The organism is Thalassobaculum fulvum (genome assembly GCF_014652915.1).
In the GTDB taxonomy this organism is placed as follows: Bacteria; Pseudomonadota; Alphaproteobacteria; order Thalassobaculales; family Thalassobaculaceae; genus Thalassobaculum_A; species Thalassobaculum_A fulvum.
This window is the reverse complement of record NZ_BMZS01000010.1, coordinates 1-54,255: the sequence shown is the minus strand read 5'-3', so window position 1 is coordinate 54,255 and position 54,255 is coordinate 1. Positions and strand designations below refer to the sequence as shown.

Here is a 54,255-nt window from a genome sequence, read left to right as displayed (position 1 = left end):
CCACCCTGCCGACCATCGGCTCCCGATCGTCGCGCAGCGGCACCGGCGACAGGGCGACCGCCGAGACCGCCGGCCGCTCCCGCATGGCGGCCGCCAATGCCAGATCGTGGTCGGTGGTCGCGGCCGGTGGCGTCCTGCCGGAGCCGCCCTCCGGCACGCTGCGCCTCCCGGGCGAAAGCCGGTCCGGCTCCGCCAGCAGGATGTCCAGCACCACCGCCGCGACACCGTCATCGGCCAGCCGCTCGACCATGCGCGCGAGGATGTCGCGCGGCCACGGCCACTGCCCGACCTCGGTCAGGCTGGCGTCGTCGATGTCCACCACCAGCACCGTCGGCCGGTGCGTGATCGACGGCCGCAGCGCGGTCGCCGCGTCAAACCCCCACAGCCGCAGAGCCTGGAGCGGGGTCACGTCGCCGAACCACGCCAGCACGAGCGCACCGAGCAGCACTGCCGCGACCAACCGGTCCCGCAGCGGCCTCGCGACCGACTCCGTCTCGATGCTGAACGGTTGGGGACTGGCGCTGTCCATGCGGGATACTAGGCGCTCCGGGCCGCCGGAGACATCACCGGCACCATGGTCGACCCGGCCGGGTCAGCGAACCGTGATCTCGACGCGACGGTTGCGCGGCTCGTCGACACCGTCGGCGGTCGGCACAACCGGGTCGCGCTCGCCGAACGAATCCACCCTGATCAGTCGCGACGGAACTCCCAGCTCGAGCACCAGGTTCCGCACCAGCTGCGCACGCTGCAGGGCGAGCCGGTCGTTCACATTGGACGCGCCGACCCGGTCGGTGTGACCGGCGATCTCGACCCCGGGGACGACGCGCTGGCGGATCAGGTCCAGCAGCGCCGGCAGCTCGGCTCGGGATTCGGCCGTCAACCGGTCGGATCCGGTCTCGAAGTACAGCCGCACCACCACCGGAACCGGCGGCTCGGCCCCGAGCGCCCGGCCGAACAGATCCTTCACGTCCTGCTCGCCGAGCGTCCCGACGCGATCCGGCGCCGGCGCCCCGGCGCCGACCACGGCGCCGGCGCGCAGGGTGTCGAGGGTGACCGAACCGGCATCGGTGCGCAGGTCGACGGCTCCGACCTTGCCGTCGGCGTCGGCCAGCAGCACCACGATGGTCCCGCCCAGGCCCTTCTCGACCTCCTCGATCGCCGACTCGAAACGCGCCCGGCAGGCCGCGATGTCGTCGGGCTGATGCCCCTCTTCCTGTTCCTGCATCCAGCAGTCGAACCCGGCCTGGGCACGGGCCGCGGCGTCCGGCGTGAACGCCCTGGCGCCCTGCGCGAGCGCACCCGCCAGCCGGGCCCGGACGGCCGCCAGCGTCTCCCGGTCGTCCGGCGCCAGGTCGCGGGCGTCCAAGGCCTCCGGATCGACCCGTTCACCCTCGGCCGCCGCCGTGGCGCGACGGTAGAAGCGCGCGGTATCCGGCCAGTCGTACTCGGCCCGCTCCATGTCGCCGAGTCCCACGTACTCCCGGCTGAGCGCGGCCTGAAAGGCCGAATCCGGCGGCGCGACGCCGGCCAGATGATCGGTGTCGAACGGCCCGAACGCACAGCCCCCCAGCGCGACAAGGCCGGCCAGCACGGCCGTCGCCCGCAGCAATTTCAGCGCCGACATCGTCTAGTTCCCCGCGGCGGCCGGAAGGCCGACCGCGAACCGGGTCCCGCGCACCGCGATGACCGAGATCGGCGTCTTGATCCGGGTGCGGTCCGGCGCCAGCTTCCCGACCTTGCCGGAGGAATACAGCATGGTGCCGCCGTCGATGGTGCCGAGGAAGCCGAACGCCCCGCGCTGCGGCGCGTACTCGAATTCGCTGAACTCGAACAGCGAGTTCGGCCCGAGCGAGATCAGCGTGCCGTCGTTCAGGGTGACGCCGACCGAGCCGTCGGACCCGGTCCGCAACCGGTCGTGCAGCTGCACGTCGTCGCCGACAGCCGCCGCGAGCGTGGCATTTCCGCGCACCAGCGCGACTTCGCCCTCGGCCGTCTTCACGGTCCCGATGAGCCGATCATCGGCCTGCGCCGGCCCGACGGCCGCCGACCACGCCAGCGCGACCGCCAGCGCCGCCGCCTTGAGAACCTGCTGTACCCCGCCCATAGCGCCGGGGAGCCTGACGCACTTCTACGCGTGCGGTCAAGCCGACTTCTACCCGCTGGACCTGTACCGCGGGCATGGTAGCGTCCCGGCATGCTGATGCCCCGGATACTCCAGACCGTCGCTTCGCTCCTGATGGCCGCCGCCGTAGCCCTCGCCGCGGTCGGCGCCCACGCCCTTCCGGACATCGCCCATCCGGGCGGGGTCTGGTGGACGGCGGTGTTCTGGCATGCCGTCACCGGCGTCGCCCTGTTCGCCGTCGGGGCCGGCTGGGGTCGCTTCCACTGGGCCTGGGGAACGCTGGGCGCGGTCATGATGGCGGTCGGCGTGGTGCTGTTCTCGGGCACGCTCTACGTCCAGGGCGTGAACGGCTGGGGCCAGGGCACTTTCCTGGCACCGACCGGCGGTACGCTGCTGATCCTGGCCTGGCTCTCGCTCGCCGTCGCGGCCATGCGCGGTCCGCGTTGACGCGGCCGGGGCCGCCGGCCAGCATCGCCCGTCAACCCCACCAGCAGGAGAGGAAGCGGCGATGGCCGGACGGGTGCAGGACAAGGTGATCGTGGTGGCCGGCGCCGGCTCGGTCGGTCCCGGCTGGGGCAACGGCAAGGCCTGCGCTGCGCTGTATGCGCGCGAGGGCGCAATCGTCTACCTGATCGACCTGAACCCCGAGGCCGTCGAGGAGACCCGCAGGGTGATCGAGGCCGAGGGCGGGCGCTGCCACGCCGCATCCGGGGACCTGACCGACAATGCCACGGTGAAGGCGCTGCTCGACGACTGTGTCGACCGGTTCGGCCGGCTGGACGTGATGCACAACAACGTCGGCGGCTCGATGCCGGGCGGCGTGGCCGAGATGGACGAGGCCACCTGGGACCGCCAGATGGACCACAACCTGAAGACCGTCTATCTCGGCTGTCACCATGCGATCCCGCACATGCGCAAGACCGGCGGCGGCGCCATCGTCAACGTCTCCTCGGTCGCCGGATACCGGCACATCGGCTCGCCGATCCACGCCTATGCCGCCACCAAGGCCGGCGTCGTGCAGCTTTCCCGCGCGATCGGCGTCAGCTACGCCAAGGAGCGGATCCGCTGCAATACCGTGGTGCCGGGCCTCATGCACACGCCCCTGGTGGAAGTCCGGCTGGCCGGCCAGCGGGCCGGCGGCGACGCCGAGGCCCTGATCGCCAAGCGCAACGCCCAGGTGCCGATGGGCCACATGGGCGATGCCTGGGACGTGGCCTACGCTGCGCTGTATCTCGCATCCGACGAGGCCAAGTACGTCACCGCCACCGAGATCGTGGTCGACGGCGGACTGATCATGAGCGCGCCGGCATAGCCGGCCGCCGGACCCGGACGCTTCACCGTTCGTTAAGGAGTTCGGGGCTACCCGTCTCTACAGTTCATCGCCGTTCCACGGAGCCGGACGGGCGGCCGTCGGAGAGAACCGGGCAACGGCCGGACCGACCCGGAGTTTCGGATCCACCATGCCACAGGCTCCGGTCAGTCCGAACGAAGCCGAACGCCTCCGGGCGCTCCAGTCGCTGCACATCCTGGACTCGGCGCCGGAAGCCGTCTTCGACGACCTGGTGACGCTCGCCAGCGACATGTTCGACATGCCGATCGCCCTGGTCTCGCTGGTCGACGAGAACCGCCAGTGGTTCAAGGCCTGCGTCGGCCTGGACACCCGCGAGACGCCGCGCAGCCAGGCGTTCTGCGCCTATACGATCCTGCAGGACGACGTGCTGGTCATCGGGGACGCGCTGCTCGACCCGCGCGTGTCCGACAACCCGCTCGTCACCGGCTCTCCCCGCATCCGCTTCTATGCCGGCGCGCCGCTGGTCACCCGGGACGGGCACCGGATCGGCACGTTCTGCCTGATCGACCTGGCGCCTCGGGACTTCCCGCCCGCCGACCGCGATCGGCTGCGCCGGTTCGCCGCCATCGCGTCCCGCCAGATCGAACTCCGGTCGGCCGCGCACGAGGTCGACGATGCCCGGCTTCGCGAAGAGGAAAGCCGCCGCCTGCTGGTGGACGCGGTGGAAGCGTTGCCCGACGGGTTCGCCCTGTACGACCGTGACGACCGGCTCCGGTTGTTCAACTCGGCCTACCGCAACGACTACCGGGACTCCGCGGCGGCGATCCGCCTGGGGGCCACGTTCGAGGAGATCCTCCGCTACGGCCTTGCGGCGGGCCAGTACCCGGAGGCGACGCAGCATCCCGGCGGCCGCGAGGGATGGCTCGCCGAACGGCTGGCGCACCATCGCAGTCCCTCGGGCCCGATCGAGCAGCTGCTCCCCGACGGGCGCTGGCTGCGGATCTGGGAGTCGCGGCTGCCCGGGGGCGAAACGGTCGGGCTCCGCGTCGACGTCACCTGGCAGAACCGGCTGTCGCAGGCGCTCAAGGAACTGCAGCAACTGTCCCTGTCGGACCGGGCCACGGACAGCGAGCGCGACCAGGAGTTCCTGGCAATCGCGATGGCCGCGAGCGGGCTGACCACCGGACTTCTGCTCGGCCCGAGCGGTCCCGGGGGCGCCCCGGTGCTCGCCGCGACCGCCTCGCTCGGGCTGACGGTCGGCGACCTGGTTCCCCCGGAGCATCCGGCGACGTCGAACGCAGCGATCGTCCGCCCGGTCCGGGTGGACGGCCGGATCGCCGCGACCCTGGCCATGCTGGCGAACGAGGCCGGACGCCCGCCGCTGAGCGTGCAGCAGCAGATCGCCTCGGTCATGGCCGAATGGATCGGCGTCGAGTGGGGACGGCGGCGGGTCGTGGAGATGCTGCGCACCGCGAAAGACAGCGCCGAACTGGCGAGCGAAGCGAAGTCCAGGTTCCTGGCGACCATGAGCCACGAGATCCGCACCCCGATGAACGGCGTGCTGGGCATGCTCGGCCGGGTGCTCCGCTCCGAGCTGGGCGACGACCAGCGCGCGATGGTGGCGACCGCCCGCGATTCCGCCGAGAGCCTGCTGTCGATCCTGAACGACATCCTGGACTTCTCGAAGCTCGAGGCCGGGCAGCTCTCGCTGGACACGGCCGAGTTCAGCCCGTTCGACACCGCCGACGACGTGGTCCGGCTGTTCGCCACCCAGGCCGCCGCCAAGCGCATCGACCTGCTCACGCTGCTCGATCCGCGAATCCTCTCGCCGCGCCTCGGCGATCCCGGCCGCATCCGGCAGATCCTCGTCAACCTGGTCGGCAACGCCATCAAGTTCACGGAGCGCGGGGCCGTGACCGTCCGGGTCGGCCCGGTTCCGGATCCGGACCGAGCGGCCGGCTGGATCCGTCTGCGGGTCGACGACACCGGGGTCGGCATTCCCGCGCACAAGCTGGATCACCTGTTCGACGAGTTCTTCCAGGCCGACACCTCGATTTCCCGGCGGTACGGCGGGACCGGGCTCGGGCTGTCGATCTGCCGGCGCCTCACCGACCTGATGGGCGGTACGATCTCGGCCACCTCGGAACCGGGCCGCGGCAGCAGCTTCATCGTCGACCTGCCGCTGCCGGCCGCGACCACCGCCATCGCTCCTGCCGAACGCCCGTCCGACACCGCCTCCCCGCCGGGCGGCGGGCGGTGCCTGGTGGTCGATGCCGACCCGGCGCGCCGGGAACTGATCCGGCAGCAGCTGACGCTCTGGGGCATCGACTGCACGACGACGCCCGGTCCGGAACCGGCCCGGACCCTGCTGGCGTCGGCGGACGGCTCGCCGGCCGCCGTCGGCGCCGCGCTCGTGTTCGACGAGCTTCGGCCCGAGCAACCGCCGGCATCGCTCGCGCAGAGCCTCCGCCAGGCTGCCCCGCGATCCGGGCTACGGCTGGTCCTGTGCGCGCCCCTGGAAAAGCTGGGGGCCGAGACCGGCGTCGAACCGCTCGGATTCGACCGCGTGCTCGCGGTTCCGTTCGCCCCGAACGAGTTGCTGGCCGCCTTGCAGCCGGCCCCGGACCGGAACGGCGGCGCAGCGCCGGAACCGCCCCCCGACGACCGGCCGGGGGACGCGACCCGCCCGCTGTCGGTGCTGGTCGCCGAGGACAACGCGGTGAACCAGGACATCGTCCGCTGGCTCCTCGAGGAAGCCGGTCACGCCGTCACCCTGGCCGGCAACGGCGCCGAGGCCGTCGAGGCCGCCGGCGGACAACCCTTCGACCTGATCCTGATGGACATCGAGATGCCGGTGCTGGACGGCTTCGGGGCGGTCGAGCGCCTGCGCCGGTCCGGGTGCAGGATACCGATCTACGCGCTGACGGCCCACGTCGTCAGGGCGGTCCGGGACCGGATCGACCGGTCCGGATTCGACGGCGGTCTGTCGAAGCCGATCGACGCCCGCGAACTGCACCGGGTCCTGGAACGGGTCGCGGCGGACGCCGGCGGCACCGGCCCGGTTCGGGGCGGACCGCTCCCGGTCCAGGCGGCCGCCCCGGTACCGGTGGACATCCCGCTGTGGGACCGGTCGCGGCTCGACGAACTGGCGGCCATGCTGCCGGCCCGGGCGCTCGACGATCTGCTCGGCCGGTTTCTGGACGGCTTGCCCGAACAGGTCGAGGCGATCGGGACGGCCAGGTCCACGCCGGCGACCTGCAGCGAACTGGCGCACGCCCTCAAGGGAAGCAGCCGCAACCTGGGGGCCGCCCGCCTGGCCGAGCTGCTGGAGTCCGTGGAAGCCCTGTCCCGTCGCTCCGGCGCCGAGGTGCCGGAGACCGCCATCGACGACCTGCGGGGGGTCGTCCGGGAAACCCGGGAAGCCATGCGGAACCGGCCGGCCGGTTGACGTCCGGCCACCTCACCGTCGATCACGTTCCGTCGAGGTCCGGCCGCCGGCCGTTACCGTCGCTCTTCCCGGTCATTGGACGGTCGATCGCAACGCGACCGCGGAGGCCTGCCGTCATGGGTACCGTCATCCCCTTCCCGCGCCGCCGGACGGCGAGCGCGTTCGGGCCGGACGACCGCGCCGCCCTCGACCGTCTGGTCGCACGGCTGCGGCCGAGCGGCGCAGTCCGATGGGAGATCGAGGAGCGTGCCGGCCACGCCCGCGCCTACGTCCTGGGGGCCGAGGACGAGACGCTGCTGATCGTCGCCAAGAGCACCGTCGGCATCACGGTGAACAGCGGGTTCGCCCACGAGCTGCTGTGGCGGGGCGATCGTCTGGCGGGCTACGCCTGAACCGGTTTGCATCCGGGCGCGGCCGGGCTACCGTGCGGCGGTTGCCGCCGGAGCCGCCTATGACCGAAGAGCCCATGACGACCGAGCGCATCTCGCGCCTCGCCAAGCTGCAGATCCTCGTCGGCCTGCTGGATGCGACGATCGATCACGAGCGCTACCGGGACACCCCGTTCGAGGCGCCGGAGTGGCTGGTCAAGCACTACCCGCAGGTCGACCCCGACGATCTGGACGACGTCCTGGACGCCGGTCGCCGGGCGCTCGCCCGCATTACCGCCCGCTGACGGCACGACGACGCCTATCCGGCGTCGCCGAGCGCCGACTTGGGCAGCATGACGTGGATGCCTTTCTGCTCGTTGACGAGCTGCGTCACCCGCACGTCGGCGGCCAGGCTCATCAGCATGAACGCCTGATGGCGCGACAGGTTGGTGGTCGCGGTGACCCAGTCGATCATCTGCCGAAGGGCATGGCTGGCGGCGTCGTCCAGGTCGGCGTCCATCCCCATCGTCATGCGATGGGTCGGGGTCTCGGCGCGCGGATAGGTCCACTCGAGGTCCTTGCGGAGCACCACCTCGAAGGTCCCCTCGAGCGCGGTCTCGATGGCGGTGACGCAGACCTCACCGTCGCCCTGGACGCCGTGCCCGTCGCCGACCGACAGCTTGCCGCCCTCGGCGAACACCGGCAGGTACAGGGTGGTGCCCGGCACCAGCTCCTTGTTGTCGAGGTTGCCGCCATGGGCCCGCGGCTGGATCGTCGAGATCACGCCCCAGGCAGGCGGCGGGGCCACCCCCATCACCCCGAAGAACGGCCGCAGCGGCAGCTCGGTCCCCCAGGGCAGCCGCCCGACGTTCCGGTCGCGGTCGAGCGCGACGATCATCTGCTCGCCAGTGTCGAAGTCGTTCGGCAGGGCGCCGGCAAGCGGGCGGACGAAGGTGTAGCCCCAGTCCTGGCGCAGCCGGATGTCGAGGATCCGGATCTCGAGCACGTCGCCGGGCTGGGCGCCGCGGACCGCCACCGGGCCGGTCAGGATGTGCCCCGGCAGTTTGCGCGGAACGCTCTCGTGCACCCGATAGAGCTCCGGCGGCACGTGGAACCCCTCACCCGGCAGGTTTGCCGGCCCGCCCGACACGGATTCGATGGTTATCCGATCCCCGCTGTCGATCGTCAGGACCGGCTCCATGGCGGCGTCGAACCAGCCCCAGTGCACGGTGTCCGGGCTGGCGCCCAGGTGGTGATGCGTCATGGTGATCTCCCTCGCGACGGAACGCTGATACGACCTGGCACCGGCCCGCGCAACCGGCGGACTACTCGCCCCCCATCAGTCGTACGCCGTCCGGCAGGGGCGACAGCATGGCCGCCACGGTCGCCGGGTCGGAGGCGACGCCCAGCATCCGGCAGACCTCCGCCATCCCGGTCGCCGGGTCGGCGTCCAGCCGGTCCTCCTCGACGGTGAGCAGCCGGTCGGCCGGCACCCCGAACCCCCCGACACGGGTCCTGAACGCCGTCAGCGCCTCCCGGGCGGCCGACACCACCCGCTCGATTCCGCAGGCGCCGATCACCGCGGCCGCCGACTCCGCGCTGCGCACCAGGACCAGGAGCGACACCGGCGGCGGCTCCAGGAACGGAAACATCGGGCCGTCCGGGTCGTGCAGGATGACGACCGACGCACCGGCCGCGGCCCGCACCTGCCCGAACAGCCGCATGAGTTCGGCCCCGCCCTCCGCCCGACCGTGGCTGACCAGGTCGACGCGCCGGTCGTCGGTCGCCGCGGACCGGCACTCCCGCACGGATGCACGGGCCGCACCGTACAGACGCTGGCTCAGATGCTTGTCGGAGACCGTGGTGACCTCGGGGTGCCGCGCCAGACACACCAGCAGCCGCTCCGGCTGGGTGGCGGGTCCGGCGAGCAACAGGCAATTCCTCATGCGCCGGCGGCCTCTTCGAATCAGCTACGGCAATCGTTGACGGGGCAGTCTGTCCGGAACACCCGCGCCGTGCAAGCCGGGCCACAAGGTATGCGCGAATCGTTGAAACAAAACGGACTCTTGGAGCGACGCCGCTGTCGTGGCATGGTAAACGGGCAGTTTTGTGGGGACCGCTGGGCGCTGCGGATGCAGTCTTTCGCGACCATCGTAACGCTTTGGATCGACGGGACCGGCGTCTTCGTCGACATCAAGGATCGCCTGGGCCGCCTGGGCGACGACGTGGCCGCGTACGCTCTCCACACCCTGGGCTGGGTCCGGATCATCCAGATCGCCGGCTATTCGGAGTTCGGCTTCGACGCCCGGTCGGTCCATGCCGCCGCCTTCGACGCCATGGTCGACGCGATCGAGCGGCAGTCGCGGGCCAACAGCCTGCATCTGCTCCGGGTCGAGGTGTTCGACGGGCAGGAGTGGCAGCACCAGACCAGCGCCGATCCCCGGCAGGTCGTCCGGTTCGCCCAGCACGTCCGGACCCAGGTCGCCGGCAGCACCGACACCACGATCCTGCATCAGATCCCGTACTCGCTCGACCGTATCTGGGGGTTGGGCGATCCGCAGATCCGCGCGGTGGCGGACGCGTGGCGCGCCAGCAGCGGGGTGCTGTCGACGACCCTCGACACCGCGATCACCCGCGACTGCCCGGACCGCAGCGTAAAGGTCATGGTACCGGCCGGGGCTACGTTCCGGTTCGACCGGTACCGCAGCTCGCGGACCGGCCCCTGGGACCGCACCGTCTGGAACGGCTTCCAGGGCAACACCGTCCAGAGTGTCGTGCCGGACCCGGTGCTCGCGCAGGCGGTGACCCGGACCGGCGAGCTGGTCCTGCGGTCCGGTCTGCCCCGGCTCGAACGCTGCCGCGGGCCGGTCCTGGCCAGCGACGGCCTCCGGGACTTCGCCTGGTACCGGCTCAGCCTGCCGGTGTGGCGGCCGGGCGACAACCTCGACGGCACGCCCTTCGGGGTGCTGACGGTGCTGTCGCCCGACTGGCGCGAAGACGAGGCCGCCTAGGCGCTCGCCACCGCCGGATCCGCGGCGAGTTCACCCACGCGCAGTCTGGTCGCCCCGCCGATGAGTTCGTCGATCTGCTCGAACGTGACCGCCGACTCCTTCGCGATCATGAACATTTCGGTGCGGTCCGGGATGTGCGGCCGGAACCAGCGGATACGGTCCAGGACGTACTGCGACCGGTAGCGCTTCTTCGCCACCCCGTGGTCGACGATGCCGCGTTCGACGATGCTCACCGTGGTCTGCGGCCCCCACTTGGCGTGGACCATGCTGCCGCCGAGAACCCCGAGCACCGTCGGCAGGTTGGAAACCCGGCCCCGGTAGTCCGGCCGCACCCACATCGCCCCGACCCACACGGCGGAGTCGTCGATGGTGGCGGCATAGCGGTCCGCCTCCCCCTCGATGATCAGGCGCTCGCCGCGGGCCATCTGCTCGGCCGGGTTGGCGTAGAACAGGCTGAGCGTCGCCAGATGGTCGGCCAGCGTGGTCACCCCGAACCGGTAGAGCCTGACGGCGTAGGTCGCCACGACGCCGGCCTCGTCCCGAACGATGAAGCCGACCGCGTCCCCCCGCCGGAACGGTTTCAGCTTCAGGTCGAACGCGTTCGGCACGAACTTGCCGACCGACCGGACGACGCCGTTGAAGTGCTCGAAGTCGGTGGTCACCTGCAGGTCGAGGCCGGCGTCCCGGAAATCCTGGTCGAACAGCGGAAACACCGTCTCGAGAGTGCTGCGGCGCTCGCCGACGCCGGCATGGATCGGTCCAATAGAAGCGAGCAAGGAAGTCTCGGTCATACTTGTCTCCCCTCGAAGGCATGCGGGGACGGACCATCCGGCCCCGCAGACACCTCTAGGAAGCAACGAGTGGGCGAGCACGGAAAGAGGGACTCTGCAAAACAGTGTGCCGGACCCGCCGGCACGCCGATCGCACGATCTCGGGGAACGACGATGAGCGACGGGGTGACCGCGGGCGATCGCTTGCGCATACTCCCCGCGGGAGGATCCGATGACCGAACACATGACCGACGTCATTCAGGGCTGGCACGCCCACGTCTATTTCGATGCCGCGACGCGCGACGCCGCCCGTGCACTGTACGAACGGATCCCGGGCCGGTTCCCGGACGCCGAACTCGGCCGGTTCCACGAGCGGCCGGTCGGCCCGCATCCGATGTGGAGCTATCAGATCGCCTTCAAGCCGGAGCAGTTCGGCGAGATCGTTCCCTGGCTCACGCTGAACCGCGGCGGCCTCGACGTGTTCGTCCACCCGAACTCGGGCGACGCACGGGCCGACCATTCGGCCCACGTCATGTTCCTGGGCGAATCCTACCCGCTGGACCTGTCGATCTTCGACGACTGAGAGCGGTCAGGCCGCGGCGCGCCCCCCGGCCGGCTCGGCGATCGGCTTGCGGACCCTATTGGCGACCATCCGGTCGTGCAGGACGGAGATCGTCCGGCTGCCGGTCTTCACGAACAGGAACGGCAGCACCGCGTGCACCAGGCAGGCGAGGCCGGCCAGCACCATGCGCCAGCCGAAGCCGAAGGCCACCCCCATATGCTCGGTGTAGCTCTCGCCGACCGATTGCGGATGCTCGGTGAACAGCCGGTTCATGGGATCCCTCCTCCGTGCGGAACGCGCTTCCAACCTGCGGGCAAGGATACCTGTTCCACCGGGAATCGGTTTGCCTTCTTCCCTATCACTCTTCCAAACTGTAGAATTCATTTCCATGGATGACGTCGATCGGAAAATTCTTTCCCTTCTCCAGGTCGATGCCGACTTGGCGCTCGCCGACATCGCCGCGCAGGTGGGGCTGTCGACCACGCCGTGCTGGCGGCGCATCCAGAACCTCGAGAAGTCCGGGGTGATCCGGGCCCGGGTCGCGCTGCTGGACGCCGCCAAGGTCAATGTCGGGGTCACGGTGTTCGTGCGCATCCGCACCAACCGCCACGACCTGGAGTGGCTGGGCCAGTTCGCCCGCGCGGTCGCCGACATCCCCGAGATCGTCGAGGTCTACCGGATGAGCGGCGAGATCGACTACGTGCTGAAGGTGGTGGTCCCCGACATCGCCAGCTACGACGCCATCTACAAGCGGCTGATCGGCGCCGTGCCGATGATGGACGTCAGCTCGAACTTCGCGATGGAGGAGATCAAGCTGACCACGGCGTTGCCGCTGGCCTACGCCTGACCGCGATGCCGGCGCCGGGCTACAGCCCGGTCACCGCGAGAGCGGCCGCGCCGGCCACGCCCGTGACGGCCAGCGCAACCGTGGCGGCAGTCCCGTAGCCGGTGCCGCCGACGATGAAGGCCAGCCCCGACTTGGCCGCGAGGTTGACCGCCGCCGCCGTCGCGACCGCCAGCCCGGCAGTCGTCAGGATGGCCTCGCCCTCGGACGCCGCCAGCCGCGAGGCGGTAATGGTGACGGCGTCGACGTCGGCGAGGCCGGCAATCGCCGCGACCGCCACGATCCCCCGGTCGGCGAAGGCGTCGCGGGCGAGGCCGGCCGCCGCCGCCACCCCGGTCACCAGCAGCGCCATCAGCACGCTTTCGCCGACCGGCACCGGCGCCTCGATGTGATCCGCGACGTTCTTCGGCAAGCCGTCGCCGGTGCCCCGCCACCAAAGCACGGCGATCGCCGCGACCGATGCCGCGAGCGCGGCCGCGAACGCCGGCAGCAGCCGCTGCGCCAACTCGGGAGCCAGCACGACGGCCACCACCAGGATGCGGACCAGCATGACGGCGTTGGCGACCCCCGCGGAGACCGCCAGCGGCCGGGCCAGCCCGGGATCGCGCCGGCTGATCCGCGCCGCCGACAGGGTCAGCGTGGTCGACGACACCAAGCCGCCGGCCAGCCCGAACAGCAGCGGCCCGACCCGGGCCCCGAACAGCTTCAGCAGCCAGTAGCCGAGATAGGAAACCGCGGCCAGCGCCACCACGATCGCGCCCAGCGAGCGCGGGTTCAGCAGCTTGCCCGGGCCGACATCGACGTCCGGCAGGATCGGCAGCACCACGGCCGCCAGCACCGCCAGCTTGAGCCCGGCCACCAGTTCGCCCTCCACGAGCCGGCGCAGAAACCGGTGCAGCGGCGCCTTGGCTTCCAGCAGCGCCGCCACCACCACTGCCAGTCCGACCGCGACCTCCGGCTGGCCGCGGGTCGCCAGCGCCCCGAGCAGGAGAGTCGCCATGGCCGCGATCTCGGTGGTGATGCCGTGATCGCGGGGGCGGTCGCTGGTCAGGTAGCCGAGGCCCAGCAGGGCGCCGAGCCCGAGCAGGCCGGCGGCCAGCGCCAGGTCTCCGCCGAGCTGCCCGAGAACGCCGCCGACCAGGCCGATCAGCGTGAAGGTCCGCAGCCCGGCGACCCGCTGGCCTTCCTCGACGACCCGCTGGCTCCAGCCCCGCTCCAGCCCGATGACGAGGCCGCCGACCAGGGCCGCCGCCAGTCCGAACAGCGACGGGGCACCCGGTGGCAGCCAGCCATCCATCGCGGCCGTCAGCCGGCCTCGCCGGCGGGCGCGCGACGGGCCAGGCCGAGCTTGTGCCAGACCGCGTCGAGGGCAGCGACCAGACGATCGACCTCGGCGTCGCCGTGCAGCGGCGTCGGCGTGATCCGCAGCCGCTCGGTGCCGCGCGGTACGGTCGGATAGTTGATCGGCTGGACGTAGATCGCGTGCTCCGCCAGCAGCAGGTCGCTGGCCTGCCGGCAGCGCACCGGGTCGCCGACCAGCACCGGCACGATGTGGCTCGGGTTGTCCATCACCGGCAGCCCGATCGCCGACAGCCGGCGCTTGACGGTGGCGGCCCGCTCCTGGTGCCGCGTCCGCTCGGCCTGCGAGGTCTTGAGATGCTCGATCGCCGCCCGGGCGCCGGCCGCGACGTGCGGCGGCAGCGCGGTGGTGAAGATGAAGCCGGAGGCGAACGACCGCACGAAGTCGACCAGGTCGCGGCTGCCGGCGATGTAGCCGCCGAAGCTGCCGAACGCCTTGCCGAGCGTGCCCTGGATGACGTCGAGCCGGTCGGCCACGCCGTCGCGCTCCGAGACGCCGCCGCCGCGCCGGCCGTACAGCCCGACCGCGTGCACCTCGTCGAGATAGGTCAGCGCGCCGTGGCGCTCGGCGACGTCGCACAGCTCGGCGATCGGCGCGATGTCGCCGTCCATGGAGTACACGCTCTCGAACGCAACCAGCTTGGCCCGCCCCGGGGCGATCTCGGACAGGCGGCGGTCCAGGTCCTCCGGGTCGTTGTGCCGGAAGATCACCTTGTCCGCCCGGGAGTGCCGGATGCCCTCGATCATCGAGGCGTGGTTCCAGGCGTCGGACAGCACCACGCAGTCCGGCAGGCGGGCCGCCAGGGTCGCGAGCGCCGCCATGTTGGCGACGTAGCCGGAGGTGAACAGCAGCGCCGCCTGCTTGCCGTGCAGGTCGGCGAGCGAGGCTTCCAGCAGGACGTGGTTGTGGTTGGTGCCGGCGATGTTGCGGGTGCCGCCGGCGCCGGCCCCGGACTTGTCGAGCGCCGCGCGCACGGCCGCCAGGACCGTCGGGTGCTGGCCCATGCCGAGATAGTCGTTCGAGCACCAGACCGTGACTTCCGATGCCCCGGCACCGTGATGATCGGCACGCGGAAACTCGCCCGCCCGCCGCTCCAGGTCGGCGAACACCCGGTAGTTGCCGGCCGCCCGCAAGTCGTCCAGGGCGTCGGCGAAGAACCGTGCATAGTCCATCGTCCCCTCGGCCGGCTCGGGTGCAACGGTCGCGTGCCCGACCTGACGTGCCATGGTGTTACTCCCACGCGGTGCATGCCGCTCCGGCCCGCATGATCGGCGACACCGGTTAGGGTGGGGTTAACGGCCCGGCCCCACCGCCGCAACCGCGCGTTACGCCGCACCCGGCCCGCCTCGCGACATGTTCTCGCGGAATCCACGGTTAACGCAATCTTAAGCGCCCCCGACTACGCTTCCCCGTTGCCGCTTTGTGACGAGAGTCCGCAGATGATGCTCGCGCTATCCGTGATCGGCGCTGCCGGCTTCTCGGCAATCGTCATGGCGATCATGCTGGTCCGCGAGAAGCGACGCACCCGGGGGCTCGAAGCGGAGACCGCGGCCCTGCGTCGCCGGGCCGAAGAGCTCGAGGCGGCATCGCACGCGCGCAGCCGGTTTCTCGCGATGATGAGCCACGAGATCCGCACGCCGCTGACCGGGATCGTGGGGTTCGGCGAGGCGTTGGCCGACGAGCCCCTGACACCGGCCGGCCGCCGCGCGGTCGAGAGCATCCGGCGGGCGTCGCGGTCGCTGCAGGGGCTGCTCGGCGACATCCTCGACTTCTCCCGGATCGACGCCGACGCCCTGCCGATGCAGCGGGTGCCGACCGATCTCGACGCGTTGCTGAACGAAGTCCGCGACGAATTCGTGCCGCAGGCCCGCCAGCGTGGCCTCGCCTTCGGGTTAACGGTCACGGACGGCGCCCGGCGCTGGACCGAGACCGATCCCCTGCGGCTGCGCCAGATCGTCGTCAACCTGGTCTCCAACGCCATTCGGTACACCGAGACCGGGATGGTCCGAATCGCCGCGTCGACCGCGCCCGACGAGCACGACAGGATCGTAATCCGGGTGATCGACACCGGGCTCGGCATCGCCCCGGACGACCGTCGACGGATCTTCGACGTGTTCGCCCAGGCGACCGAGCGCGACGTCGTCCAGAACGCCGACGGCGGCGGTGTCGGCCTCGGCCTCGCGATCGCCGACGGCCTGGTGCGCGCCATGGGCGGTACCATCGCACTCGACAGCGCGCTCGGCGAGGGCAGCACCTTCACCGTGACGTTGCCACTGCCGGCGTGCGCCGCTCCTCCGGCCGCCTCGAAGGCGGCCGACCCGCCCCCGTCGGGAGAGCCTGCCAGCGTCCTGCTGGTCGACGACATCGAGATGAACCGCGACCTGTTCGCCGGCATGCTCGCGCGGGCCGGCCACCGGGTCGTCGCCGCGCCGGACGGCGAGACTGCGCTTCGCCGCCTCGCCGAGGACCGCTTCGACCTCGCGTTCATAGACATCCAGATGCCCTTCATGGACGGCATCGAGCTGACCCGCCGCATCCGGGCATCGGGCGATCCGGCCGTGGCCCGCCTGCCGATCGTCGCGCTGTCGGCCGCCGCCTACGGCGAGGACCGGGCCCGGGCCGAGGCCGCCGGCATGAACGACTACGTCACGAAACCCGCGACCCGCGACGACATCGCGGCCGCCGTGGCCCGGGTCCGGGCGGGACGGGCGCAGGCCGGACCGATCGCCGCCGTGCCCGCCCCGGCGGAGGCGCCGGCCCCGTCCGCCCTCGACCGTGCGGAGTTCGAACTGCAGCGGGAGACCTTCGGCGACGAACGCCTGCTGCGGTTCCTCGGCATGCTGGAGGCCGAGCTCGGCCGCCGCGACGCCGCGATCGACGAAGCCGCCGGCCGGGACGACCGCGCCGAGATCGGCCAGCACGCCCATGCGATCGCGTCGGCCTCCGGGAACCTCGGGTTCCGGCATCTCATGGGGCTGGGCCGGACCCTCGAGCACGAGGTCGCCGGCCTGTCGCCGGAGGCGCTCGCCGCTTCCGTCGACGAACTGCGCCGGGCAATCGCCGACGCGGTCGCCGAGATCGCCGACGTCCGGGCCGAACTCGACGCCGGTGCGTCCGAGCAGCGCGCCGCCGGCTGACCCGACCTGTCCTGAGCGGCGGTCACACCGATCGGTCGGAGCCGCCGCCCGTGCGCCAGCGATCGAGCCAGCGCTCGCGCATGGCCGCGATCTCCGGCGGCGAATGCAGGAGCCGCGGCATCGGCGACCGATAGGCCAGCTCGAGCATCCGGTCGGGGAACGGCACCCTGTCCATGAAGGCCCGGTACAGCCGGCCGAACCCGCGGCTCGCGCCGGCGTTGGCCACCGTCTCCGGGATCGCCGGCGGACCGTCGCCCAGATCGGCCAGGGCCCGGCGCAACGCGCCCAGCAGACCGTCATGCGGCAGCACCAGCCCGACGATCGCGCCACTCTCGTAGCGGGCGTACGGCCCGACCCGTCCGAGCCGGTCGGCAACGCCCCGGAAGCCGAGGTTCGGGAACTCGAGCGCCAGGCCGTCGTTCAGGACGTCCGGCAGGAACGCCAGCTCGACCGTCAGCAGCGGGCCGAGCGTCGCCCGGAAATCCGCCCGGAACGCGGCGACGAACCGCTCCTCCGACCAGTCGTCCGCGATCGTCCCGCGCAGGGTCTCCGAGGGATAGACGCGCTTCTCGAAGAAGTGGGAGTAGATCCGGGCGACCGGGTCCCGAACCGCCGTGACGACCACCAGCCGCCCGCTCTCCGGGTCGAGCCGGCGGACCCGGTCCAGGATGTCGAGGTTGCGCCGATGGACGGTGAGCTTCTTCGGCGGCATCGTCGTCGGGTCGACCGGGCGCAGGCGGTGGTCGTGAAACCGCCCGAGATAGGTTCCGGGCGACAGGACCGCGGACAGCGTCTCGTCGAGCGTCGTGGTCCCGGTCTTGGCCTGCGACAGCACGAGGAAGTAGGGAGTCCGGCGGCCGTCCATGACCGCGTCACCGCCGCCAGGCGACCGGGAACAGGTCGCAGTCCATGACGTCGCCATGGGCGAGACCGGGGTCCGAGGTCGGAATCGCCACCTCGCCGGGCCGTACGCAGTAGCGGGCGTCGTCGCCGGTCCAGCGGGTCGCCAGCGCGCGGCGGCGATGCGCGGAACGGTTGCCGGGCGCGCCGTGCACGATCATCGCCTGGAACACCAGGCAGTCGCCGGGCTGCAGGGCGAACCGCAGGATCCGGTGGCGGTCGCGATCGGCCTCGATGTCGGGCAGCGGCGGCAGGCCGGTCCCGGCATAGGGGGTGCCGTCGGCGAAGTGGTACGGGCTGAACTCGGGCCACGCATGCGAGCCGGCGACGTACTCGACGCAGGTCTCCTCGGCGACCGGGTCGAACGGCACCCACAGCGAGCACACCTGCCGGCCGGCGACAGCCCAGTACGGCTGGTCCTGGTGCCAGGGCGTGCGCTCGGCGGTGCCCGGTTCCTTCACCAGAAGCTGGTCGTAGAAGAAGTTGACCTTGGCCGAGCGCATGACCGTACCGGCGACCTCGGCGGCCGGCGACTCAAAGACGAAACGCCGGAACGCCTCGTGCCGCTGCCAGAGGTCGAGGTCGCCGAAGAACCGGCCGCCGGCGCGGGCGTACTCCTCGCCATGGACGCCGGGCGCCGCCATCGCCCGGTCGGCCGCCTCGCCCATGAAGGCGATCCAGCCGGCGTCGAACACGCCGCGCAGGCACACGATGCCGTCGCGCTCGTAGGCGGCGATCTCGTCGTCGGACGGGGGAACAGGCGGCCGGCGGTTCATGCCGGCGGTTCTAGCAGATGCCGCGGCAGCGGCGAAGCGCGTGGCTCTCAGGCGCCGAGGTCGAGCCTCGTCCCGCGGCTCTCGAGCTCGAAGGCGCTCATCGGATCCCGACGCCCGACCGGCGACCGGGCCGCGAAGATGTCGGGGCCGACCGCCAGGTGCATCGCGGTCGTCGACCGCGGTCCGGAAAACTCCACCGACAGCTCCTGAGGGTCTGCCGTCGTGCCTTCGAACATGTCGATCTCCGCTTTCTGCTGGATCCGACTTCAGGATGACAGGTCGGCGTGAACGATTTGTTGGCGAACAGGGTTAAGGACCCGTTACCGGCCCGTCCCAGCCTCGATCGCGGCCCGCCGGACGGCAACTGACGGATGCGACAGCGCCATCTGTGCTCCCTCAAGCCGCGATGTCGACGATCTGCCCGCGCGCCACCGACGACGCCGCGACGCTCTGCAGGTCGCCGAGGCCGGCGCCGGCCTGGCCCGGCAGGCTGCCGGTCGCGCCGACCGGCTTGGCGGCCGGAGGCGGCGGCGGCGCGCTCGCCTTCGCCGAGAAAGTCGGTTGAACCTGGCTGATACCGCCGGCAACGACGTCGACCATGTCGGATCTCCCCATCCGTCGTCAGACCGGCAGAATGGCGGACGGGGATGAACGAACCCTTGGCGAACAAGGTGAAGGACGGTTTACCATTCGGGTTCCCGCCCGACGGCCCTCACCCGACGGACCAGCGCCATGACCCGAAACCTGCCCGCCGTCGACGGCGACCGCTTCTGGAACACCATCCTGGCCTCGGCCGAGATCGGCGCCGGCCCGCACGGCGGCCTGGCCCGACTGACCCTGTCCGAGGCCGACGGCCAGATGCGCGACCTGTTCCGGTCGTGGGCCGAGGGGGCCGGCTACGGCGTCACGGTCGACCGGCTCGGCAACACCTTCGTGCGCCGCCCCGGCACCGACGACACGCTGCCGCCGGTGCTGGTCGGCAGCCACCTCGACACCCAGGCCGCCGGCGGCCGGTTCGACGGCATCCTCGGGGTGATGGCCGGGCTGGAGATCCTGCGCGCCCTCGACGATGCCGGAATCCGCACCCGCCGCGCCATCGAGGTGGTGAACTGGACCAACGAGGAAGGCGGCCGGTTTCCGCCGCCGATGCTGTGTTCGGGCGTGTTCGCCGGACTGCACGACCTGGACTGGGCGCTGTCGCGGCCCGACCAGGCCGGCGTCACCGTGGCCGAGGCGCTGGACGCCATCGGCTGGGCCGGCGACGCCCCGGTCGGCGGCCGCGAAATCGACAGCTATTTCGAGATCCACATCGAGCAGGGCCCGCAGCTCTGGGAGGCGGGTATCCCGCTCGGCATCGTCACCGCCCCCTATCTGGCGCGCGGCATGCGGATAGAGGTGACCGGCGAGAACGCCCACAGCGGCCCGACTCCGATGGCGCGGCGCCGGAACGCCCTGGTCGGGGCCGCCGCCGTGGCACTCATGGTCGACCGCGTCGGCCACGACTACGCCGACCGCGAAGGCAAGTCGACGGTGGCGCGGATCGAGGCGTCGCCGAACATCCCCGGCATCATCTCCGACAGGGCCACCCTGTTCGTCGATTTCCGCAGTCCGGACCCGCGGCTGACCGCCGAAATGGAGGAGCGGATCCGCGCCGCCCTCCCCGGCTGCGGCGCCGAGACCAACACCGAGGTTGCGGTCGCCGATGCCTGGACCTTCGGCGAAACCGCGTTCGACCCGGAGCTGATCGAGCTGGTGCGGAGCACCGCCGGAGACCTCGGCGTGCCGTACCGCGAGATGATGAGCCAGGCCGGGCACGACGCCTACCACATCGCCCGGATCGCGCCGGCGGTGCTGCTGTTCACCCCGTGCGACGAGGGCATCAGCCACAACGAGGCGGAGAACACCCGGCTCGAGGACCAGTTGCCCGGCCTGCAGGTGCTGTTCGGCGCCGTGCTGGCCCGGGCTGACCGTTGAACCGGGCTGACCGTTGAACCGGGCGGACCGATAGACGACAGGAGGCGACGATGACGGGCGATCCGAGGTTCCAGCCGGTGGACGCGGCCGTAGTACCGCGGTTCGCCGACGTCGCCACCTTCATGCGCACCCGCCGACACGAGGTCTCGCCGGACGTCGACGTCGCGCTGGTCGGCGTACCGTTCGACCTCGGCGTCAACTTCCGCACCGGCGCCCGCCAGGGACCGGCGGGGGTGCGCGAGGCCTCTCGGCTGATCCGCCGGGTGCACCCGACCACCGGAGTGTCTCCGTTCGAGCTGTGCAACGTCGCCGACCTCGGCGACGCGCCGGTCAACCCGCTCGACAAGGACAAGTCGATCGCCCAGATCCAGGGCTTCTTCGAGACCCTGCGCGAGAACCGCATCGTGCCGATCTCGGTCGGCGGCGACCACACCATCCCGACCCCGATCCTGCGCGGGCTGGTGACGGACGAGCCGGTCGGCGTGCTGCAGTTCGACGCCCATCCCGATACCCTCGAGGAGCTGTGCGGCGACACCGTCAACCACGCCACCTTCATGCGGCTCGGCCACAAGGAGGGCTGGATCGACCCCAAGCGCACGCTGCAGATCGGCCTGCGCGGCAGCCGGTTCTCGGAGGCCGACATCCAGTACGGCATCGACGCCGGCTTCACCGTCATCACCATCGACGACTATGAGGCGATGGGCCGCGCCGCGGTGATCGCCAAGATCCACGAGGTGCTCGGCGACCGGCCGTTCTACATCACCCTCGACATCGACGGCGTCGATCCGGCGTTCTGCCCGGGCACCGCAGTGCCGGAGATCGGCGGGCTGATCCCGCGCGACCTGCAGGTGATCCTGCGCTCGCTGACCGGCAAGCCGATCGTCGGCGCCGACATCAGCGAGGTGGCGCCGTGCTTCGACCCGACCGGCATCACCTGCGTGACCGCCGCCAACCTGATGTTCGAGATGCTGTGCGCGATCGCCCCGGCGGTGGCGGCGGGCCGGGGCTGACCGGTGAGTCCAGGCGAGCCCGCCTTGCGCCGGGCGCAACGGGCACGCTAGGGTAGTGGCGACCCCACGATGTGCATTCGCCCTGCCCGATCCACGTAAGTGGAGTACTTGCTTATGGATTATTCCGGCCTCACCGAGATGCTGGACGAGTCGAACCCGCATCTCGGCGGCAACATGAAGGAAGGCAGTCCTTTCACCTTCGCGCCGACCGCCTGGGACTATCTGATCAGGCGTTTCGCCCTCCGTTCGGTCATGGATCTCGGCAGCGGGCTGGGCTACGCCGCGCACTACTTCCACAAGCAGGGCCTGCAGGTGGTGGCGGTCGACGGCCTCAGCAGCAACGTCGAGCGAGCGATCTATCCGACCGTCCTGGCCGACCTGACCCGGACCGCCGTGCACTGCCGGGTCGACCTGGTGCACTGCCAGGAGGTGGTCGAGCACGTGGACGAGAAGTACCTGGAGAACGTGCTGGCCTCGCTGGCCTGCGGGAAGCTGATCCTGATGACCGCCGCCACGCCGGGCCAGGGCGGGTACCACCACGTCAACGAGCAGCCGCTGCAGTACTGGGTCGATCACCTGAAGCGCCACCGCTGCGAGGTCCTGCCCGAGGACACCCGGCGGGTCCGCCGCTTCGCCCAGGCCGACGGCGCCCTGCATCTCGCACGCACCGGGCTGCTGTTCGCCAACAGATCCCTCTAACGTCCGTCCCCGCGGCCGTGGTATGAACCGCGCGTCGTCGCGGCTGCGCGGAGGTTCGGACAACCCGGTCGATCGTCGAGTGCCTTCCGGCCCCGCCCGGAAGCCTGCACCCTGGCCGGTATCCGTTCGTTCGCTCCATGACATCGGGAGACCTGCGAGCCGACCGGCGCGTCGAAACCGCGCGTGCGCTCACCGCCGACGGCGACCATGACGGCGCCCTGTCGGTGCTCGAGCAGACCCTCGAGCTGACCCCGGACTGGCCGGAACTGCACTTCCTGATCGGCGAGAGCGCCATGGCCGCCGGCCAGCGCGACCGGGCGGTCGCAGCGTTCACGCGCTATCTCGCGCTCATCCCCGAGGACCGGCACGGTGCCCTGCCGCTGCTCGCCCTGCTCGGCGCGACGCCGGCCCCCGACGCCCTGCCGGCCGCCTATGTCGCCGCGCTGTTCGACGAGTACGCGCCGCGGTTCGAGCAGTCGCTGCTGATCGGGCTCGGCTACCGGGCGCCCCAGCACCTGCTGCAGGCGATCGACGGGATCAGGGGGGCGGAGGCGGGCTTCGGCGCGGTTCTCGACCTCGGCTGCGGCACCGGGCTGATGGGCGAGCGGCTGCGGGCCCGTGCGGCCTGGATGGAGGGCATCGACCTGTCCGGCGCGATGATAGCCCAGGCCGCCGGCAAGGGCGTGTACGACGTCCTGCACACCGCCGAGCTGATCGACCACCTGGCCGGCGAAACCCGGAAGTTCGACCTGATCACCGCCGCCGACGTGCTGATCTATCTCGGCGACCTCGAGCCGTTCTTCGCCGCCGCCGCGGACCGCCTGGCCGCCGGCGGCATGCTGGCCGTGACGGTCGAGGCCGCCGAGGCCGACGGCCCCGGGGTCGACCGCCGGCTGCGCCCGTCGCGCCGGTTCGCGCATTCCGCCGGATACGTCGCGCGGGCCGCCGCCGCGGCCGGGCTGGCGGTCCGCCACCACCAGCGCGCGGCGCTTCGCCGCGACGGCACGGACACCATCGAGGGCCACGTCATGGTGTTCGAGCGCCCGGCCGCCGCTCTCCGCGACCGCATCGAGCCGCCGGTCGCCGCGCCCAGGCGGCGACGTCGGCGTCCGCTGCCAGGCTGACCCGGGTCAGGTGCGGAACGTCCAGACCTTGTTCAGCGCGAAATGCCAGACCGTCAGGCCGCCGGTCACCAGCACCTGGGCGGCCAGGTAGTACACACCCAGCCAGTCGACCAGCACGGTCATCAGGACGGCGTTGAGCACTAGGCCGCTGCCGGCGACCGCGACGAACCGCGGACCGGCCGTCCGGTGCGCCCGCGTCGAGCGGAACACCAGGCGACGGTTCAGCCCGTAGTTCACCAGCGCCCCGACCAGGAAACCGGCGACCGACGCCGCCACCGGGTCGACCCCGGCCAGTTCGACCGCGGCGGTCAGCACCGCGTAGTGCGCGGTCAGCCCGAACGCGCCGACCGCCGCGAAGCCGACGAACTGCCGCAGCAGCGTGAGGCCCGGAAGCGTCACCGCTCGCCGCCGGACAGGAGCGACAGCAGGTGGCGCGGCGCCAACGGCTCGTAGGCGAACGACACGGCGTGCCGGCCGGCCGGCACCGCCGCCGCCATGAACAGGACGTTGGCTCGGCGCGGCTCCTGCGGCATGCCGTCGACATACACGACCCACCCCGGATAGGCCATGTCGTGCAGCACCACGAAGCCGTCGCGCGCCGCCGTCACCTCCAGGTCGATGCGGTCGCTGCGGCGGTGGACGATGCGGACCCTGCCGGCCGGGCCGCCGACGGCGTCCGCCGTTTCCTCGGGCAGCGGGTCGATCAGCGCCTCGCGCCGCCAGTCCAGAGCCGGCAGGCCGCCGGCCGCCACCATTGTCGCGGGGTCGTACGGATGCGCGCCCTCACGGCCGACGAACAGCGCCCGCGGCACGGCACGCGGGTTGTCGTACACCCAGGCTGGTCCGATGCGGCGCGGCGCGGCGAACGACGGCGCATTCCCCGGGTCGACCGTTTCCATCGGCGCGCCGAGCACGATCAGCCGGACGCCGAGCAGGTCGGCGAAGTCCGAGCGATAGCCGGTCATCAGGGTCCCGAACCGCCGCTCGGGGCGGTGCGAGTTCTGGCGGGCGCCGACCGCCGTGTCGTAGTCGGCGAGGCGCAGCGGGTTGTAGCCGAGGGTGTTCTCCAGCCCGAGCGCCAGCGACGCGTTCTGCCAGACCCCGCCGAGACCCAGGACCTCGACCCGCACCGGGCCGTCGCGGGCCTCGATTGCCGCCACCTCGCGCTCCAGCCACGCGGCCAGCGGCACGCCATCCGGCTCGTCGAGCACGGCATAGGGATCGACCGGCCGGGCATTGAGCGGCGAGCCGGCGTTGAACACCCGCAGATCCAGGACGGTCAGGGCGACCAGCGCGACGACCGCCAACTGCCGGATGAGGAGGCCGCGGCGGGCGCAGGCCAGCCCGACGAGCGCCACCGCGACCACCGCGAGCACCAGCGAGGTTGCGAGCGCCGGCAGCGCCTGCTCGAGCCGTCCGCGACCCCCGGCGACCCAGGCCGCCAGCGCCAGCAAGCCGAGCCCGACGGCGGCCTCGACCGCGATCCGCCAACGGGGAACCGGCGGCAGCCCTTCGCGGATCGCCCGGTCGCACAGCCAGCCGGCGGCGAGCGCCAGCACCGCCCCGAGCGCGAAGGTCGCGTCGGCCGGCCGCCGGAACCTGTCGACTCCCGGCAGCCACTCGAACACCGGCTGGAAGGCCGGCGTGTAGCGCCCCAGCGCGTACACCAGGAAGAACAGCAGCAGCGCCGCCACCGGCCGTCCGTCGCCGTGCAGCAGCCGGCCGCGCAGCACGCCCAGCCACAGCACCAGCACCGCCGGCACGGCACCCAGATAGAGCTGAACGATGGTCCGGTCGACCGGCACCAGCGGAGTCCACGCCCTGCTGCCCGGCCCCCAGTAGCCGAGATCGGAGCTCACCGAGCCGAACAGGTCCGGCACCAGCATGGTCAGGAAGGCGACCGGCGGCAGCGACTGCCTGGCCCCGAACTCGAAGGCGTAGGCCGGCCGGTTGCTGACCGCCGCGAATTCCAGAGTGGCCAGCACCGGGACCGCCGCCACCAGGGCCGCCACCAGGACCGCCAGCAGCCCGGCCGGCCAGCGCCGCCGCAGGAAATCCGCGCGGTCCGGCGCCGCCACCAGCCGGGCCACTACGAACGCGCCGAGGCCGATCAGGCCGAGATACGCGACCTGGTCGCGGCCGACCGCCAGCCAGCCGATCGCCGCCCCGGCGAGGATCGCCCGCCCGGCCGCCGGCCGGTCGAGCGCGGCGTCGAGCGCCAGCAGGACCACCGGCACGAAGGCGTAGCTCTGGACCAGCAGGGTGTGCTGCAGCCGGGCCGAGGCCGAGCCGCCGGCCATTATCGCCAGCGCGGCCAGCACCGCCGCCGCCGGGTGCCAGCCGCGGCGCAGGCCGAACAGCGCGGTCGCCAGCCCTCCCAACAGCAGCTCGACCAGCACCACCGCATCGCCGGCATGGACCGACGGGTCGGGGTCGAGCGCCGCCACCGCCAGGAAGCCGGGCGACAGCACCATCGACTGCGGGTCGCCGAGCGCCGGGCGGCCGCCGAACGTCTCCGGCATCCACATCGGCCAGTCGCCCTCCGCAAGATGGGCGGCCAGCCAGCGCAGCATCGCCTGGAAATGGATCTTGGCGTCCCACGGGATGGTCAGCCCGTCGATCAGCCATGGCCAGGCGAGTACCAGCCAGGCGATACAGACCGCTCCCAACGCGACCGCCATGTCCCGGGCAGCCCCGCGATCCGCCTCGATCATGGCCGGTCCGGTCCGCGCGCCAGGCCGATCTCGACCACCTCGTCGAGCCCGACCGAGGTGTCGACGATGTACAGCGGCCGGCGCTTCACCTCGGTGAACACCCGGCCGAGATACTCGCCGAGAACGCCGAGGGTGATGAGCTGGACGCCGCCGAAGAACGCCACCGCCACCATCAGCGAGGCGTAGCCCGGCACGTCGATGCCCTCGATCAGCGTGCGCAGCGTGATGAAAGCGCCGTAGGCCAGCGACACCAGCGAGACCAGCACGCCGAGATACGACCAGATCCTGAGCGGCAGCACGCTGAACGCCGTCACCGCGTCGAGCGCCAGCATCCACAGCCGCCAGAACGACCAGCGGGTATGCCCGGCATGGCGCCGGTCCGGCACGAACGGCACCGCCACCCGGCGGAACCCGACCCAGGCGTACAGGCCCTTGCCGAACCGTCCGCGCTCCGGCAGGGCGTTCAGGGCATCGACGACGCGGCGGTCGAACAGCGCGAAGTCGCCGCCGTCGCGCATCAGCTTGACCTCGCCGACCGCCTCGAACAGCCGGTAGAAGCGCCGCGTCAGCCAGCGCCGCAGCCCCGGATGCTCGCCGGTCCGGTCGCGCTGGCCGTAGACGATCTGCGCGCCCTTGCGCCATTCCTCGACGAAGGTCCCGATCAGCTCGGGCGGGTGCTGCAGGTCGGCGTCCATCAGCACCACGGCCGCACCGGTTGCGTGCCGCAGCCCGGCCGCCAGCGCGATCTCCTTGCCGAAATTGCGGCTGAACCGCAGCCCCTTGATCCGCGGGTCGCCCCGGTTCAGCTCGGCGAGCCGCAGCCAGGTGTCGTCGGCGCTGCAGTCGTCGACCAGCAGGATCTCGAACGGCAGGCCGATGCGCTCCAGCGCGGCGACCAGCCGGGCGATCAGGGGATCCAGGTTGTCGGCTTCGTTGAAGGCCGGCACGACGACCGACAGCCCGGATTTCTCCGGTCCGGCCGCAGCACCGCTCGCGCGCAAGGTGTCAGACAGTGTGTCCATCCGGCCGGCGGAAGCATTGAGCCCGCGACAACGTCTCGTCGGCTTCCTATCCTCCTTCCCGACACCGCGCGCAAGTCACATGCAGGTCAACCCTCCACCCCCCAAGCCCCTGGTCCTGTGTGCCGACGACTACGGCATCTCGCCGGGAGTCGGCCGCGGCATCAGGGCGCTGGCCGCCGCCGGGCGGCTGTCGGCGACCAGCTGCATGACGGTGTTCCCGGAATGGCGCGACGAGGCGCCGCAACTCGCCGAAGTGGCGGACCGGATCGGCGTCGGGCTGCACCTGACCCTGACCGACCACGCGCCGCTCGGGCCGATGCCGCGGCTGGCCCCGGGCGGTCGGCTGCCGCCCCTCGGCCGGCTGATCCGCCTGGCCCACACCGGCCGCCTGGACCGCGACGAAATCGCCGGCGAGATCGCCCGGCAGCTGGACGCGTTCGAAGCGGCGACCGGCCGGCAGCCGGATTTCCTGGACGGCCACCAGCACGTCCACGTGCTGCCGGTGATCCGCGGCGTCGTGCTGGACCAGTTCGACGGCCGGCTCGACCCGCGGCACACCTGGCTGCGGTCCTGCGTCGAGCCCACGGCGCGCATCCTGCGGCGGCGGGTGGACGCCTCGCGCGCCCTGGCGATCGCCGCCCTCGCCCGGTCGCTGCACCGGCAGGCGGTCCGCAGCGGCATTCCGGGCAACCGCGGTTTCGCCGGCGTCACCTCGTTCCGCCCGGAGCGCTCGGCGGAGGCCGATTTCGACGCCTACCTGCGCCACTCCGGCCCCCGCCCGCTGGTGATGTGCCACGCCGGCGAGCCCGACGACGTGCTGGCCCGCCGCGACCCGGTCGTGGCCGCGCGCGCGGACGAACTCCGGTTCCTCGCCGGCGACCGCTTCGCCGCGCTGCTCGACCAGCACGGGCTTCAGCTGGTGCGCGGTCCCGCCGCCGGCTGACCGGCGGCCGCCCTACAGGGCGAGGACGGCCTCGAAGCCCTCGAACTGCGGGTGACCGAGATACAGGCCCTTGTGGCTGCCGGCATTGCGATGGGCCGCCCGGAACGCCTCCGATCTGGTCCAGTCTTCGAACGCAGCGCGCGATTCCCAGACCGTGTGGGAGGAGTACAGCGTGTGGTCCTCGGCCGCGGGCCCGCGCAGCAGGTGGAAGGCCTGGAAGCCCGGCACGGTGTCGAGCTGCGTGTCGCGCTCCCGCCACACCGTCTCGAACTCGGCCTCGCGCCCCTGCGCCACCCTGAAACGATTCATCGCGATGAACATCGGTTCCTCCTGATCCGGGCCGGCACGGCACAGCCGGCCGACCCCCGTTGAACGTTCGGCGGCACGATACCTCGACGATTTTCTATTGCAACTGAGAATGACTCGCATTCTTATCCAGCCCGAACAGGCGGCGAGAGCGCCGCCCACCGTCAGGGATTCGGAGGGGGTTCGACATGCACCCGATCACGCGCGCGGCAATGGTGACCGCGCTACTCGCCGGCACGGCACTCGGTTCCGGAACGGCGTCGGCGCAGTCCGCTGGCGGTAGCCCCGCCACCACACCGGCCACGGAGGCGCCCGCGTCGCCGGCCAGTCTCGCGCTCGATGAGATCAGCGTCAGCGCGACCCGCAGCCCCGGCCCGGCCTTCTCCTATCCGGGCATGGTGACGGTGATCGAGCGCGACCAGATCGACCGCGAGGACCCGTCGGCCACCGGCGACCTGTTCCGGTCGACCCCGGGCGTGTTCTTCGAGGGCGGCCCGCGCCGCACCGGCCAGGTCCCGAGCATCCGGGGCTTCGAGGGCGAGAACGTCCAGGTCCGGATCGACGGCACCCGGCAGAACTTCGTCTCCGGCCACGACGGCCGGTTCTTCCTGGACCCGGAGATGATCGGCGGCGCCGAGGCGCTGCGCGGTCCCGCATCGTCGCTGTACGGCAGCGGCGCGATCGGCGGCGTGCTGTCGTTCCGGACCCTGGACGCCGCCGACCTGCTGGCGCCCGACGAGACCGTCGGCGGTCGGGTCAAGGTCGGCTACCAGGGGGTGAACGACGAGTTCCTCACCAGCCTGAGCGCCGCCGGCCGACCGAGCAAGGACACCGAGGTGGTCGGCGCGGTGACCCGCCGCGCCTCCGGCGACATCCGGCTCGGCAACGGCCAGGACCTGGATTCCGAGGACGACATCCTCACCGGCCTGGTCAAGGGCAAGGCCCGGTTCGGCGACGGCGTCGAGCTGACGCTCTCCTATCTCGGCTTCAAGAACGACGCGGTCGAGCCCGATAACGGCCAGGACGGCAACGCGGTCGGCTCGACCACGCCGCTGGTCGACAAGACCATCCGCAACGACACGGTCAGCACCCGGGTGAACTGGACCCCGTCGTTCGCCGGCTGGGTCGACCTGGACGCCCAGCTCTACTTCGCGGAGACCTCGGACAAGGAAGAGAACCCGACCGACGGCTCCACCAGCAAGCAGACGGTCGAGTCGGTGGGCTTCGACGTCAGCAACCGGACCCGCCTGGCGGTCGCCGAAGGCACCCGCCTCACCCTGGTCTATGGCGTCGACGGCAACCGCGACACCCAGACCGGGTCCGACACCGCGTCGAGCGACGGCACCCAGGACGGCGTACCGGACGCCGACGCAACGCTGTTCGGCGCCTACGTGCAGGGCGAGTTCGAGATCGCCAGCGTGCTGCCCGGCACCCTGCGGGTGATTCCCGGCGTGCGGTTCGACTACTTCGAGACCGAGGCCGACGGCGAGAGCGGCAACGAGGCCGACGAGGTCTCGCCGAAGCTCGGCGTCTCGTACGAGCCGGTCCCGGGGCTGATCGGCTTCGCGAGCGCCGGCCGCGCGTTCCGGGCGCCGTCGTTCAACGAGCTGTACCTGGACGGCACCCACTTCGCGATCCCGCTCGGCGGCGGGGTGACCGCCGTCAACAGCTTCGTGCCGAACCCGGACCTGGAGCCCGAGACCGCCGACACCGTCGAGTTCGGCGCCGGCTACCAGGCCCGCGACCTGATCGGCCGCGGCGACTCCTTCCGGGTCAAGGGCTCGTACTACTATTCGCGGGTCGACAACCTGATCGACATCCAGGTCAATACCAGCGGCCCCACCACCGGCTGCTTCGTGCCGACCGCCGGGCCGTGCAACGCCGGCACCACGACCTCGGTCAACCGCGCGGAGGCCGAGTTGAGCGGCGTCGAAATCGAGGCCGGCTACGACCACCCGCGGTTCTACGCGAAGGCCGGCTTCAACTCGATCGACGGCGAGGACACCGACACCGGCGAGAAGCTCGGCATCCTGAAGGCCGACACGATCACCACCGATGTCGGCGTGAAGCTCCGGGAGATCGACTCGGTGATCGGCGTCCAGGGCGAGTTCGCCGGCCGCTTCGACAAGGTCGACGACGCCGCGGACGAGCGCGCCGGCTACTCGGTGTTCGACGTCTACCTGCAATGGGCCCCGAGCGCCCCGACGCTCAAGGGCGTGGTGGTCAATCTCGGGGTCGACAACGTCTTCGACCGCGACTACGAGCGCGTCCACGCCGGCGTCTCGGAGCCCGGCCGGAACTACAAGGCGTCGATCGGCTACCGGCTGGCGTTCTGAGGGGCCGAGCGATGCCGTCCCGTCCCCTCTCGCGCCGCTGCCTGCTCCTGCTGGCGGCCGCCGCGTCCGCCCTGGTCCGTCCGTCGCCGGCGACCGCCGAGCCGAAGCGCGTGGTCGCGCTCGGCGGCTCGATCACCGAGACCGTGTTCGCGCTCGGCCTCGGCGACCGCCTGGTCGCGGTCGACTCCACCAGCCTGTACCCGGCGGAGGCCCAGAATCTGCCGAACGTCGGCTACATGCGGGCGTTGTCGGCCGAGCCGATCCTGGCGCTGGCCCCCGACCTGATCATGGCCGACGCCGACGCCGGACCGGCCCCGGTCCTGGAGCAGGTCCGCAGCGCCGGCGTGCCGATCGCCGTGGTCGACAAGGCGACCGCCGTCGAGCAGGTCCCCGACAAGATCCGCCAGGTGGCGGCGACGCTCGGGGTGCCCGGCGCCGGCGAGGCACTGGCCGACACCCTGGCCCCGAGCGTCGCCCGGCTGACCGCGGCCGCCCAGGCCCTGCCGGACAAGCCGCGGGTGCTGTTCCTGCTCAGCATCGGGCGCGGCGCGCCGCTCGCCGCCGGCACCGGCACGGCGGCCGCCGGCATCATCGCCGCGGCCGGCGGGATCTATGCGATCGACGGCTATGCCGGCTACAAGCCGATCTCGCCGGAGGCGGCGGTCGCCGCCGCCCCCGACGTGGTCCTGGTCACCACCCGTACCGCCGACCTGCTGGGCGGCCCCGAGGCGATCCTGGCCCGGCCCGACGTCCGGCCGACCCCGGCCGGCCGCGACCGCCGGCTGGTGGTGATGGACGCGCTGCTGCTGCTCGGCTTCGGCCCGCGGGTCGGCAGCGCCGTCGCCTCGCTCGCCCACGCGCTGCATCCGGCGACCGACCTGCCGGGGACGCGATGAGCTCGGTGGCCGACACCGCGGCACCGCGTCCCGCCTGGCGATCCGCGCGGGAGAGCCGGGCTCGGGTCGTGCTGGCTTCCTGCCTGCTGGCGTTGCTGGCGGCCGGCATCCTGTCGGCCGGGGTCGGCGCCGTCGCGATCCCGCCGATCCAGGTGATGCGGCTGCTGGCCGCCCCGCTCGGGCTCGACGGCGGCCAGGCGGTCGAGCCCGGCCATGCGCTGGTGTTCTGGTCGATCCGGCTGCCGCGCCTGCTGCTCGCGGTCCTGGTCGGTGCCTCGCTGGGGGCCGCCGGAACCGTCATGCAGGGCCTGTTCCGCAACCCGCTGGCCGACCCCGGGCTGATCGGCGTGTCCAGTTCGGCGGCGCTGGCGGCGGTCGCCACCATCGTCCTGGGGGCCCACGGACTCGCCTGGATCGACGCCGCGGCCCGGCCCTATGCGCTGCCGGCGGCCGCCTTCTTCGGCGGGCTGGCCGGCACCATGGCGGTCTGGCGGATCGGGACGGTCGCAGGCCAGACCCACCCGGCCACCACCCTGCTCGCCGGCATCGCCGTCAACGCCGTCGCCCAGGCCGGCATCGGCTTTCTGGTCTTCGTCAGCGATGAGCAGCAGCTGCGCGACCTGTCGTTCTGGCTGCTCGGCAGCCTGGCCGGCGCCACCTGGCCGGCGGTACTGCCGGCCGTTGCGGTCATGCTGGTTCCGCTGGTCGCGCTGCCGGCCCTGGCCCGGCCGCTGAACGCCCTGCTGCTGGGCGAGCGCGAGGCGATGCACCTGGGGGTCTCGACCCGGACGGTGACCGGGCTGGCGATCGCGCTCTGCGCGGTCGCGGTCGGCGGCGCGGTCGCGGCCTGCGGGACCATCGGCTTCATCGGGCTGGTGGTGCCGCACATCGTGCGGCTGCTGACCGGCCCCGACCACCGCTTCGTGCTGCCCGGCTCGATGATGGCCGGGGCCGCCCTGCTGCTGGCCGCCGACCTTGCGGCGCGCACCGTGGCGCTGCCGGCCGAGTTGCCGGTCGGCGTGGTCACCGCCCTGCTGGGCGGGCCGTTCTTCGCGTGGCTGGTCCGGCGTCGCCGGCACTGGGGGGTGACGCCGTGCTGACCGCCTGCGATCTCGGTATCCGCGTTGACGGCAAATGGCTGCTCCGCAATGTGAGCCTCCGGCTCGATCCCGGCGAGCTGACGGTGGTGCTGGGGCCGAACGGTTCCGGCAAGTCCACCCTGCTGGGCGCGCTCGCCGGCGAGCGGACGGCGTCGGCCGGCACCGTGGAGTTCGCCGGCCGGCCGATCGCGGCCTGGCCGGCCGCGGCGCTCGCCCGCCGCCGGGCGGTGCTGCCGCAGTCCTCGACGCTGCAGTTCCACTTCACCGTCGAGGAAGTGGTCGGGCTCGGCCGCACGCCGTTCCGCGGCACCGCCGAGGCGTCGGCGGACCGGGCGGCGACCGGGGCCGCCATGCGCACGGCCGGCATCGAGGGGTTGCGCGACCGGCTGGTGCCGAGCCTGTCGGGCGGCGAGCGGCAGCGGGTCCACCTGGCGCGCTGCCTGGCGCAGCTGGCCGCGCCGGTGGCTGACGACGGCCCCAAGGCGCTGCTGCTGGACGAACCGACGACCGGCCTGGATCCGGCCCATCAGCACCGGCTGATGTCGGTCGCCCGGGACTTCGCCCGCGCCGGCGGCCTGGCCTTCGCGATCATCCACGACCTCAACCTGGCGGCGCAGTACGCCGACCGGCTGCTGATCCTGCAGGCCGGCCGGCTGGTGTACGACGGCAGCCCGCTCGAGGGGCTCACGCCGGGTCGGTTGTCGTCGGTCTTCGAGATCGACGCCGCGGTCGTCGCGCACCCGGCCGGCGACCGTCCGCTGATCGTCCAGCTCGGCGCCCGGGACGGTCGCCCGGGGACGGGGGTTCCGGGACCGGTCGGCCGGCCTAGCTGCAGCGATCGATGGTCCGGATCTGTTCCACGAACACCTGGGAACGCTGCTTGAGGGTGGTCATCTCATCGAGCAGCGACGAGGCGGCGCCGGCCACCTGATCGGCGGCCGTCAGCGTCCGCTCGGAGGTCTGGCGCACCGAGCTCGCCGCCGTCGAGACGTGGCTGGTGCCCTCGGACGCCTGGCTCAGGTTGCGGGTGATCTCCTCGGTCGTGGCCCGCTGCTGCTCGACCGCCGCGGCGATCGCCTGCGACATGCCCTGAAGGCTCGCGATCGCGCCCTGGATCGACGAGATCGCCTTGTGGGTGTCGGAGGACGCCTGCTGTATCCGCCCGACCTGACCGGTGATCCCCTCGGTCGCCCTGGCGGTCTGCTGCGCCAGCGACTTGACCTCGCCGGCGACCACCGCGAAACCCTTGCCGGCTTCGCCCGCCCGGGCGGCCTCGATGGTGGCGTTCAGGGCCAGCAGGTTGGTCTGCTCGGCGATGTCCTGGATCAACCGGACCACCCCGCTGATCTCGTCGGCGGTCTCCGTCAGGGTCGAGACCGTCCCGGCCGCGTCCGACACCAGCCCGACCACCCCGTCGGTCTCGCTGGACGCGTTGGCCACCTGCCCGGCGATCTCGCCGACCGACGCGGCGAGCTCTTCAGTGGCCCCCGAGATGGCCTGCACGTTGACGCTGGTATCGCTCGCGCTCTCGCTCGCCTCCATTGCCAGCGACTGGGCCTCGCGGGCGGTGCGGCCGAGATCGTCGGCGCTCCGCTGGAGCAGGTCCGTCGCATCGCTGACCGAATCCGCGAACTCGGTCACCGACGCGTCGAACTGACCGGAGATGTCGGCCAGCCGGCGCTTGTAGCCCTCGCCCTGCTCGGCGAGGTAGACGCCGATCACCAGCTTCATGTCGGTGAACACCAGCTTGTCGATCGCCCGGATCATGACGGTCGCCTTGTGCCGGGCCGCCGCCGGCTTCCAGCGCGACGTGCAGATCTCCAGCGCCAAGGCGTGCAGGTGGGTCGTCACCATCGCGTAGCCGTCGATGTACCAGCCGGGCTCGAGCCCGAGCCGGTTGTGCGTGCGTCCGATCCGCTCGACCGAGGCCCGGTAGTCGGCGGAATCGGCGTCCCGGAACATCCGCTTCCAGTGCGCCATCTGCGCGTCGCGCGCATGCCGGACCAGCTCCTTGGTCGCGAACATCGCCGCGAGTTCGGGTATCTTGAGGATCCGCTCGTAGAACAGATCGAGGATCCCGCCGAGGCGGGTCTCGGCGGCGGCCATGAACTCGACCAGCATGCGACGCTCTTCGGCGTCGAGTTCGATCAGTTGAACGGGCGCGGTAGTGGCACCGGCATCGGGCATGTTGCGTCCCCAAGAGTTGTCCCCCGGCGACCAATATCGTCAGATCATTAATGAAGCGTTGCGCATATACGGGAAGTACGGGCTTGCCGTCGCCGGCCCCCACGCGGACTGCGGTACGGCGGGGCAGGCGGACACGGTTCGCGGCGGCGATTGCGGATGGAACGACGATGACTGAAGTGACGATGCAGCACGAATCGCTGGTCCGCCTCGGCGTCTTCGCCTCGGTGCTGGTCGTCATGGCCCTGGCGGAACTGGCGGCACCGAGGCGGCGACCGGCGATCGGCCGGACGACCCGCTGGCCGGGCAACCTCGGCATCGTGGTGATCGACAGCCTGGTGGTCCGGCTGCTGTTCCCCGTGACCGCGGTCGGCGTCGCGGTCCTGGCCGAGGAGCGCGGCTGGGGGCTGTTCGCGACCCTGGCGCTTCCGGGCTGGCTGGCGGTGCTGGCCGCGGTGGTCCTGCTCGACCTCGCGATCTATCTCCAGCACGTGCTGTTCCACGCGGTTCCGGCACTCTGGCGGCTGCACCGCATGCACCATGCCGACCTGGAGTTCGACACCACCACCGGGATCCGCTTCCATCCGGTCGAGATCGCCCTGTCGATGGTCCTGAAGCTGGCGGTAGTGGCCGCTCTCGGGGCGCCGCCGCTCGCGGTGCTGCTGTTCGAGGTCGTGCTGAACGCCAGCTCGCTGTTCAACCACGGCAATGTCCGCATCCCGGCGGCGCTCGACCGGGTGCTGCGCTGGATCGTCGTGACCCCGGACATGCACCGGGTCCACCACTCCGTGATCCCGGCCGAGACCAACAGCAATTTCGGCTTCAACCTGCCGTGGTGGGACCGTTTGTTCGGTACCTACCGGGCCCAACCGCGGGCCGGGCACGACGCCATGACGATCGGCATCGAGCAGTTCCGCGACCCGCGCGAGCTCCGGCTCGACCGCATGCTGCTGCAGCCGTGGCGCGATGACGCGGGCCGCTACCCGATCGGCCGGCGGGACTCCGAGACCGGCCCCGGCGACACCATATAAGCAATAGCTGAAACCATGCCGGCGAACCGTGCCATGACGTCGACGATCACCATTCCCTGTCCGCACTGCGATGCGTTGAACCGGATGCCGGCGGAACGGCGCGGCCACCGCGGGACCTGCGGCCGCTGCGGCAAGCGGCTGTTCACCGGCCACCCCATCGCGCTCGACGCCGGCCGCTTCGACCGGCACGTCGCCGCCGCCGACCTGCCGGTTCTGGTGGATTTCTGGGCGCCGTGGTGCGGGCCGTGCCGGGCCATGGCACCGGCGTTCGAGGCGATCGCCGGCGATCTCGAGCCGGCCGTACGACTGGCCAAGGTCGACACCGAGGCGGAGCCGGCGCTGGCCGCCCGCTTCGGCATCCGGGCCATTCCGACCCTGGCGCTGTTCCGCGGCGGCCGCGAGATCGCCCGGCACAGCGGGGCGATGAGCCAGGCGACGATCCGCGAATGGGTGGCCGGCCACCTCACCGCCTAAGGCAGCCGGGGCGCCGACTTCGCGACCTGCCCGACCGCCCACGGCACGAGGCTGAGGCCGATCGCCAGCGTCATCGCCGGCATCGGGGGCGGCGCCAGCGCCAGGACCCCGGCCAGCGGCGGGGCGTAGACCGCGATGGCCACGAGGCCGATGCACAGGGCCAGTGCCGCCCACACATACGGATTGCGGGTGATCTCGTTGACGACCGGCGAGCTTCCGCGGTCGCGCATGTTGAAGACGTGCCAGAGCTGGCCCAGCGCCAGCGTGACGAAGGAGACGGTGACGGCGTCCGACGCCGACAGCCCGAGCCACCACACCGCCGACAGGAACGCCGTCAGGGTCGCCGCCGTCAGGACCGTGGAATGGCCGGCGATCGCCAGCCAATGCCGGCGCGCCAGGATCGGCTCGCGCGGCGAGCGCGGCGGCCGGCTCATCACGTCGCGTTCGCCCTCGCCGGCGCCGAGCGCGAAGGCCGGGAACACGTCGGTCACCAGGTTGAGATACAGGATCTGCAGCGGCAGCAGCGGCAACGGCAGGTCGGCCAGCGCCGCAATTCCGACCACCAGGATCTCGCTCAGATTGCACGACAGCAGGTAGATCAGGAACTTGCGGATGTTCGCGAAGATCACGCGGCCATGCTCGACGGCGGCGGCGATCGAGGCGAAGGCGTCGTCGCGCAGCACCATGTCGGCGGCCTCGCGGGCGACCTGCGATCCGCGCTGGCCCATCGCCACCCCGATGTCCGCCTTGCGCAGCGCCGGCGCGTCGTTCACGCCGTCGCCGGTCATCGCCACGATCTCGCCGGCCTCCTGGTACAGCCGGATCAGGTCGAGCTTCTGGGCCGGGCTGACCCGCGCGAACACCGCCCGGCGCATCAGCTCGCGGCGCTGCTCGGCCGACAGCTCGTCGAGCCGCGCGATCGCGCTGCCTTCCAGCGCCGGCAGCGAGTCCGGCTCGGGCAGACCGACATGCTCGGCGATCTGACCGGCCGTCGCCGCGTGGTCGCCGGTTACCATCACCACCCGGATGCCGGCCTCCTTGCAGGCGGCGATCGCCGGCGCCACGTCGCCGCGCGGCGGATCCTCCAGCCCGACCAGCCCGAGCAGGGTCAGCCCCGCATAGGCCGGCTCGCCGGCTGAGCCCGAGCGCTTGCTGGCCAGGGCGAGGACCCGCAGCCCCTTGTCCGCCAGCGCCTCCGCCCGGCTTCGCCAGGCGTCCAGCCGGTCGCCCGAGACCGGGCGGTCGCCTTCGGCGCCGGCGACCGCGACGACCGCCGCCAGCACCGCTTCCGGCGCCCCCTTCACGGCATACAGGAACCCGCCGTCGACCGCGTGCACGGTCGCCATCATCTTCTGATCGGAATCGAAGGCGTCCTCGCGGACTTCCGGCCAGGCACCGACCAGTTCGCCCCGGTCGAGCCCGAAGCGCTTGGCCAGGCGTAGCAGGGCGAGCTCGGTCGGATCGCCGGTCGCCACGTCGTTCTGCCCGAGCGTCGCGTTGTTGCACAGCGCGGCGACCTCCAGGGCCCGTCGATCCGCCGTGCCCTCGGCAAACGGCTCCGGCTCGCCGTCCGGCTCGAGCGTTCGGTCCCCGGACGGCAGGTGCAGCCGGGTCGCGGCCATGCGGTTCTCGGTCAGCGTGCCGGTCTTGTCGGTCAGGATGACGGTGGTGGCGCCCAGGGTCTCGACCGCCGACAGCCGCTCGATCAGGGCATTGCGGCGCGCCATCCGCCACATGCCGCGGGCCAGCACCAGGGTGGTGACCATCGGCAGCCCCTCCGGCACCGCCGCCACGGCCAGCGCGATCGCGGTCTCCAGCATCAGCAGCACCGGCTTGCCGGCGGCGATCCCCGACGCCGCGATCACCGCGGCGAGCCCGAGCGTCAGCCAGACGAGCTGACGGCTGAGCGCCTCGATGCGCCGCTCCAGCGGGGTGCGCTCGGGCTCGGCCTCCTCGACCAGGGCGGCGATCCGCCCGAGCTCGCTGCCCATGCCGGTGGCGACGACCAGGCCGGCGCCGCTGCCCCGGGTCACGGCGGTGCCCTGGAACGCCATGTCGACCCGGTCCGCCAGCGCGGTCGCGGCCGGAACCGGCGCGACCTGCTTGGCGACCGGCAGCGACTCGCCGGTCATCACCGACTCGTCGCACTGCAGCTTGGACGCCTCGATCAGGCGAAGATCGGCGGCCACCACGTCGCCACCCTCGATCAGGACGACGTCCCCCGGCACCAGCGCGCGCGCCGGTACCTCGATCACCTCGCCGTCCCTGCGGACCCGGGCGCTGTGCACCGTCAGGCTGCGCAGCGCCTCCATCGACCGCACCGCCCGCCATTCGGTGAAGAACCCGATCAGGGCGTTGATGACGATGACGGCGAGAATCGCGCCGGCCTCGGTCCAGTGCCCGAAGGCCGCCGACAGCATCGCCGCCGAACCGAGCAGCACCGTGATCAGGCTCTTGAACTGGTCGACCAGGATCGCGGCCAGCGACCGGGTCGGCCGCCGCCGCAGCTCGTTCGGGCCGTGAACGCGCCGCCGGCGCGCGGCCTCGGCCCCGGTCAGGCCGACCGCCGGATCGACGTCGAGCGCCCGCGCCACATCCGCCGGAGCCAGCGAGTGTGGCTCGGGGGGCGGGCCGGGAGGCGGGCCGGGGGGCGGGCCGGGCGATGTCTCGTTCACGGTACGAGAACGGCCGCGCCCTGGAACCGGCCGCCGCGGAGATCGTCGAGCGCCGCGTTCGCCTGCTCCAGGGGATAGGCGATGGTTTCCGTCCGGATGTCGATCCGTCCAGCCAGTTCGAGGAACTCCCGGCCGTCGTCGCGGGTCAGGTTCGCCACCGACACGATCTCCCGTTCCTCCCAGAGCAGCCGATAGGGGAAGCCCGGAATGTCCGACATGTGGATGCCGGCGCACACCACCCGGCCGCCCTTGCGGAGCGCCCGCAGCGCCGCCGGCACCAGGGCGCCGACCGGGGCGAACAGGATGGCCGCGTCGAGCGGCTCCGGCGGCAGTTCGTCGGACCCGCCGGCCCAGTGCGCCCCGAGCCGACGCGCGAAGCCCTGGGCCTCCCGGTCGCCCGGGCGGGTGAACGCGTAGACCCGCTGACCGCGCGCCACCGCCACCTGGGCGACGATGTGGGCGGCCGCCCCGAAGCCGTACAGCCCGAGGACCTGCGCCTCGCCCGCCATCCGCCAGGCGCGGTAGCCGATCAGGCCGGCGCACAGCAGAGGCGCCGCCTCCACGTCCCCGTAGCGCTCGGGTATCGGGAAGCAGTAGTCGGCGGCAGCCTTGGCGTATTCCGCGTAGCCGCCGTCGATCTGATAGCCGGTGAAGCCGGGGTGGTCGCACAGGTTCTCGCGGTGCATCCGGCAGTACCGGCACTGGCCGCAGGTCCGGCCGAGCCACGGTATCCCGACCCGCTGCCCGATGCTGAATCCGCGCACACCTGGGCCGATCTGATCGACCGTGCCGACGATCTCATGGCCGGGCACCAGCGGCAGCTTGGGCCCGGTCAGGTCGCCGTCGACCACGTGGAGATCGGTGCGGCAGACGCCGCAGGCCGCCACCCGCACCACGACCTCGCCAGCCCCGGCGACGGGGCGTTCGATCTCCGCCGGACGCAACGGCGCCCCAGGCCTGTCGAGAACCATCGCCTTCATGGTCGTGCACTGTAGCCGACCGGGAAGACCGCGGTCAGGCGAGGAAGCGTTCGACGTGCTGCCGGACCGCCGCGACCGGCTCCTTCACCAGGTCGGCGTCGAGTTCGCCGACCACCCTGCCCTTGACCGACTCGGGCAGCCGCTGGCGCAGCTCGCCCAGCGCCCTCGGCGGTGCCGCGACCACCAGGCGCTGGAACGCGTCCTCCCTGGTCGCCGCCTCCAGGGCCGCCGCGACCCGGTCGACGAACTTCAGCGCGGCCTGGTCGTGCGGCGTGGTGCGCGGCTCGTAGCCGTGGCTCGGCCCGCCCTTGGAGGCATAGCCGAGGTCCGGGCGATGCGAACCGGCCTCGTGGCTGACCGGCAGGTGGTCGTCCATGGTCATCTCGTCGACCGGGCTCAGCCCGGCGCCCGGCCCTGTGCAGGAATAGACGCGGGCATGCTGGTGGTCGGCGGTCAGGATCCAGGTGACGGTCTTCATCGTGGGGTCCTCTCGCGGCGAACGATCCGCCCCGGCGGCGGTCGGAAGGCATCCGGGGCACGATGGCCCCCGGCCGCCGCGCCGGCATTGAGGAAGATCAACCGCCGCCCCCCGGGCGACGACCTGACAGCCGACGACAACCGGCCTAGGCTGGGGACCGCGTCCGGCCGCCCGGTGCCGGGCTCCGAGGGAGAAGGCCGATGCAGACCACGATCCAGTTTCTCGGCGGCGCCGGAACCGTCACCGGCTCGAAGTACCTGCTACAGGCAGGAGACACGCGGGTGCTGGTCGATTGCGGCCTGTTCCAGGGCTTCAAGCAGCTGCGGCTGCGGAACTGGGCGCGCCTGCCGGTCACGCCCTCGACGATCGACGCGGTGGTGCTGACCCACGCCCATATCGACCACTCCGGCTACCTGCCCAAGCTGGTGCACGACGGATTCCGCGGGCCGATCTTCGCCACCGATGCGACCCGCGACCTGTGCGACATCCTCCTGCCCGACGCCGCCCACCTGCAGGAGAAGGATGCCGAGTTCGCCAACCGGCACGGCTTCTCCAAGCACCGCCCGGCCCTGCCGCTCTACACCCGGGCCGACGCCGACGCCGCGCTGGAGCTGTTCGAGACGGTGCATTTCGGCGATCGGCAGGAGATCGCCGGCCCGTTCGCGGCGCGCTTCGACCCGGCCGGCCACATCCTGGGCGCGGCGATCGTGACCATGACCGCCGGGAACCGGCGGATCGTGTTCTCCGGCGACCTCGGGCGCTACGACAGCGCCACCATGCTCGACCCGACACCGATCCGCCGGGCCGACTGGCTGCTCGTGGAATCGACCTACGGCGACCGGCGCCACGACACCGCCGACCCGGAGGACGTGCTCGCCTCGGCGATCAACCGGGCGGCGGCCCGCGGCGGCACCGTCGTCATCCCGTCGTTCGCAGTCGGGCGCGCCCAGACCCTGATGTACCATCTCCGGCAGCTCAAGGATTCCCGGCGGATTCCCGACCTTCCGGTGTTCCTCGACAGCCCCATGAGCATCGATGCCAGCGAGCTGTTCTGCCACAACCACCGGGTCCACAAGCTGACCGCGGCGCAGGCCCGGGCCGCCTGCTCGGTCGCCCGCTACGTGCAGGACCCGGAGGAGTCGAAGGCGCTCGACGCCAACCCGATGCCGAAGGTGATCATCTCGGCCTCCGGCATGGCCACCGGCGGACGGGTGCTGCATCACATCAAGCACTACGCACCGGATCCCCGGAACATGATCCTGTTCGCCGGCTTCCAGGCCGGCGGCACCCGCGGCGCGGCGATGACCGCCGGCGCCGACAGCGTGAAGATCCACGGCCAGTACATCCCGATCCGCGCCGAGGTCGACAACCTGCAGATGTTCTCCGCGCACGCCGACGCCGACGAGATCATGACCTGGCTGCGGGGCTTCGAGCAGCCGCCGCAGGAGATTTTCGTGGTGCACGGCGAGCCGGCCGCCGCCGACACCCTGCGCCACCGCATCGCGGAGGAGCTCGGCTGGAACTGCCATGTCCCCGAGCATGGCGAGACGGCGACTCTGAGCTGAGGCTGCGCTTCACCCGCCCCGGGTCACCGCCTCGGCGCCGGTGACCAGGTCGAGGAGCTCGTCGGTGATCTCCGACTGCCGGGCGTGCCGGGCCTCGGCGCCCAGCTCCGCCAGCTTCCGGGAGACGTTGTCGCGCGCCGCCTCCATCGCCAGGAAGCGGGCGGCGTTCTCGCTGGCCAGCGACTCGACCAGCGCTTCGGCCAGAAGGGCGAACACGTACTCGCCGACCAGCTTCTCCTGCAGCACCGCCGGCGGCAGGGTGTGGATCGGCGGCTGCCGCAGGCTTCCGGGACCGAGCGATGCCGGATCGACGGGCAGGACCGGATGCCGCTCGATCGTGGAGCCGCCGCCGGCACGACAACGGGCGAACATCACTTCGACCCGGCCGACCTCGCCGCCGGCGATGCGTCGGTAGAGTTCCAGGGACAGCCGGTTGACCACCTCCGGAACCGCCGGGCAGCGGCTGGCCATCGGGTGGGTCCAATCGGCCGGCCGGCCCCGCTCGGCCGACAGCGTGGCGCCGCGGGTACCGAGCACGAGCAGTGCGTCGTCCGGGTCGATCCGGGCGAGTGCCGCCTCCATGAGGTGCTCGTTGAAACCACCGACGAAGCCGTGCTCGGCGGTGCACAGGACCAGGGCGAGCCGGCCGCCGGCGACCGTCGGCGTCCCCTCGACGCCCTCGACCAGCGGCAGGGTATCGGCGATCGCCGCGGCGACCGCCTCGGCGTAGCTGCGCATCCCCGGCAGCGCGCGCTGGGCCTCTTGCAGCCGCATACTGGCCAGTGAGCGCATGGCGCCGACGATGTCCAGCAGCTCGGTCATGCTGCCGATGTGGCGCTCGATGTCGGCGAGCCTGGTCAAGAGGCCGGCCCCGGACCGGCCGCGGTCGCGCGGACAGTCTCGACCAGGTCGGCGACCGCCGGCCGCAGGCGGGCGCGCAGGTCCTCGGGCAACGGCGGCGACTGGTCGTCGACCGCCAGGATCTCGGGGCAGCGCTCCTTCAGCCAACCGGTCAGCTCGGCGCGGAACCGCTCGACGGCATCGAGCGGCAGGCGGTCGAGGACGCCCTCGGCGACCGCGAACAGCAGCGCCACCTGCTCGCCCAGGCTGCCGACCGCGAACTGCCGCTGGCCAAGCACCGCCCGGATCCGCCGGCCGTGCTCGATCCGCGCCTGGGTCCGTTCGTCGACCGTGGTGCCGAACCGGGTGAACACCTCCAGCTCGACGTATTGCGCATAGGTCAGCCGCAGGCTCTCGGCGAACTCCTTGAGGACCGGCGCCTGCGCCTTGCCGCCGACCCGCGAGACGCTGCGGCCGACGTCGACCGCCGGCTTCTGGTCCTCGTTGAACAGCCGCGGATCCAGGTAGATCTGGCCGTCGGTGATCGAGATCAGGTTGGTCGGGATGTAGGCGCTGATGTTGCCGGCCTGGGTTTCGGCGATCGGCAGCGCGGTCAGCGAGCCGCCGCCGAGCTCGGCCGACAGCCGGGCCGAGCGCTCCAGCAGCCGGGCGTGCAGGTAGAACACGTCGCCGGGATACGCCTCGCGCCCGGGCGGCCGGCGCAGCAGCAGCGAGACCTGGCGGTGCACGGCGGCGTGCTTGGTCAGGTCGTCGATGACCAGCAGCACGTCGCGGCCGCGGCCCATGAAATGCTCCGCCATGGTGCAGGCGGCATAGGGCGTCAGCCATTGCAGGCCGGGCGCGTCGTCGGCCTCGCCGACCACGAACAGGCAGCGCTCCGGTGCTCCGTATCGGCGCACCGCGTCGATCACCTGGGCGATCGACGACGCCTTCTGGCCGACCGCGGCATAGACGCAGATCACGTCGGAGGAGCGCTGGTTGATGATGGCGTCGACCGCGACCGCGGTCTTGCCGGTGCCGCGGTCGCCGATGATCAACTCGCGCTGGCCACGGCCGATCGGGATCATCGAGTCCACCACCAGGATGCCGGTAGCCAGCGGGCGGCTCACCAGTGCGCGGTCGACGATCGCCGGCGCCGGCTGCTCGACCGCCACCCGCGCGGTCCCGACCGGCGGTGCCCCGCCGTCCAGCGGTGCCCCGAGCGCATCGACCACCCGGCCAAGCAACCCGTCGCCGACCGGCACCCGGGCGGCCGTTCCGGTGCCGTGCACCAGCCCGCCGGCCGAGATTCCCGACGCATCGCCCAGCAGGATGCAGCCGATGGTCTCGGCGTCGAGCTCGACCGCCAGCCCCTGTACGCCGTTCTCGAAGGTCAGCAGTTCGTCCAGGCGGGTGTCCGGCAGGCCGGAGACCGTGGCCACGCCGTCGCCGACCCGCTCGACGCGCCCGATCCGCTCGAACCGCGGCGCCGCCGACAGCTCGGCGATCCGCCCGCTGTTGCGGCCCAGCCAGCCGCGGAGATCGTCAGCCAGCGTGCTCATCGGCGGCGAGCTCCGATCGGATGGCGGCGAGGGCGCTGCGCCAGGAGAACCGCAGCACGGTATTCGGAAAATGCAGCTCGGCCCCGGCCAGCAGCGCGTCGTCGGTCTCGAACTCGACCGCGAACGTGGTCCCGAGTGCGGCCTGCAGCCGGGCCCGCCAGTCGCCCTGGACCGGCTCCGGCAGGGCACTGTCAGTGACCACGCAGACCCGGGTGCCCCCGTCGGTGCCCTCGCCGGTTCCGGCGACCAGCTCGGTGCGCTGCGCCTCGGTCAGCTCGGCGAGATGCGACTCGATGCGGTGCATCCAGATCGCGGCGCGGTGCTCGGCCGGAATGTCCGCCAGCAGCCGGCCGGCGATCTCGGCGCCGAGCTCGACAGCCATGCTCCGCAGCTCGGTCTCGGCCCGAGCGCGCTCCTCGGCGAGGGTGCTGCGACCGGCCCGGAGCATGTCGGCGGCCTGGCGCTCGGCCTGCTCGAGCCGCTCGGTCGCGGCCTGCTCGGCCTCGGCGGTCGCGGCCTTCAGGGCGGCCGCCCGGTCGGCCGGAATCGCGGCCCGTTCCGTCTCCACCTCGGCGCGCAGCGCCTCGGCCTCGGCCTTGGCCCGGGCAGTCGCGGCGTACTGTCCGTCGATCTCGGCGCGGCGCGCGTCGACGACCCGCAGGACCGGCCTGTAGAGGAAGCGATGCAGCAGCCACACCAGGATCGCGAGGTTGACCGCCTGCAGCGCCAGGGTCCACCAGTCGAAGACCATGGTCACCCCGCGTAGGGGTTGGCGAACAGCAGCAGCAACGCCACCACCAGACAGTAGATCGCCATGGTCTCGATCATCGCGAGACCGACGAACAGCGTCCGCGAGATGGTGCCCGCCGCCTCCGGCTGGCGGGCGATCGCGTCGAGCGCCGCCGCCACCGACCGGCCTTCCGCCAGCGCCGGTCCGATCGAGCCGACCGACACTGCGACGACCGCGCCGATGATGCTGAGCAGTTCGGGATTCATGGAGCCTCCTCAAGCAGGGCCGTCGCCGCCGATGGCGGCGGCGATGAACACGGTGGCGAGCACGGTGAAGATGTACGCCTGGACCACGCCGACCAGCACCTCCAGCGCCATCAGCGGAATCGGCACGAACAGGCCGGCAAGTGCTGCGACCAGGGCGATCACGAACTCCCCGCTCATGACGTTGCCGAACAGCCGGATCATCAACGAGAAGGTGCGGGTGACCTCGGACAGCAGGTTGAGCGGCAGCATGATCAGCTTCGGCTTGGCGAAGCTGGCGAGGTAGCCGAGCGGGCCGTGCGCCCGCACGCCGTAGAAGTGCACCGAGGCGAACACGACGGCGGCCAGTGCGGCCGGCGTCTCGATGGTCGCGGTCGGCGCCTGGGTACCCGGCAGCAGGCCGGACAAGTTGGCGGTCACCAGGAAGACGAACAGCGTCGCGATCAGCGGCAGCAGGGGGCGCGGGTCGCCGCCGACCACCTCGCCGATCTGCCTGGCGATCCCGGTCACCAGCAGCTCGAGCACGGCCTGCCGGCGGTCCGGGCGTGCCTGCAGCCGCCGGGTCAGCAGGTGCGCCCCGACCGCCAGCACCGCCATGATCGCCCAGGTCGTCACCACCGGCCGGGTGATCGGCACCGGCCCGAGCTGCAGCAGGACGGCACTGGCCAGCGGCGAGGTCGCGGTCATGCCGCCTCCCCGCGCGCGCCGCGCACCGCCAGCCGGCGCGCGGCCAGGAACCCGAGGAAGGCGGCCAGCAGCGGCCCGGCGCCGAACTGCGCCGCCAGGGCGAAGCCGGCGGCGGCGGCCAGCACCCGGCCGGCGGTCAGCACCACCGGCAGCCGCCAGTCGCTGGCCGAGCCGTACAGCTCGGCCGTCCGCCGCACCGCCATGAAGTACAGCCGCCCCAGCCCGAACCCGGCGACGCCGGCGACGAGCAGCTCCACGGCGGTCTGGACGGTCATCTGGTCGATCATTCGCGTTGCATCCTTCTCCAGGCCATGGCGCAGCCGGCAGCCAGCCCGAGGACCAGCAGCCCGAGGGTCCAGAAGATCCCGGAGTCGAACTGCCGGTCGAGCCACCGGCCGGCGAAGATGCCGATCAGGACCGGCACCACGATGGTCCATCCGAGCGCGCCGATCAGCGCCAGGTTGCGGCCGATCGGGCGCTCGCCCTCGGCCTGCCAGCGCTCGCGCCGCTCGCGCCGGGTCTTGACGGCGTCGTCGAGATGGTTGGGGTGGTCGGGATCGACGGTCATGCCGGCCCTCCCGGTTCCTCGGCCATGCCCTCGCGGACCCGCACCGGCCCCTGGTCCGGGCGCAGGTACCGGCTGATCTGCCGGATCGCGGCGAGGTACAGCCGCTGCGAATCGGTGCGGGCCGCCTGCTCGGCTGCGAGCCGCTCTCGGAAGCGGGACAGCACCTCGGTCTCCAGCCGCTCCAGGTCGTCGCCCGGAACCGCCTCGCGGGTCGCGATGGCGATCCGCCCGCCGGTACGGACGTCCAGGACGCCGCCACGCACCGCGACGTGGTGCTCGGCGCCGGTGCGGTCCCGCCAGGTCGCGACCGAGACCGACAGCACGGTCACGAAATCGGCGTGCCCGGGCAGGATGCCGAACGCACCGGTCGCGTCCTCGGCGCGCAGATGCGCCACCTCATCGGACTCGACGACCACCTCGAACGGCGTGGTGACGACCAGCTTCACGTCCCGCCGCCCCCCGCTTCCCGGCCCCCGGTTTCCCGGCGGCGGGCCTCGTCGAGGTCGCCGACCATGTAGAGCGAGCTTTCGGCCCAGCCGTCCGCCTCGCCGTCGAGGATCGCCCGGCAGCCAGCCAGGGTGTCCTCCAGCTCGACCGAGCGGCCGGGCTTGCCGGTGAACGCCTCGGTCACCATGAACGGCTGGGTCAGGAACCGCATCAACCGCCGCGCCCGGCTGACCATTGCCCGGTCGGCGGCGCTCAGCTCCTCCATGCCCAGCAGCGAGATGATCTCCTGCAGCTCGCGGTAGTGGGCGATCGCCTTGCGGACCTCCTGCGCGGTCCGGTAGTGCGCCTCGCCGACCAGCCGCGGGTCCAGCAGGCTCGAGGTCGAGCCCAGCGGGTCGACCGCCGGGTACATGCCCTCGCTCGCCATGTCGCGCGACAGCACGATCGAGGAATCCAGGTGGCTGAAGATCTCGGCGACCGCCGGGTCGGTCAGGTCGTCCGCCGGGACGTAGACCGCCTGGATCGAGGTGATGGCCGCGCCCGCCACCGAGGCGATGCGCTCCTCGAACTCCGCCACCTCGGATGCCAGGGTCGGCTGGTAGCCGACCCGCGACGGCAGCCGGCCGAGCAGGCCCGACACCTCGCCGCCGGCCTGCACCAGCCGGTACACGTTGTCGATCAGCAGCAGCACATTCTCACGGGCGTCGTCGCGGAAATGCTCGGCGATCGCCAGCGCGGTCAGCCCGGTCCGCCAGCGCGCGCCTGGCGGCTCGTTCATCTGGCCGAACACCAGCGCGGTGCGCGGCAGCACCCCGGAGTCCTCGAGTTCCAGCAGCAGCTCGTGGCCCTCGCGCGAACGCTCGCCGATGCCGGCGAACACCGAGATGCCGGAGTGCCGCTCCACGGTGGTGCGGATCAGCTCCATGATCAGCACGGTCTTGCCGACGCCGGCGCCGCCGAACATCGCGGCCTTGCCACCCTTCACCATCGGCGCCAGCAGGTCGATCACCTTGATGCCGGTGTGGAACACCTCGAGCGCGACGTTCTGGCGGCGCAGCGCCGGGGCCGGGGCGTGGATCGGCCGACGGGCGACGTCGGCCGGCAGCGGCCCGCCGTGGTCGACCGGCTCGCCGATCGCGTTCAGCAGGCGGCCGAGCACCGGCTCGCCGACCGGCACCCGGACCGGTCCGCCCGGGGCATGCGCCCGCATGCCGCGCCGCAGGCCGCCGGCCCCGCCGAGGGTGACGGTGCGGACGGTCACGGGGTCCAGATGCTGCTGCACCTCGGCCAGCAGCGGCGAGCCGGTGTCGCGCTCGATGACGACGGCGTCGTAGATCGCCGGCAACCCGCCGTCCGGGAACCGCAGGTCGACGACCGAGCCGTGCACCGACAGCACCGTGCCGGCAAGCGGCGCCCGGCTGGCGTCGGCTGGCGGGCGGTCGTGGAGTGCCGAGAACGGACGGACGCTGCTCATGCCACTGAGCCCCTGCGGATCGGACCCTGCACCGATAGCAGCGACCGGCCCGCCGGCTCCTGATCTCGCTCAATTCCCGGCGGCGAAATTGCCGCCCGCCGGCGTCGTCCGTCAGCCGTGGCGCAGCAGGCGGCGGCGGGTCGCCTCGAACAGCTCGGGCCGGCCGGTGGCGATCGCCAGGACCATGGCGCCCTGCAGGCTGCCGACGATATCGGCTGGGTCCAGGCCCGCTGGCGCCGGCCCGACCGCCGGAGCGCCGAGCGCGGCCCCGGTCCACTGCAGCAGCCCCTCGAAGAACCGGCCGACCGCGCCGGCGACCGGCGGCGGCAGGTCGAGCGACTGGCTGCCGAGCACGCAGCACAGGCAGATCAGCCCCTTGTCGACCGCCGCGTGCCGATAGACGTCGCACAACCGCGTGAGCCGGTCGTCGACGGTCTCCGCCGGATCGTCGGGCCGGCCGAGGGCTTCCAGCATGCGCTCGGTGTAGCGCTCGACCACCGCCGCGCCGAGGTCGGTCTTCTGCGGGAAGTGATAGTGAACGCTGGCGCTCTTGATGCCGACGTCGGCGGCGAGATCGCGGAAGCTGACCGCGTCGTAGCCGCCGCGCCGCATCCGCAGCTCGGCGGCGTCCAGGATCTCGGCGGCCTTGCCGGAGGGACTGTCGGTCGTCATGCCCACCTCTCTATCAGAAGATAGGTGTTGACACGAGGGGATGCCGCTTTCAGGTTGTCTATCGATCGATAGGTAGACACTCGATCGTCCCCCATCCACGCCGAGGAGCCGGCCATGAAGGTCTATGAGTTCAAGGGTTTCCCGAACCCCGCCCGCGTCCGCATCGCGCTCGCCGAGAAGGGCCTGTTCGACCGCGTCGAGTTCGTGCACGTCGACGTGCCCGGCGGCGAGCACAAGCGGCCGGACTTCCTGGCCAAGAACCCGTCCGGTGTGGTGCCGGTGATGGAGCTCGACGACGGCACGCTGATCTCCGAGTGCTCGGCGATCACCGAGTACCTCGACCACGCCGCCGGCGACCCGGTGCTGACCGGGCGCGACGCCAAGGAGCGCGCGGTGATCCACATGGCCCAGCGCAAGATCGAGGCCGGCCTGCTCGACGCGGTGGCCGCCTACTTCCACCACGCCACCGACGGCCTGGGCCCGAACATCGAGACCTACCAGAACAAGGACTGGGGCCTGCGCCAGAAAGAGGTCGCGCTCGCGACCATGCGCCGGATGGACGGCATGCTGGCCGACCGCGACTACCTGGCGCTCGACCGCTTCACCGTCGCCGACATCACCGCGATGGCCGGCTTCGCGTTCGCCGACTTCGTGAAGCTGGCGATTCCCGACGACTGTGCGAGGCTGCAGGCGTGGCGCGCCCGCGTCTCGGCCCGCCCGAGCGCGGCGATGGCCGCCTGATCCCGCGACCGGCCGGAGGCAACGGCATGGAAATCAACGCCGACTTCAGCAAGCGCGTGGCGATGCACGCCGACCAGATCCCGTGGATCGAGTCGCCGACAGCCGGGGTCAGCCGCCGCATGCTCGACCGCATCGGCGACGAGGTGGCCCGCGCCACCACCATCGTCCGCTACGCCCCGGACAGCCGGTTCCCGGCCCACGTCCACGGCGGCGGCGAGGAGTTCGTGGTGCTCGACGGGGTGTTCCAGGACGAGCACGGCGACTTTCCCGCCGGCAGCTACGTCCGCAACCCCCCGACCTCGCGGCACACCCCGGGCTCGGCCGAGGGCTGCACCATCATGGTGAAGCTCTGGCAGTTCGACCCTGCCGACCGGACCCATGTGGTGATCGACACCAACAGGATCGGTTCGGTCGCCGACGCGGCCCGTCCGGGCGTGGCCGTCACCCCGCTGTTCCGCGACGCCCGCGAGGACGTCCGCCTCGAGCGCTGGGACGCCGGGGCCGCGGTCGACCTGGCCTGGCAGGGCGGCGCCGAGCTGTTCGTGCTGGACGGCGGCTTCACTCAGGAGGGCGAACGGTTCCGCCGGCATTCCTGGCTGCGGCTGCCGGGCGACGGCAAGACGGTGGCCGACGTCGGGCCGGAGGGTGCCGTGGTCTGGATCAAGACCGGCCACCTGCGATTCGTGGCGGCACCGGGAGCCTAGGCCGCCGACGCTTGCCCTTCGCGGCCCTTCGGGTACCTCAGGGCGATAGGATTCTCTGTCGTCCTGAGGTGCTCGCCGCCAAGCGGTGAGCCGCGAAGGATCAGCCGTTCGCCACCAGCGCGTCCGGCGCGCCCTTCAGCTTGTGCCCGACCTCGACGATCGCCTCGATCGCCGGCACCAGTTCGGCGCCGAGGTCGGTCAGCGCGTACTCGACCGACGGCGGCGATGTCGGCTTGACCTCGCGGGTCACGACGCCGCGCGCCTCGAGCTCGCGCAGGCGGGCGGTCAGCACCTTCGGCGACACCGGCGGAATGTCGACCCGCAGCTCGCTGAACCGGCGCGGCCCGGCCCGCAGGCTCCAGATCACGTTGACCGTCCAGGCGCCGCCGATGATGCCCATGCACTCCGTCAGCGGGCAGGACGGCGGCGGCTTCGGGCTGTGGTTCTTGCGGACCTTGAGCGGCATCGGTGACCCCAGGTTACCAGGCGGAAACCTGAATATCAGGTATCGAAAGGAAATCAAGTTTACATCCGATAGCCCGCTCCATACCTGTCCGCCGTTCCTTCCGGGCCACCGGAGACCAACGGAGACCGACCCATGAAGCTGTACTACACGCCGGGCGCCTGCTCGCTCGCCGTCCACATCGCCCTGCGCATGGCCGACCAGGAGTTCGAGCTCGAGCGCGTCGATTCCGCAACCAAGACCACCGAGACCGGCGCCGACTTCCGGGCCGTCAACCCGCGCGGCTACGTCCCGGCGCTGACCCTCGACGGCGGCGACACGATCACCGAGGCGCCCGCGGTCCTGCAGTACGTCGCCGACCGGGCGCCCGACGCCGCCCTGGCCCCGGCCCCGACGACGCTGGCCCGGACCCGGCTGCAGGAGGTGCTGAACTTCATCGCCTCGGAGCTGCACAAGTCGTTCAAGCCGTTCTTCTCGGGCACGCCGATTTCCGACGCCGACCGCCCGGCGGCCGAGGAGGTGGTGGCCAACCGGATGCGTTTCGTCGAGGCGATGCTGGCCGACGGCCGCCAGCACCTGATCGGCGACACCGTCAGCGTCGCCGACCTGTACCTGTTCACCATCGCCAACTGGTGCAACTTCGTCGGCATCGACCTCGGGCGCTGGCCGAACCTGAAGGCGTTCGTCGCCCGCATCGGCGCCCTGCCCGCCGCCCGCGAGGCGATGGCGGCCGAGGGCCTGACCGGCTGATCCCGATCGCGGCCCGGGAAACGCCGCCCGGGCCGCCCCTCCCCGACACAGGAGTTCCCATGGACCCGCGCTACGCCGCGGTCGTCGAGGTCCTGTCGGACTACTTCGACGGCCTGTACCTCAGCGACACCGAGATCCTGTCGCAGGTGTTCCACCCGGACGCCCGCTACGTCTGCGCCACCGAGGCGCCGCTGGTGAACCTGGGCATGGACGCGTACCTGCCGATCGTCGCCGCCCGTCCTTCGCCGGCCAGCCGCGGCGAGCCCCGGCAGGACCGGATCGCCGGCATCGAGTTCGCCGGCCCGACCACCGCCTTCGCCCGGGTCAACTGCGCCATCGGGCCCAAGTACTTCACCGACTTCCTCACCCTGATCCTGGTCGACGGCCGCTGGCGGATCATCGCCAAGGTCTTCCACTTCGACCTCGCCGAGCCGCCCGCGGCCGCCTGACCCACCCTGGAGCAACTCCCCAATGATCGACCTGTACACCTGGAGCACGTCGAACGGCCGCAAGGTCTCCATCGCCCTCGAGGAGATGGGGCTGCCCTATGCCGTCCACCCGATCGACATCTACAGGGGCGAGCAGTTCCGGCCGGACTTCCTGGCGCTGTCGCCGAACAACCGGATCCCCGCGATCGTCGACCGCGAGGCCGGCCAGACGCTGTTCGAGTCCGGCGCCATCCTCATCTACCTCGCCGAGAAGACCGGGCGCTTCATGCCGACCGGGCCGGCCCGCTGGGACGTCCTGCAGTGGCTGATGTGGCAGATGGGCGGCATCGGCCCGATGCTCGGCCAGGCCGCGCATTTCCTGCAGTACAACCCCGGCAAGTCGGCCTATGCCGAGGAGCGCTACGGCGCCGAGGCCAGGCGCCTGTACGGGGTGCTCGACCGCCGGCTGGCCGAGGCCGAGTACGTGGCGGGCGCCGACTACACGATCGCCGACATGGCGGTCTGGCCGTGGATCTCGCGCTACGACCACCAGCGCATCGACCTGGCCGAGTTCCCGAACGTCGCACGCTGGTACGCCGCGCTGGCCGCCCGACCCGCCGTGCAGCGCGGCTACCGCGTGCCCGACGACACCGTCAGCCCGCCGCTGCCGCAGGCCGCGTGATCCCCCGTTCCCAGATCTCCTCGTTCACTGCTGGAGTTCGACTGCCATGGCCATTCCGACCCGCCTGACCGACCTGCTCGGGATCGAGCACCCCATTCTGCTGGCCCCCATGGGCTCCGCCTCCGGCGGCGCGCTGGCCGCCGCCGTGACCGCCGCCGGCGGCTTCGGCTTCATCGGCTCCGGCTATGCCGACAGCGCGAAGATCCGCGCCGAGATGGCTGCCGCCGGCAACGCCCGGATCGGCGTCGGCCTGGTCACCTGGGCGCTGGCCGACCGACCGGAAGCGCTCGATGCCGCCCTGGAGCACGCGCCGCCGGCCGTCATGCTGTCGTTCGGCGACCCGACACCCTATGCCGGACGAGTGAAACAGGCGGGCAGCCTGCTGTTCTGCCAGGTCCAGACCCTGGAGATGGCGAAGCAGGCGGCCGACGCCGGCGCCGACGTGATCATCGCCCAGGGCCGCGACGCCGGCGGTCACGCCGCCAGCGTCCGCGGTACCTTCGGGCTGGTGCCGGCGGTCGTCGACGCGGTGGCGCCGATCCCGGTGGTCGCCGCCGGTGCGGTCGCCGACGGGCGCGGCCTGGCCGCCGCCCTGATGCTGGGCGCCGAGGGCGTGCTGATGGGCACTAGGTTCGCCGCGTCGGCCGAGTCCGACTGGCACGACGCCCTGAAGCAGGGCGCGGTGGCGGCCGCCGCCGACGACACCCTGCAGACCCGGGTGTTCGACGTGGTGCGCGGGGTCGCCTGGCCGACTCATTTCCCCGGACGGGCCGTGCGCAACGACTTCTCGGCCCGCTGGCACGGCCGCGAGGACGAGCTGGCGGCCCGGCGGGCCGAGGTGAACGCCGGCTACGACGCGACCGCCGCCGGCGACCTGTCGACCCGGGTGCTGTGGGCCGGCGAAGGCGTCGACCTGGTGTCCGACGTCCCCTCGGCCCGCGACATCGTCGCCCGCACGGTGGCCGAGGCGGAGCGGGCGATGGCTGGGCGGCGGCCGGGGTGAGCGTCCTCGCGCCGCCTCTCTCTACACCGTCATTCCGGAGCGGGCCGCCGACGGCGGGTCGCATCCGGCAACTGTGTTGTCGACGATCATGCGGCCTGGAATTCGGTGTCGTCACGGACCATCGCGTTGAGGGTGAGCAGG

At 72.0% G+C, this 54,255-nt stretch carries 59 protein-coding genes (1 of these 59 only partly in view); 27 read left to right on the top strand and 32 right to left on the bottom strand.

All coding sequences use genetic code 11. The features are described from left to right. The 3 genes from IE246_RS20025 to IE246_RS20015 all read right to left on the bottom strand — a co-directional run. Positions 1-529 carry the 5' portion of a CHASE2 domain-containing protein gene (locus IE246_RS20025; protein WP_189992970.1) on the bottom strand. The gene continues 2,324 nt to the left of window position 1, outside the view, so the window shows 529 of its 2,853 coding nt (coding positions 1-529); its start codon is at positions 527-529; its stop codon lies beyond the left edge, outside the window. Positions 530-592: 63 nt separating this feature from the next. After that, complete coding sequence (locus IE246_RS20020) at positions 593-1,624, bottom strand: OmpA family protein (RefSeq protein WP_189992968.1); 1,032 nt, start codon at positions 1,622-1,624, stop codon at positions 593-595. 3 nt (positions 1,625-1,627) lie between these two features. Further along, a complete protein-coding gene (locus tag IE246_RS20015) occupies positions 1,628-2,104 on the bottom strand; it encodes a FecR family protein (protein WP_189992966.1) in 477 nt (158 codons plus the stop codon). Between the two features lie 90 nt (positions 2,105-2,194). On the opposite strand from IE246_RS20015, the gene IE246_RS20010 reads away from it, so the two are divergent. From IE246_RS20010 to IE246_RS19990, 5 genes are all read left to right on the top strand, one after another. Further along, entirely contained in the window at positions 2,195-2,569 is a 375-nt protein-coding gene (locus tag IE246_RS20010; RefSeq protein ID WP_189992964.1) for a DUF423 domain-containing protein, read from the top strand. Between the two features lie 61 nt (positions 2,570-2,630). Next, positions 2,631-3,434, top strand: coding sequence for an SDR family NAD(P)-dependent oxidoreductase (locus tag IE246_RS20005; protein ID WP_189992963.1), 804 nt, complete (start codon positions 2,631-2,633; stop codon positions 3,432-3,434). Between the two features lie 148 nt (positions 3,435-3,582). Next, entirely contained in the window at positions 3,583-6,861 is a 3,279-nt protein-coding gene (locus IE246_RS20000; protein WP_189992961.1) for an ATP-binding protein, read from the top strand. 116 nt (positions 6,862-6,977) lie between these two features. Beyond that, the gene (locus tag IE246_RS19995; protein ID WP_189992960.1) at positions 6,978-7,253 is read left to right on the top strand and encodes a hypothetical protein; all 276 of its coding nucleotides are present in this window, start codon (positions 6,978-6,980) and stop codon (positions 7,251-7,253) included. 59 nt (positions 7,254-7,312) lie between these two features. Next, entirely contained in the window at positions 7,313-7,534 is a 222-nt protein-coding gene (locus IE246_RS19990) for a hypothetical protein (RefSeq protein ID WP_189992958.1), read from the top strand. Between the two features lie 14 nt (positions 7,535-7,548). Here the strand turns inward: IE246_RS19990 and IE246_RS19985 are convergent, their stop codons facing one another. After that, positions 7,549-8,493, bottom strand: a complete 945-nt coding sequence (locus IE246_RS19985; RefSeq protein WP_189992956.1) for an acetamidase/formamidase family protein — start codon at positions 8,491-8,493, stop codon at positions 7,549-7,551. A 61-nt stretch (positions 8,494-8,554) separates the two neighbouring features. After that, positions 8,555-9,160 carry a hypothetical protein gene (locus tag IE246_RS19980; protein ID WP_189992955.1) on the bottom strand — a complete coding sequence of 202 codons (606 nt, stop codon included), beginning with the start codon at positions 9,158-9,160 and terminating at the stop codon, positions 8,555-8,557. A gap of 201 nt (positions 9,161-9,361) precedes the next feature. Here IE246_RS19980 and IE246_RS19975 point away from each other — a divergent pair, with 201 nt between their 5' ends. Beyond that, positions 9,362-10,240, top strand: coding sequence for a hypothetical protein (locus tag IE246_RS19975; RefSeq protein WP_189992953.1), 879 nt, complete (start codon positions 9,362-9,364; stop codon positions 10,238-10,240). Here the strand turns inward: IE246_RS19975 and IE246_RS19970 are convergent. Then, positions 10,237-11,031, bottom strand: a complete 795-nt coding sequence (locus tag IE246_RS19970; protein ID WP_189992951.1) for a hypothetical protein — start codon at positions 11,029-11,031, stop codon at positions 10,237-10,239. The two genes, IE246_RS19975 and IE246_RS19970, sit on opposite strands and share 4 nt — an antisense overlap. Before the next feature lie 211 nt (positions 11,032-11,242). Between IE246_RS19970 and IE246_RS19965 the strand changes: the two genes are divergently transcribed. Then, complete coding sequence (locus tag IE246_RS19965) at positions 11,243-11,593, top strand: DOPA 4,5-dioxygenase family protein (protein ID WP_189992949.1); 351 nt, start codon at positions 11,243-11,245, stop codon at positions 11,591-11,593. A gap of 6 nt (positions 11,594-11,599) precedes the next feature. On the opposite strand, the gene IE246_RS19960 is transcribed toward IE246_RS19965, so the two are convergent. Continuing rightward, positions 11,600-11,845 (bottom strand): DUF6356 family protein, encoded by a 246-nt coding sequence (locus IE246_RS19960; protein WP_189992947.1) that lies wholly within the window; start codon positions 11,843-11,845, stop codon positions 11,600-11,602. A gap of 115 nt (positions 11,846-11,960) precedes the next feature. On the opposite strand from IE246_RS19960, the gene IE246_RS19955 reads away from it, so the two are divergent. Continuing rightward, entirely contained in the window at positions 11,961-12,419 is a 459-nt protein-coding gene (locus IE246_RS19955; protein ID WP_189992945.1) for an Lrp/AsnC family transcriptional regulator, read from the top strand. A 19-nt stretch (positions 12,420-12,438) separates the two neighbouring features. On the opposite strand, the gene IE246_RS19950 is transcribed toward IE246_RS19955, so the two are convergent. After that, positions 12,439-13,713: an MgtC/SapB family protein gene (locus tag IE246_RS19950; protein WP_189992943.1), complete on the bottom strand. Its 1,275-nt coding sequence runs from the start codon at positions 13,711-13,713 to the stop codon at positions 12,439-12,441. A gap of 8 nt (positions 13,714-13,721) precedes the next feature. After that, entirely contained in the window at positions 13,722-14,948 is a 1,227-nt protein-coding gene (hemA, locus tag IE246_RS19945) for a 5-aminolevulinate synthase (RefSeq protein ID WP_189993465.1), read from the bottom strand. A gap of 270 nt (positions 14,949-15,218) precedes the next feature. Between hemA and IE246_RS19940 the strand changes: the two genes are divergently transcribed. Beyond that, a complete protein-coding gene (locus tag IE246_RS19940) occupies positions 15,219-16,913 on the top strand; it encodes an ATP-binding protein (RefSeq protein ID WP_189992942.1) in 1,695 nt (564 codons plus the stop codon). Positions 16,914-16,935: 22 nt separating this feature from the next. Here the strand turns inward: IE246_RS19940 and IE246_RS19935 are convergent, their stop codons facing one another. The 4 genes from IE246_RS19935 to IE246_RS19920 all read right to left on the bottom strand — a co-directional run bounded on the left by IE246_RS19935 (position 16,936) and on the right by IE246_RS19920 (position 19,189). Then, the gene (locus IE246_RS19935) at positions 16,936-17,778 is read right to left on the bottom strand and encodes a hypothetical protein (protein ID WP_189992940.1); all 843 of its coding nucleotides are present in this window, start codon (positions 17,776-17,778) and stop codon (positions 16,936-16,938) included. 7 nt (positions 17,779-17,785) lie between these two features. Continuing rightward, on the bottom strand, positions 17,786-18,589 hold the full coding sequence (locus IE246_RS19930; protein ID WP_189992938.1) for a phytanoyl-CoA dioxygenase family protein: 804 nt from the start codon (positions 18,587-18,589) through the stop codon (positions 17,786-17,788). Positions 18,590-18,636: 47 nt separating this feature from the next. After that, complete coding sequence (locus tag IE246_RS19925) at positions 18,637-18,825, bottom strand: hypothetical protein (RefSeq protein WP_189992936.1); 189 nt, start codon at positions 18,823-18,825, stop codon at positions 18,637-18,639. A gap of 160 nt (positions 18,826-18,985) precedes the next feature. Continuing rightward, complete coding sequence (locus IE246_RS19920) at positions 18,986-19,189, bottom strand: hypothetical protein (RefSeq protein ID WP_189992935.1); 204 nt, start codon at positions 19,187-19,189, stop codon at positions 18,986-18,988. Positions 19,190-19,321: 132 nt separating this feature from the next. Here IE246_RS19920 and IE246_RS19915 point away from each other — a divergent pair, with 132 nt between their 5' ends. The 4 genes from IE246_RS19915 to IE246_RS19900 all read left to right on the top strand — a co-directional run bounded on the left by IE246_RS19915 (position 19,322) and on the right by IE246_RS19900 (position 23,396). Further along, positions 19,322-20,563, top strand: a complete 1,242-nt coding sequence (locus IE246_RS19915; protein ID WP_189992934.1) for a Zn-dependent hydrolase — start codon at positions 19,322-19,324, stop codon at positions 20,561-20,563. A gap of 50 nt (positions 20,564-20,613) precedes the next feature. Then, on the top strand, positions 20,614-21,573 hold the full coding sequence (locus tag IE246_RS19910; protein WP_189992933.1) for an agmatinase: 960 nt from the start codon (positions 20,614-20,616) through the stop codon (positions 21,571-21,573). A gap of 114 nt (positions 21,574-21,687) precedes the next feature. Further along, positions 21,688-22,272 (top strand): class I SAM-dependent methyltransferase, encoded by a 585-nt coding sequence (locus IE246_RS19905; RefSeq protein WP_189992932.1) that lies wholly within the window; start codon positions 21,688-21,690, stop codon positions 22,270-22,272. A gap of 137 nt (positions 22,273-22,409) precedes the next feature. After that, positions 22,410-23,396, top strand: coding sequence for a class I SAM-dependent methyltransferase (locus tag IE246_RS19900; protein ID WP_189992931.1), 987 nt, complete (start codon positions 22,410-22,412; stop codon positions 23,394-23,396). Positions 23,397-23,402: 6 nt separating this feature from the next. Here the strand turns inward: IE246_RS19900 and IE246_RS19895 are convergent, their stop codons facing one another. From IE246_RS19895 to IE246_RS19885, 3 genes are read right to left on the bottom strand one after another with little or no spacing between them, the layout of a single operon-like run. Continuing rightward, complete coding sequence (locus tag IE246_RS19895; RefSeq protein WP_189992930.1) at positions 23,403-23,795, bottom strand: GtrA family protein; 393 nt, start codon at positions 23,793-23,795, stop codon at positions 23,403-23,405. After that, positions 23,792-26,110 (bottom strand): hypothetical protein, encoded by a 2,319-nt coding sequence (locus tag IE246_RS19890; RefSeq protein WP_189992929.1) that lies wholly within the window; start codon positions 26,108-26,110, stop codon positions 23,792-23,794. The genes IE246_RS19895 and IE246_RS19890 overlap by 4 nt, the downstream gene beginning before the upstream one ends. After that, positions 26,107-27,132: a glycosyltransferase family 2 protein gene (locus IE246_RS19885; protein ID WP_189992926.1), complete on the bottom strand. Its 1,026-nt coding sequence runs from the start codon at positions 27,130-27,132 to the stop codon at positions 26,107-26,109. The genes IE246_RS19890 and IE246_RS19885 overlap by 4 nt, the downstream gene beginning before the upstream one ends. A gap of 79 nt (positions 27,133-27,211) precedes the next feature. Between IE246_RS19885 and IE246_RS19880 the strand changes: the two genes are divergently transcribed. Further along, positions 27,212-28,075, top strand: coding sequence for a ChbG/HpnK family deacetylase (locus tag IE246_RS19880; RefSeq protein ID WP_189992924.1), 864 nt, complete (start codon positions 27,212-27,214; stop codon positions 28,073-28,075). 12 nt (positions 28,076-28,087) lie between these two features. Here IE246_RS19880 and hmuQ read toward each other — a convergent pair whose 3' ends face one another. Then, complete coding sequence (gene hmuQ / locus IE246_RS19875) at positions 28,088-28,396, bottom strand: heme-degrading protein HmuQ (RefSeq protein ID WP_189992922.1); 309 nt, start codon at positions 28,394-28,396, stop codon at positions 28,088-28,090. A gap of 173 nt (positions 28,397-28,569) precedes the next feature. Between hmuQ and IE246_RS19870 the strand changes: the two genes are divergently transcribed. Genes IE246_RS19870 through IE246_RS19855 form a run of 4 tightly spaced genes read left to right on the top strand, consistent with a single transcriptional unit; the run spans position 28,570 to position 33,597 of the window. Continuing rightward, positions 28,570-30,717, top strand: a complete 2,148-nt coding sequence (locus IE246_RS19870; protein WP_189992920.1) for a TonB-dependent hemoglobin/transferrin/lactoferrin family receptor — start codon at positions 28,570-28,572, stop codon at positions 30,715-30,717. A gap of 11 nt (positions 30,718-30,728) precedes the next feature. Beyond that, entirely contained in the window at positions 30,729-31,613 is an 885-nt protein-coding gene (locus tag IE246_RS19865; protein ID WP_189992918.1) for a heme/hemin ABC transporter substrate-binding protein, read from the top strand. Next, the gene (locus IE246_RS19860) at positions 31,610-32,713 is read left to right on the top strand and encodes a FecCD family ABC transporter permease (protein WP_189992917.1); all 1,104 of its coding nucleotides are present in this window, start codon (positions 31,610-31,612) and stop codon (positions 32,711-32,713) included. Before IE246_RS19865 ends, IE246_RS19860 begins: the two co-directional genes overlap by 4 nt. After that, positions 32,707-33,597 carry a heme ABC transporter ATP-binding protein gene (locus tag IE246_RS19855; RefSeq protein ID WP_189992916.1) on the top strand — a complete coding sequence of 297 codons (891 nt, stop codon included), beginning with the start codon at positions 32,707-32,709 and terminating at the stop codon, positions 33,595-33,597. Before IE246_RS19860 ends, IE246_RS19855 begins: the two co-directional genes overlap by 7 nt. On the opposite strand, the gene IE246_RS19850 is transcribed toward IE246_RS19855, so the two are convergent. Next, positions 33,539-34,900 carry a globin-coupled sensor protein gene (locus tag IE246_RS19850; RefSeq protein ID WP_189992915.1) on the bottom strand — a complete coding sequence of 454 codons (1,362 nt, stop codon included), beginning with the start codon at positions 34,898-34,900 and terminating at the stop codon, positions 33,539-33,541. The genes IE246_RS19855 and IE246_RS19850 overlap by 59 nt on opposite strands. 167 nt (positions 34,901-35,067) lie before the next feature. Here IE246_RS19850 and IE246_RS19845 point away from each other — a divergent pair, with 167 nt between their 5' ends. Both IE246_RS19845 and trxC read left to right on the top strand, forming a co-directional pair. Beyond that, positions 35,068-35,928 (top strand): sterol desaturase family protein, encoded by an 861-nt coding sequence (locus IE246_RS19845; RefSeq protein WP_189992914.1) that lies wholly within the window; start codon positions 35,068-35,070, stop codon positions 35,926-35,928. A gap of 33 nt (positions 35,929-35,961) precedes the next feature. Further along, positions 35,962-36,402, top strand: coding sequence for a thioredoxin TrxC (gene trxC / locus IE246_RS19840; RefSeq protein WP_189992913.1), 441 nt, complete (start codon positions 35,962-35,964; stop codon positions 36,400-36,402). Here the strand turns inward: trxC and IE246_RS19835 are convergent. Genes IE246_RS19835 through IE246_RS19825 form a run of 3 tightly spaced genes read right to left on the bottom strand, consistent with a single transcriptional unit; the run spans position 36,399 to position 40,535 of the window. After that, positions 36,399-39,077 (bottom strand): cation-translocating P-type ATPase, encoded by a 2,679-nt coding sequence (locus tag IE246_RS19835; RefSeq protein WP_268245288.1) that lies wholly within the window; start codon positions 39,075-39,077, stop codon positions 36,399-36,401. The genes trxC and IE246_RS19835 overlap by 4 nt on opposite strands. Then, a complete protein-coding gene (locus IE246_RS19830; RefSeq protein ID WP_189992912.1) occupies positions 39,074-40,057 on the bottom strand; it encodes a zinc-dependent alcohol dehydrogenase family protein in 984 nt (327 codons plus the stop codon). Before IE246_RS19830 ends, IE246_RS19835 begins: the two co-directional genes overlap by 4 nt. Positions 40,058-40,091: 34 nt before the next feature. Next, positions 40,092-40,535, bottom strand: a complete 444-nt coding sequence (locus tag IE246_RS19825; protein ID WP_189992910.1) for a host attachment protein — start codon at positions 40,533-40,535, stop codon at positions 40,092-40,094. Positions 40,536-40,735: 200 nt separating this feature from the next. Here IE246_RS19825 and IE246_RS19820 point away from each other — a divergent pair, with 200 nt between their 5' ends. Continuing rightward, complete coding sequence (locus tag IE246_RS19820) at positions 40,736-42,100, top strand: MBL fold metallo-hydrolase RNA specificity domain-containing protein (RefSeq protein ID WP_189992908.1); 1,365 nt, start codon at positions 40,736-40,738, stop codon at positions 42,098-42,100. Positions 42,101-42,109: 9 nt separating this feature from the next. Here IE246_RS19820 and IE246_RS19815 read toward each other — a convergent pair whose 3' ends face one another. The 10 genes from IE246_RS19815 to IE246_RS19770 all read right to left on the bottom strand — a co-directional run bounded on the left by IE246_RS19815 (position 42,110) and on the right by IE246_RS19770 (position 49,343). After that, a complete protein-coding gene (locus tag IE246_RS19815) occupies positions 42,110-42,961 on the bottom strand; it encodes a F0F1 ATP synthase subunit gamma (RefSeq protein ID WP_189992906.1) in 852 nt (283 codons plus the stop codon). Continuing rightward, a complete protein-coding gene (locus IE246_RS19810) occupies positions 42,958-44,502 on the bottom strand; it encodes a F0F1 ATP synthase subunit alpha (protein ID WP_189992904.1) in 1,545 nt (514 codons plus the stop codon). Before IE246_RS19810 ends, IE246_RS19815 begins: the two co-directional genes overlap by 4 nt. Then, positions 44,486-45,253 (bottom strand): F0F1 ATP synthase subunit B family protein, encoded by a 768-nt coding sequence (locus tag IE246_RS19805; protein WP_189992902.1) that lies wholly within the window; start codon positions 45,251-45,253, stop codon positions 44,486-44,488. The genes IE246_RS19810 and IE246_RS19805 overlap by 17 nt, the downstream gene beginning before the upstream one ends. 2 nt (positions 45,254-45,255) lie before the next feature. Further along, positions 45,256-45,498, bottom strand: a complete 243-nt coding sequence (locus IE246_RS19800; RefSeq protein WP_189992900.1) for a F0F1 ATP synthase subunit C — start codon at positions 45,496-45,498, stop codon at positions 45,256-45,258. Between the two features lie 9 nt (positions 45,499-45,507). Further along, entirely contained in the window at positions 45,508-46,182 is a 675-nt protein-coding gene (locus IE246_RS19795; protein ID WP_189992898.1) for a F0F1 ATP synthase subunit A, read from the bottom strand. Beyond that, positions 46,179-46,469: an N-ATPase subunit AtpR gene (locus IE246_RS19790; protein ID WP_189992896.1), complete on the bottom strand. Its 291-nt coding sequence runs from the start codon at positions 46,467-46,469 to the stop codon at positions 46,179-46,181. Before IE246_RS19790 ends, IE246_RS19795 begins: the two co-directional genes overlap by 4 nt. Further along, entirely contained in the window at positions 46,466-46,750 is a 285-nt protein-coding gene (locus tag IE246_RS19785) for an AtpZ/AtpI family protein (RefSeq protein WP_189992894.1), read from the bottom strand. Before IE246_RS19785 ends, IE246_RS19790 begins: the two co-directional genes overlap by 4 nt. Continuing rightward, complete coding sequence (locus tag IE246_RS19780; RefSeq protein ID WP_189992892.1) at positions 46,747-47,196, bottom strand: F0F1 ATP synthase subunit epsilon; 450 nt, start codon at positions 47,194-47,196, stop codon at positions 46,747-46,749. The genes IE246_RS19785 and IE246_RS19780 overlap by 4 nt, the downstream gene beginning before the upstream one ends. Next, positions 47,193-48,671 (bottom strand): F0F1 ATP synthase subunit beta, encoded by a 1,479-nt coding sequence (atpD, locus tag IE246_RS19775; RefSeq protein ID WP_189992890.1) that lies wholly within the window; start codon positions 48,669-48,671, stop codon positions 47,193-47,195. Before atpD ends, IE246_RS19780 begins: the two co-directional genes overlap by 4 nt. Before the next feature lie 111 nt (positions 48,672-48,782). Continuing rightward, positions 48,783-49,343: a TetR/AcrR family transcriptional regulator gene (locus IE246_RS19770; protein WP_189992889.1), complete on the bottom strand. Its 561-nt coding sequence runs from the start codon at positions 49,341-49,343 to the stop codon at positions 48,783-48,785. A 114-nt stretch (positions 49,344-49,457) separates the two neighbouring features. On the opposite strand from IE246_RS19770, the gene IE246_RS19765 reads away from it, so the two are divergent. Both IE246_RS19765 and IE246_RS19760 read left to right on the top strand, forming a co-directional pair. Beyond that, a complete protein-coding gene (locus tag IE246_RS19765) occupies positions 49,458-50,084 on the top strand; it encodes a glutathione S-transferase family protein (protein ID WP_189992886.1) in 627 nt (208 codons plus the stop codon). Positions 50,085-50,110: 26 nt separating this feature from the next. Continuing rightward, a complete protein-coding gene (locus IE246_RS19760; RefSeq protein WP_189992884.1) occupies positions 50,111-50,788 on the top strand; it encodes a cupin domain-containing protein in 678 nt (225 codons plus the stop codon). A gap of 100 nt (positions 50,789-50,888) precedes the next feature. Here the strand turns inward: IE246_RS19760 and IE246_RS19755 are convergent, their stop codons facing one another. Further along, positions 50,889-51,254 (bottom strand): winged helix-turn-helix transcriptional regulator, encoded by a 366-nt coding sequence (locus tag IE246_RS19755; RefSeq protein ID WP_189992882.1) that lies wholly within the window; start codon positions 51,252-51,254, stop codon positions 50,889-50,891. A 132-nt stretch (positions 51,255-51,386) separates the two neighbouring features. Here IE246_RS19755 and gstA point away from each other — a divergent pair, with 132 nt between their 5' ends. From gstA to IE246_RS19735, 4 genes are read left to right on the top strand one after another with little or no spacing between them, the layout of a single operon-like run. Beyond that, positions 51,387-52,001, top strand: coding sequence for a glutathione transferase GstA (gstA, locus tag IE246_RS19750; protein WP_189992880.1), 615 nt, complete (start codon positions 51,387-51,389; stop codon positions 51,999-52,001). Positions 52,002-52,060: 59 nt separating this feature from the next. Beyond that, entirely contained in the window at positions 52,061-52,450 is a 390-nt protein-coding gene (locus IE246_RS19745; protein ID WP_189992878.1) for a nuclear transport factor 2 family protein, read from the top strand. Positions 52,451-52,472: 22 nt separating this feature from the next. Continuing rightward, on the top strand, positions 52,473-53,111 hold the full coding sequence (locus tag IE246_RS19740) for a glutathione S-transferase family protein (RefSeq protein WP_189992876.1): 639 nt from the start codon (positions 52,473-52,475) through the stop codon (positions 53,109-53,111). A gap of 46 nt (positions 53,112-53,157) precedes the next feature. Next, on the top strand, positions 53,158-54,114 hold the full coding sequence (locus tag IE246_RS19735; protein WP_189992874.1) for an NAD(P)H-dependent flavin oxidoreductase: 957 nt from the start codon (positions 53,158-53,160) through the stop codon (positions 54,112-54,114). Positions 54,115-54,255: the final 141 nt, after the last annotated feature.

Bases quoted from the DNA above. Each gene is read 5' to 3' on its own strand.
- IE246_RS19910 (WP_189992933.1), top strand. From the start codon at position 20,614: ATGACGGGCGATCCGAGGTTCCAGCCGGTGGACGCGGCCGTAGTACCG.
- IE246_RS19905 (WP_189992932.1), top strand. From the start codon at position 21,688: ATGGATTATTCCGGCCTCACCGAGATGCTGGACGAGTCGAACCCGCAT.
- IE246_RS19880 (WP_189992924.1), top strand. From the start codon at position 27,212: ATGCAGGTCAACCCTCCACCCCCCAAGCCCCTGGTCCTGTGTGCCGAC.
- IE246_RS19965 (WP_189992949.1), top strand. From the start codon at position 11,243: ATGACCGAACACATGACCGACGTCATTCAGGGCTGGCACGCCCACGTC.
- IE246_RS19785 (WP_189992894.1), bottom strand. From the start codon at position 46,750: ATGACCGTCGATCCCGACCACCCCAACCATCTCGACGACGCCGTCAAG.
- IE246_RS19955 (WP_189992945.1), top strand. From the start codon at position 11,961: ATGGATGACGTCGATCGGAAAATTCTTTCCCTTCTCCAGGTCGATGCC.
- IE246_RS19810 (WP_189992904.1), bottom strand. From the start codon at position 44,502: ATGAGCACGCTGGCTGACGATCTCCGCGGCTGGCTGGGCCGCAACAGC.
- IE246_RS19795 (WP_189992898.1), bottom strand. From the start codon at position 46,182: ATGACCGCGACCTCGCCGCTGGCCAGTGCCGTCCTGCTGCAGCTCGGG.
- IE246_RS19930 (WP_189992938.1), bottom strand. From the start codon at position 18,589: ATGAACCGCCGGCCGCCTGTTCCCCCGTCCGACGACGAGATCGCCGCC.
- IE246_RS19890 (WP_189992929.1), bottom strand. From the start codon at position 26,110: ATGATCGAGGCGGATCGCGGGGCTGCCCGGGACATGGCGGTCGCGTTG.
- IE246_RS19765 (WP_189992886.1), top strand. From the start codon at position 49,458: ATGAAGGTCTATGAGTTCAAGGGTTTCCCGAACCCCGCCCGCGTCCGC.
- IE246_RS19850 (WP_189992915.1), bottom strand. From the start codon at position 34,900: ATGCCCGATGCCGGTGCCACTACCGCGCCCGTTCAACTGATCGAACTC.
- IE246_RS19865 (WP_189992918.1), top strand. From the start codon at position 30,729: ATGCCGTCCCGTCCCCTCTCGCGCCGCTGCCTGCTCCTGCTGGCGGCC.
- IE246_RS20005 (WP_189992963.1), top strand. From the start codon at position 2,631: ATGGCCGGACGGGTGCAGGACAAGGTGATCGTGGTGGCCGGCGCCGGC.
- IE246_RS19925 (WP_189992936.1), bottom strand. From the start codon at position 18,825: ATGTTCGAAGGCACGACGGCAGACCCTCAGGAGCTGTCGGTGGAGTTT.
- IE246_RS19995 (WP_189992960.1), top strand. From the start codon at position 6,978: ATGGGTACCGTCATCCCCTTCCCGCGCCGCCGGACGGCGAGCGCGTTC.
- IE246_RS19760 (WP_189992884.1), top strand. From the start codon at position 50,111: ATGGAAATCAACGCCGACTTCAGCAAGCGCGTGGCGATGCACGCCGAC.
- IE246_RS19975 (WP_189992953.1), top strand. From the start codon at position 9,362: ATGCAGTCTTTCGCGACCATCGTAACGCTTTGGATCGACGGGACCGGC.
- IE246_RS19790 (WP_189992896.1), bottom strand. From the start codon at position 46,469: ATGATCGACCAGATGACCGTCCAGACCGCCGTGGAGCTGCTCGTCGCC.
- IE246_RS19800 (WP_189992900.1), bottom strand. From the start codon at position 45,498: ATGAATCCCGAACTGCTCAGCATCATCGGCGCGGTCGTCGCAGTGTCG.
- IE246_RS19805 (WP_189992902.1), bottom strand. From the start codon at position 45,253: ATGGTCTTCGACTGGTGGACCCTGGCGCTGCAGGCGGTCAACCTCGCG.
- IE246_RS19985 (WP_189992956.1), bottom strand. From the start codon at position 8,493: ATGACGCATCACCACCTGGGCGCCAGCCCGGACACCGTGCACTGGGGC.
- IE246_RS20015 (WP_189992966.1), bottom strand. From the start codon at position 2,104: ATGGGCGGGGTACAGCAGGTTCTCAAGGCGGCGGCGCTGGCGGTCGCG.
- IE246_RS19950 (WP_189992943.1), bottom strand. From the start codon at position 13,713: ATGGATGGCTGGCTGCCACCGGGTGCCCCGTCGCTGTTCGGACTGGCG.
- IE246_RS19755 (WP_189992882.1), bottom strand. From the start codon at position 51,254: ATGCCGCTCAAGGTCCGCAAGAACCACAGCCCGAAGCCGCCGCCGTCC.
- IE246_RS19830 (WP_189992912.1), bottom strand. From the start codon at position 40,057: ATGAAGGCGATGGTTCTCGACAGGCCTGGGGCGCCGTTGCGTCCGGCG.
- IE246_RS19770 (WP_189992889.1), bottom strand. From the start codon at position 49,343: ATGACGACCGACAGTCCCTCCGGCAAGGCCGCCGAGATCCTGGACGCC.
- atpD (WP_189992890.1), bottom strand. From the start codon at position 48,671: ATGAGCAGCGTCCGTCCGTTCTCGGCACTCCACGACCGCCCGCCAGCC.
- IE246_RS19900 (WP_189992931.1), top strand. From the start codon at position 22,410: ATGACATCGGGAGACCTGCGAGCCGACCGGCGCGTCGAAACCGCGCGT.
- IE246_RS19740 (WP_189992876.1), top strand. From the start codon at position 52,473: ATGATCGACCTGTACACCTGGAGCACGTCGAACGGCCGCAAGGTCTCC.
- IE246_RS20000 (WP_189992961.1), top strand. From the start codon at position 3,583: ATGCCACAGGCTCCGGTCAGTCCGAACGAAGCCGAACGCCTCCGGGCG.
- IE246_RS19940 (WP_189992942.1), top strand. From the start codon at position 15,219: ATGCTCGCGCTATCCGTGATCGGCGCTGCCGGCTTCTCGGCAATCGTC.
- IE246_RS19860 (WP_189992917.1), top strand. From the start codon at position 31,610: ATGAGCTCGGTGGCCGACACCGCGGCACCGCGTCCCGCCTGGCGATCC.
- IE246_RS19825 (WP_189992910.1), bottom strand. From the start codon at position 40,535: ATGAAGACCGTCACCTGGATCCTGACCGCCGACCACCAGCATGCCCGC.
- IE246_RS19915 (WP_189992934.1), top strand. From the start codon at position 19,322: ATGACCCGAAACCTGCCCGCCGTCGACGGCGACCGCTTCTGGAACACC.
- IE246_RS19745 (WP_189992878.1), top strand. From the start codon at position 52,061: ATGGACCCGCGCTACGCCGCGGTCGTCGAGGTCCTGTCGGACTACTTC.
- IE246_RS19735 (WP_189992874.1), top strand. From the start codon at position 53,158: ATGGCCATTCCGACCCGCCTGACCGACCTGCTCGGGATCGAGCACCCC.
- IE246_RS19990 (WP_189992958.1), top strand. From the start codon at position 7,313: ATGACCGAAGAGCCCATGACGACCGAGCGCATCTCGCGCCTCGCCAAG.
- IE246_RS19920 (WP_189992935.1), bottom strand. From the start codon at position 19,189: ATGGTCGACGTCGTTGCCGGCGGTATCAGCCAGGTTCAACCGACTTTC.
- IE246_RS19960 (WP_189992947.1), bottom strand. From the start codon at position 11,845: ATGAACCGGCTGTTCACCGAGCATCCGCAATCGGTCGGCGAGAGCTAC.
- IE246_RS19820 (WP_189992908.1), top strand. From the start codon at position 40,736: ATGCAGACCACGATCCAGTTTCTCGGCGGCGCCGGAACCGTCACCGGC.
- hmuQ (WP_189992922.1), bottom strand. From the start codon at position 28,396: ATGTTCATCGCGATGAATCGTTTCAGGGTGGCGCAGGGGCGCGAGGCC.
- IE246_RS19935 (WP_189992940.1), bottom strand. From the start codon at position 17,778: ATGGACGGCCGCCGGACTCCCTACTTCCTCGTGCTGTCGCAGGCCAAG.
- IE246_RS19845 (WP_189992914.1), top strand. From the start codon at position 35,068: ATGACTGAAGTGACGATGCAGCACGAATCGCTGGTCCGCCTCGGCGTC.
- IE246_RS20010 (WP_189992964.1), top strand. From the start codon at position 2,195: ATGCTGATGCCCCGGATACTCCAGACCGTCGCTTCGCTCCTGATGGCC.
- hemA (WP_189993465.1), bottom strand. From the start codon at position 14,948: ATGGACTATGCACGGTTCTTCGCCGACGCCCTGGACGACTTGCGGGCG.
- IE246_RS19870 (WP_189992920.1), top strand. From the start codon at position 28,570: ATGCACCCGATCACGCGCGCGGCAATGGTGACCGCGCTACTCGCCGGC.
- gstA (WP_189992880.1), top strand. From the start codon at position 51,387: ATGAAGCTGTACTACACGCCGGGCGCCTGCTCGCTCGCCGTCCACATC.
- IE246_RS20020 (WP_189992968.1), bottom strand. From the start codon at position 1,624: ATGTCGGCGCTGAAATTGCTGCGGGCGACGGCCGTGCTGGCCGGCCTT.
- trxC (WP_189992913.1), top strand. From the start codon at position 35,962: ATGACGTCGACGATCACCATTCCCTGTCCGCACTGCGATGCGTTGAAC.
- IE246_RS19970 (WP_189992951.1), bottom strand. From the start codon at position 11,031: ATGACCGAGACTTCCTTGCTCGCTTCTATTGGACCGATCCATGCCGGC.
- IE246_RS19885 (WP_189992926.1), bottom strand. From the start codon at position 27,132: ATGGACACACTGTCTGACACCTTGCGCGCGAGCGGTGCTGCGGCCGGA.